53 protein-coding genes and 1 tRNA gene (1 of these 54 running past the window's edge) are annotated in these 53630 nt (G+C 71.8%); 29 read left to right on the top strand and 25 right to left on the bottom strand.

Going from position 1 to position 53630, the window contains the following annotated elements:
* Window positions 1–16: 16 nt before the first annotated feature.
* The gene (locus ACGWYL_RS08605; protein WP_395486955.1) at window positions 17–2233 is read right to left on the bottom strand and encodes an NADP-dependent isocitrate dehydrogenase; all 2217 of its coding nucleotides are present in this window, start codon (window positions 2231–2233) and stop codon (window positions 17–19) included.
* Window positions 2234–2409: 176 nt separating this feature from the next.
* On the opposite strand from ACGWYL_RS08605, the gene ACGWYL_RS08600 reads away from it, so the two are divergent.
* The 4 genes from ACGWYL_RS08600 to ACGWYL_RS08585 are packed head-to-tail and all read left to right on the top strand — an operon-like array spanning window position 2410 to window position 6200.
* Window positions 2410–3486 carry a sulfate ABC transporter substrate-binding protein gene (locus ACGWYL_RS08600; protein ID WP_179426314.1) on the top strand — a complete coding sequence of 359 codons (1077 nt, stop codon included), beginning with the start codon at window positions 2410–2412 and terminating at the stop codon, window positions 3484–3486.
* The gene (gene cysT / locus ACGWYL_RS08595) at window positions 3483–4328 is read left to right on the top strand and encodes a sulfate ABC transporter permease subunit CysT (protein WP_179426316.1); all 846 of its coding nucleotides are present in this window, start codon (window positions 3483–3485) and stop codon (window positions 4326–4328) included. The genes ACGWYL_RS08600 and cysT overlap by 4 nt, the downstream gene beginning before the upstream one ends.
* Window positions 4321–5151: a sulfate ABC transporter permease gene (locus tag ACGWYL_RS08590; RefSeq protein WP_395486954.1), complete on the top strand. Its 831-nt coding sequence runs from the start codon at window positions 4321–4323 to the stop codon at window positions 5149–5151. Before cysT ends, ACGWYL_RS08590 begins: the two co-directional genes overlap by 8 nt.
* Before the next feature lie 14 nt (window positions 5152–5165).
* On the top strand, window positions 5166–6200 hold the full coding sequence (locus ACGWYL_RS08585; RefSeq protein ID WP_395486953.1) for a sulfate/molybdate ABC transporter ATP-binding protein: 1035 nt from the start codon (window positions 5166–5168) through the stop codon (window positions 6198–6200).
* 75 nt (window positions 6201–6275) lie between these two features.
* Here ACGWYL_RS08585 and ACGWYL_RS08580 read toward each other — a convergent pair whose 3' ends face one another.
* Complete coding sequence (locus ACGWYL_RS08580; RefSeq protein ID WP_395486952.1) at window positions 6276–7475, bottom strand: MFS transporter; 1200 nt, start codon at window positions 7473–7475, stop codon at window positions 6276–6278.
* 97 nt (window positions 7476–7572) lie between these two features.
* Here ACGWYL_RS08580 and ACGWYL_RS08575 point away from each other — a divergent pair, with 97 nt between their 5' ends.
* From ACGWYL_RS08575 to ACGWYL_RS08565, 3 genes are all read left to right on the top strand, one after another.
* Entirely contained in the window at window positions 7573–8148 is a 576-nt protein-coding gene (locus ACGWYL_RS08575; protein WP_395486951.1) for a dihydrofolate reductase family protein, read from the top strand.
* A 116-nt stretch (window positions 8149–8264) separates the two neighbouring features.
* Window positions 8265–9731, top strand: a complete 1467-nt coding sequence (locus ACGWYL_RS08570) for a gamma-glutamyltransferase (RefSeq protein WP_395486950.1) — start codon at window positions 8265–8267, stop codon at window positions 9729–9731.
* Window positions 9732–9757: 26 nt separating this feature from the next.
* Window positions 9758–10825, top strand: coding sequence for a glycerophosphodiester phosphodiesterase (locus tag ACGWYL_RS08565; RefSeq protein ID WP_395486949.1), 1068 nt, complete (start codon window positions 9758–9760; stop codon window positions 10823–10825).
* On the opposite strand, the gene ACGWYL_RS08560 is transcribed toward ACGWYL_RS08565, so the two are convergent.
* The 3 genes from ACGWYL_RS08560 to ACGWYL_RS08550 are packed head-to-tail and all read right to left on the bottom strand — an operon-like array spanning window position 10743 to window position 12456.
* On the bottom strand, window positions 10743–11009 hold the full coding sequence (locus tag ACGWYL_RS08560) for a PspC domain-containing protein (protein WP_179426328.1): 267 nt from the start codon (window positions 11007–11009) through the stop codon (window positions 10743–10745). The genes ACGWYL_RS08565 and ACGWYL_RS08560 overlap by 83 nt on opposite strands.
* Window positions 11006–11191 carry a hypothetical protein gene (locus ACGWYL_RS08555; RefSeq protein ID WP_179426330.1) on the bottom strand — a complete coding sequence of 62 codons (186 nt, stop codon included), beginning with the start codon at window positions 11189–11191 and terminating at the stop codon, window positions 11006–11008. The genes ACGWYL_RS08560 and ACGWYL_RS08555 overlap by 4 nt, the downstream gene beginning before the upstream one ends.
* Entirely contained in the window at window positions 11188–12456 is a 1269-nt protein-coding gene (locus ACGWYL_RS08550) for a PspC domain-containing protein (protein WP_179426332.1), read from the bottom strand. The genes ACGWYL_RS08555 and ACGWYL_RS08550 overlap by 4 nt, the downstream gene beginning before the upstream one ends.
* 132 nt (window positions 12457–12588) lie before the next feature.
* Here ACGWYL_RS08550 and ACGWYL_RS08545 point away from each other — a divergent pair, with 132 nt between their 5' ends.
* The 3 genes from ACGWYL_RS08545 (at window position 12589) to ACGWYL_RS08535 (ending at window position 14938) form a co-directional block, all read left to right on the top strand.
* Window positions 12589–13869 carry a PspC domain-containing protein gene (locus ACGWYL_RS08545; RefSeq protein WP_395486948.1) on the top strand — a complete coding sequence of 427 codons (1281 nt, stop codon included), beginning with the start codon at window positions 12589–12591 and terminating at the stop codon, window positions 13867–13869.
* Window positions 13866–14510, top strand: coding sequence for a response regulator transcription factor (locus ACGWYL_RS08540; RefSeq protein ID WP_179426336.1), 645 nt, complete (start codon window positions 13866–13868; stop codon window positions 14508–14510). The genes ACGWYL_RS08545 and ACGWYL_RS08540 overlap by 4 nt, the downstream gene beginning before the upstream one ends.
* A gap of 176 nt (window positions 14511–14686) precedes the next feature.
* A complete protein-coding gene (locus ACGWYL_RS08535; RefSeq protein WP_269305366.1) occupies window positions 14687–14938 on the top strand; it encodes an excalibur calcium-binding domain-containing protein in 252 nt (83 codons plus the stop codon).
* A gap of 6 nt (window positions 14939–14944) precedes the next feature.
* Here ACGWYL_RS08535 and ACGWYL_RS08530 read toward each other — a convergent pair whose 3' ends face one another.
* Window positions 14945–17080, bottom strand: a complete 2136-nt coding sequence (locus ACGWYL_RS08530) for a DUF4185 domain-containing protein (RefSeq protein ID WP_395486947.1) — start codon at window positions 17078–17080, stop codon at window positions 14945–14947.
* Between the two features lie 97 nt (window positions 17081–17177).
* Between ACGWYL_RS08530 and pcrA the strand changes: the two genes are divergently transcribed.
* Complete coding sequence (pcrA, locus tag ACGWYL_RS08525) at window positions 17178–19511, top strand: DNA helicase PcrA (protein ID WP_395486946.1); 2334 nt, start codon at window positions 17178–17180, stop codon at window positions 19509–19511.
* A 73-nt stretch (window positions 19512–19584) separates the two neighbouring features.
* Here pcrA and ACGWYL_RS08520 read toward each other — a convergent pair whose 3' ends face one another.
* A complete protein-coding gene (locus tag ACGWYL_RS08520) occupies window positions 19585–20547 on the bottom strand; it encodes a M23 family metallopeptidase (protein WP_395486945.1) in 963 nt (320 codons plus the stop codon).
* Window positions 20548–20923: 376 nt separating this feature from the next.
* Here ACGWYL_RS08520 and sucC point away from each other — a divergent pair, with 376 nt between their 5' ends.
* Together sucC and sucD are read left to right on the top strand one after the other, a co-directional pair.
* Window positions 20924–22087, top strand: coding sequence for an ADP-forming succinate--CoA ligase subunit beta (gene sucC, locus ACGWYL_RS08515; RefSeq protein ID WP_179426342.1), 1164 nt, complete (start codon window positions 20924–20926; stop codon window positions 22085–22087).
* Window positions 22088–22096: 9 nt separating this feature from the next.
* Window positions 22097–22993: a succinate--CoA ligase subunit alpha gene (sucD, locus tag ACGWYL_RS08510; protein ID WP_179426344.1), complete on the top strand. Its 897-nt coding sequence runs from the start codon at window positions 22097–22099 to the stop codon at window positions 22991–22993.
* A 225-nt stretch (window positions 22994–23218) separates the two neighbouring features.
* Here sucD and ACGWYL_RS08505 read toward each other — a convergent pair whose 3' ends face one another.
* Entirely contained in the window at window positions 23219–25033 is a 1815-nt protein-coding gene (locus ACGWYL_RS08505; protein ID WP_395486944.1) for a hypothetical protein, read from the bottom strand.
* Window positions 25034–25106: 73 nt separating this feature from the next.
* Between ACGWYL_RS08505 and ACGWYL_RS08500 the strand changes: the two genes are divergently transcribed.
* The 3 genes from ACGWYL_RS08500 to purH are packed head-to-tail and all read left to right on the top strand — an operon-like array spanning window position 25107 to window position 28403.
* The gene (locus tag ACGWYL_RS08500; protein WP_395486943.1) at window positions 25107–26231 is read left to right on the top strand and encodes a DUF6350 family protein; all 1125 of its coding nucleotides are present in this window, start codon (window positions 25107–25109) and stop codon (window positions 26229–26231) included.
* Window positions 26206–26850, top strand: a complete 645-nt coding sequence (purN, locus tag ACGWYL_RS08495) for a phosphoribosylglycinamide formyltransferase (protein ID WP_395487242.1) — start codon at window positions 26206–26208, stop codon at window positions 26848–26850. Before ACGWYL_RS08500 ends, purN begins: the two co-directional genes overlap by 26 nt.
* Window positions 26847–28403: a bifunctional phosphoribosylaminoimidazolecarboxamide formyltransferase/IMP cyclohydrolase gene (gene purH / locus ACGWYL_RS08490; RefSeq protein ID WP_395486942.1), complete on the top strand. Its 1557-nt coding sequence runs from the start codon at window positions 26847–26849 to the stop codon at window positions 28401–28403. The genes purN and purH overlap by 4 nt, the downstream gene beginning before the upstream one ends.
* Here the strand turns inward: purH and ACGWYL_RS08485 are convergent.
* Complete coding sequence (locus tag ACGWYL_RS08485; RefSeq protein WP_179426354.1) at window positions 28375–29055, bottom strand: TetR/AcrR family transcriptional regulator; 681 nt, start codon at window positions 29053–29055, stop codon at window positions 28375–28377. The two genes, purH and ACGWYL_RS08485, sit on opposite strands and share 29 nt — an antisense overlap.
* 48 nt (window positions 29056–29103) lie before the next feature.
* On the bottom strand, window positions 29104–29721 hold the full coding sequence (locus ACGWYL_RS08480; RefSeq protein WP_179426356.1) for a hypothetical protein: 618 nt from the start codon (window positions 29719–29721) through the stop codon (window positions 29104–29106).
* 102 nt (window positions 29722–29823) lie between these two features.
* On the opposite strand from ACGWYL_RS08480, the gene ACGWYL_RS08475 reads away from it, so the two are divergent.
* On the top strand, window positions 29824–30687 hold the full coding sequence (locus ACGWYL_RS08475) for a bifunctional methylenetetrahydrofolate dehydrogenase/methenyltetrahydrofolate cyclohydrolase (RefSeq protein ID WP_395486941.1): 864 nt from the start codon (window positions 29824–29826) through the stop codon (window positions 30685–30687).
* Complete coding sequence (locus ACGWYL_RS08470; protein WP_179426360.1) at window positions 30684–30950, top strand: DUF3017 domain-containing protein; 267 nt, start codon at window positions 30684–30686, stop codon at window positions 30948–30950. The genes ACGWYL_RS08475 and ACGWYL_RS08470 overlap by 4 nt, the downstream gene beginning before the upstream one ends.
* A 66-nt stretch (window positions 30951–31016) precedes the next feature.
* Here the strand turns inward: ACGWYL_RS08470 and ACGWYL_RS08465 are convergent, their stop codons facing one another.
* From ACGWYL_RS08465 to ACGWYL_RS08430, 8 genes are all read right to left on the bottom strand, one after another.
* Entirely contained in the window at window positions 31017–32006 is a 990-nt protein-coding gene (locus ACGWYL_RS08465; protein WP_269305345.1) for a malate dehydrogenase, read from the bottom strand.
* Window positions 32007–32083: 77 nt separating this feature from the next.
* Complete coding sequence (locus ACGWYL_RS08460) at window positions 32084–32731, bottom strand: hypothetical protein (RefSeq protein WP_395486940.1); 648 nt, start codon at window positions 32729–32731, stop codon at window positions 32084–32086.
* Between the two features lie 9 nt (window positions 32732–32740).
* Entirely contained in the window at window positions 32741–33994 is a 1254-nt protein-coding gene (locus tag ACGWYL_RS08455) for an RNA polymerase sigma factor (protein WP_395486939.1), read from the bottom strand.
* A 2-nt stretch (window positions 33995–33996) separates the two neighbouring features.
* Entirely contained in the window at window positions 33997–34362 is a 366-nt protein-coding gene (locus tag ACGWYL_RS08450; protein ID WP_269305340.1) for a YciI family protein, read from the bottom strand.
* A gap of 56 nt (window positions 34363–34418) precedes the next feature.
* Window positions 34419–34826 (bottom strand): DoxX family protein, encoded by a 408-nt coding sequence (locus tag ACGWYL_RS08445; protein WP_395486938.1) that lies wholly within the window; start codon window positions 34824–34826, stop codon window positions 34419–34421.
* Between the two features lie 123 nt (window positions 34827–34949).
* Window positions 34950–36536, bottom strand: coding sequence for a glutamine-hydrolyzing GMP synthase (guaA, locus tag ACGWYL_RS08440; RefSeq protein WP_395486937.1), 1587 nt, complete (start codon window positions 36534–36536; stop codon window positions 34950–34952).
* 51 nt (window positions 36537–36587) lie between these two features.
* On the bottom strand, window positions 36588–37619 hold the full coding sequence (locus tag ACGWYL_RS08435) for a hemolysin family protein (protein ID WP_269305335.1): 1032 nt from the start codon (window positions 37617–37619) through the stop codon (window positions 36588–36590).
* Window positions 37616–38977: a hemolysin family protein gene (locus ACGWYL_RS08430; protein WP_395486936.1), complete on the bottom strand. Its 1362-nt coding sequence runs from the start codon at window positions 38975–38977 to the stop codon at window positions 37616–37618. The genes ACGWYL_RS08435 and ACGWYL_RS08430 overlap by 4 nt, the downstream gene beginning before the upstream one ends.
* 74 nt (window positions 38978–39051) lie before the next feature.
* Between ACGWYL_RS08430 and ACGWYL_RS08425 the strand changes: the two genes are divergently transcribed.
* From ACGWYL_RS08425 to mscL, 3 genes are all read left to right on the top strand, one after another.
* Window positions 39052–39321, top strand: a complete 270-nt coding sequence (locus tag ACGWYL_RS08425; RefSeq protein WP_179426378.1) for an FmdB family zinc ribbon protein — start codon at window positions 39052–39054, stop codon at window positions 39319–39321.
* A 67-nt stretch (window positions 39322–39388) separates the two neighbouring features.
* Window positions 39389–39976, top strand: coding sequence for an SAF domain-containing protein (locus ACGWYL_RS08420; RefSeq protein ID WP_395486935.1), 588 nt, complete (start codon window positions 39389–39391; stop codon window positions 39974–39976).
* 51 nt (window positions 39977–40027) lie between these two features.
* Window positions 40028–40465, top strand: a complete 438-nt coding sequence (gene mscL / locus ACGWYL_RS08415) for a large conductance mechanosensitive channel protein MscL (RefSeq protein ID WP_269305327.1) — start codon at window positions 40028–40030, stop codon at window positions 40463–40465.
* A 3-nt stretch (window positions 40466–40468) separates the two neighbouring features.
* Here mscL and ACGWYL_RS08410 read toward each other — a convergent pair whose 3' ends face one another.
* Window positions 40469–40663 carry a hypothetical protein gene (locus ACGWYL_RS08410; RefSeq protein WP_179426384.1) on the bottom strand — a complete coding sequence of 65 codons (195 nt, stop codon included), beginning with the start codon at window positions 40661–40663 and terminating at the stop codon, window positions 40469–40471.
* Window positions 40653–41546, bottom strand: a complete 894-nt coding sequence (locus ACGWYL_RS08405) for an NAD-dependent epimerase/dehydratase family protein (protein WP_395486934.1) — start codon at window positions 41544–41546, stop codon at window positions 40653–40655. The genes ACGWYL_RS08410 and ACGWYL_RS08405 overlap by 11 nt, the downstream gene beginning before the upstream one ends.
* A 123-nt stretch (window positions 41547–41669) precedes the next feature.
* Here ACGWYL_RS08405 and ACGWYL_RS08400 point away from each other — a divergent pair.
* From ACGWYL_RS08400 to ACGWYL_RS08375, 6 genes are all read left to right on the top strand, one after another.
* Window positions 41670–41742: transfer RNA gene (locus ACGWYL_RS08400), tRNA-Arg, on the top strand.
* A gap of 242 nt (window positions 41743–41984) precedes the next feature.
* Window positions 41985–42755, top strand: a complete 771-nt coding sequence (erm, locus tag ACGWYL_RS08395; RefSeq protein WP_395486933.1) for a 23S ribosomal RNA methyltransferase Erm — start codon at window positions 41985–41987, stop codon at window positions 42753–42755.
* Window positions 42756–42846: 91 nt separating this feature from the next.
* On the top strand, window positions 42847–43548 hold the full coding sequence (locus ACGWYL_RS08390; RefSeq protein ID WP_395486932.1) for a hypothetical protein: 702 nt from the start codon (window positions 42847–42849) through the stop codon (window positions 43546–43548).
* A 68-nt stretch (window positions 43549–43616) separates the two neighbouring features.
* Window positions 43617–45662, top strand: a complete 2046-nt coding sequence (locus tag ACGWYL_RS08385) for a histidine kinase (RefSeq protein ID WP_395486931.1) — start codon at window positions 43617–43619, stop codon at window positions 45660–45662.
* Entirely contained in the window at window positions 45659–46315 is a 657-nt protein-coding gene (locus tag ACGWYL_RS08380; protein ID WP_179426394.1) for a response regulator transcription factor, read from the top strand. The genes ACGWYL_RS08385 and ACGWYL_RS08380 overlap by 4 nt, the downstream gene beginning before the upstream one ends.
* Before the next feature lie 359 nt (window positions 46316–46674).
* Window positions 46675–47052 carry an SHOCT domain-containing protein gene (locus tag ACGWYL_RS08375; protein WP_179426396.1) on the top strand — a complete coding sequence of 126 codons (378 nt, stop codon included), beginning with the start codon at window positions 46675–46677 and terminating at the stop codon, window positions 47050–47052.
* Window position 47053: 1 nt separating this feature from the next.
* On the opposite strand, the gene ACGWYL_RS08370 is transcribed toward ACGWYL_RS08375, so the two are convergent.
* The 4 genes from ACGWYL_RS08370 to ACGWYL_RS08355 form a co-directional block, all read right to left on the bottom strand.
* Window positions 47054–48703 (bottom strand): cation:proton antiporter, encoded by a 1650-nt coding sequence (locus ACGWYL_RS08370; RefSeq protein WP_395486930.1) that lies wholly within the window; start codon window positions 48701–48703, stop codon window positions 47054–47056.
* 19 nt (window positions 48704–48722) lie between these two features.
* A complete protein-coding gene (locus ACGWYL_RS08365) occupies window positions 48723–49769 on the bottom strand; it encodes an LLM class flavin-dependent oxidoreductase (RefSeq protein ID WP_395486929.1) in 1047 nt (348 codons plus the stop codon).
* An 18-nt stretch (window positions 49770–49787) separates the two neighbouring features.
* Window positions 49788–50231 carry a PGPGW domain-containing protein gene (locus ACGWYL_RS08360; RefSeq protein ID WP_179426402.1) on the bottom strand — a complete coding sequence of 148 codons (444 nt, stop codon included), beginning with the start codon at window positions 50229–50231 and terminating at the stop codon, window positions 49788–49790.
* 69 nt (window positions 50232–50300) lie between these two features.
* Window positions 50301–50987 carry a metal-dependent transcriptional regulator gene (locus ACGWYL_RS08355; protein ID WP_179426403.1) on the bottom strand — a complete coding sequence of 229 codons (687 nt, stop codon included), beginning with the start codon at window positions 50985–50987 and terminating at the stop codon, window positions 50301–50303.
* A 119-nt stretch (window positions 50988–51106) separates the two neighbouring features.
* Between ACGWYL_RS08355 and ACGWYL_RS08350 the strand changes: the two genes are divergently transcribed.
* Window positions 51107–52450, top strand: coding sequence for a cryptochrome/photolyase family protein (locus ACGWYL_RS08350; protein WP_395486928.1), 1344 nt, complete (start codon window positions 51107–51109; stop codon window positions 52448–52450).
* A gap of 9 nt (window positions 52451–52459) precedes the next feature.
* Entirely contained in the window at window positions 52460–53179 is a 720-nt protein-coding gene (locus ACGWYL_RS08345; RefSeq protein WP_269305283.1) for a hypothetical protein, read from the top strand.
* 134 nt (window positions 53180–53313) lie between these two features.
* On the opposite strand, the gene ACGWYL_RS08340 is transcribed toward ACGWYL_RS08345, so the two are convergent.
* On the bottom strand, window positions 53314–53630 hold the end of the coding sequence (locus tag ACGWYL_RS08340; RefSeq protein WP_395486927.1) for an MFS transporter. It continues 949 nt past the right edge of the window; only the last 317 of its 1266 coding nucleotides appear in the window; its start codon lies off the right edge, out of view — the gene reads right to left on this strand; its stop codon occupies window positions 53314–53316.

The raw sequence follows: 53630 nt of genomic DNA, 5'->3' as shown, positions 1-53630 counted from the left end.
CGTCGTGGCGTGGACGTCAGAACGACGCGAGCGCCTCGTTGAAGGTCGTGCTGGGACGCATGATCTTCGCGGCCTTCTCCGGGTCGGGCTGGTAGTAGCCGCCCAGATCGGCCGGCTGGCCCTGCACCGCGGCCAGCTCGTCGACGATGGTCTGCTCCGCGTCGGACAGCTTCTGCGCCAGCGGGCCGAAGACCTCGGCGAGCTCGGCGTCGTCGGCCTGCTGCGCCAGCTCCTGGGCCCAGTAGAGGGCCAGGTAGAAGTGGCTGCCGCGGTTGTCGATCGTGCCGAGCCGGCGGCCGGGCGAGCGGTCGTGCTCCAGGAAGCTGGCCGTGGCCCGGTCGAGGGCGTCGGCGAGGACCTGGGCCTTGGGGTTGTCGGTGGCCGTGGCGTACTGCTCGAGGCTGGGCACCAGGGCGAAGAACTCGCCGAGCGAGTCCCAGCGCAGGTAGTTCTCCTTGACGAGCTGCTGCACGTGCTTGGGGGCCGAGCCGCCGGCACCCGTCTCGAACAGGCCACCGCCGTTGATCAGCGGGACGACCGACAGCATCTTGGCGCTGGTGCCGAGCTCGAGGATCGGGAACAGGTCGGTGTTGTAGTCGCGCAGCACGTTGCCGGTGACGCTGATCGTGTCCAGGCCCTGACGGATGCGCTCGACCGACAGCTTCGTCGCCTCGACCGGCGACATGATGCGGATGTCGAGGCCGTCGGTGTCGTGCTCGCCGAGGTACTCGTTCACCTTGGCGATCAGCTGCGCGTCGTGGGCGCGGGTCTCGTCGAGCCAGAACACCGCCGGGTCGCCGGTGGCGCGGGCGCGGTTGACGGCCAGCTTGACCCAGTCGCGGACCGGGACGTCCTTGGTCTGGCACGCGCGCCAGATGTCACCCTGCGCGACGGTGTGCTCGAGGAGCACGTCGCCGGCGGAGTTCACCACGCGGACGGTGCCGGTCGTGGGGATCTCGAACGTCTTGTCGTGCGAGCCGTACTCCTCGGCCTTCTGGGCCATGAGGCCGACGTTGGGCACCGAGCCCATCGTGGACGGGTCGTACGCGCCGTGGGCCTTGCAGTCGTCGATCACGACCTGGTAGACGCCGGCGTACGAGCTGTCGGGGATCACCGCGAGGGTGTCGGCCTCCTGGCCGTCCGGGCCCCACATGTGGCCCGAGGTGCGGATCATGGCCGGCATCGAGGCGTCGACGATGACATCGCTCGGCACGTGCAGGTTGGTGATGCCCTTGTCGGAGTCCACCATGGCCAGGCGCGGACCGTCGGCCAGCTCGGCCTCGAACGAGGCCTTGATGTCGGCGCCGTTGGCGACCTGGTCGAGGCCGGCGAGGATGCCGCCGAGGCCGTCGTTGGGGCTCAGGCCCGCCTCGGCGAGCGCGGCACCGTGCTCGGCGAAGGTCTTCGGGAAGAAGGCGCGCACGACGTGACCGAAGATGATCGGGTCGGAGACCTTCATCATCGTGGCCTTGAGGTGCACCGAGAACAGGACGTCGTCGGCCTTGGCCTGCGCGACCTGCGCCGCGAGGAACTCGCGCAGCGCGGCGACGTTCATGCTGGTGGCGTCGACGATCTCGCCGGCCAGGACCGGGATCGACTCCTTCAGCACGGTGGTGGAGCCGTCGTCGCCGACGAGCTCGATGCGCAGCGTGTCGTCGGACGCGAGGGTCACCGACTTCTCGTTGGAGCGGAAGTCGTCGACGCCCATCGTGGCGACGTCGGTCTTGGAGTCGCTGCTCCAGGCGCCCATCGAGTGCGGGTGGCCCTTGGCGTAGTTCTTGACCGAGGCCGGCGCGCGGCGGTCGGAGTTGCCCTCGCGCAGGACCGGGTTCACGGCCGAGCCCTTGACCTTGTCGTAGCGGGCGCGGACGTCGCGCTCCTCGTCGGTCTGCGGGTCCTCGGGGTAGTCGGGCAGGTCGTAGCCCTGCTCGCGCAGCTCGGCGATGGCCGCCTTGAGCTGCGGGACCGACGCCGAGACGTTCGGCAGCTTGATGATGTTGGCCTCCGGGCGCTTCGCGAGCTCGCCGAGCTCGGCCAGCGCGTCGGCCGCCCGCTGGTCCTCGGGGAGCAGGTCGCTGACCGCCGCGATGATGCGGCCGGCCAGGGAGATGTCCCGGGTCTCGACCTCCACGCCGGCCTTCGAGGCGTACGCCTCGATGATCGGGAGGAGGGAGTAGGTCGCGAGGGCGGGAGCCTCGTCGGTGTGCGTGTAGATGATCGTCGAGTCCGTCACGCCCCCAAACTACCCGGTGTGCAGGTCGCCGCTGCTCGCCGCACCCCGTATCGGACCGCCCATTGTCTAGTTGGTCAGTCCAGAATGTGAACAACATCCACGACGCCGTTCCGCTCGCCTACGTTGGCTGCTCGAGCCCGCCGCACCGTGCGACGGACCGACCGAGAGGACCTCCCATGGCACATCGCTTGCGCCCCATCGCGGCCGCGGCCCTGCTGCTGACCGCTGCCACCGCTCTCACCGCCTGTGGGTCGGAGGCCGCCGAGGGGGAGCAGATCTCGATCGTCGGCTTCGCCGTGCCGGAGGCCGCCAACAAGAACATCCAGGAGGAGTTCGTCAAGACCGACGCCGGCGAGGGTACGACGTTCAAGACCTCCTACGGCGCCTCGGGCGACCAGAGCCGCGCCGTGGTGGACGGCCTCAAGGCCGACTACGTGCACCTGTCGGTGGGCACCGACGTCGACCGTCTGGTCGACGCGGGCCTCGTCGACGAGACGTGGGACGACGGCGAGAACAAGGGCATCGTGTCCAACTCGATCGTCGTGCTGGGCGTCCGCGACGGGAACCCCAAGAACATCAAGGGCTGGGACGACCTGGTGAAGCCGGGCGTCGAGATCGTCACCGCGAACCCGGCGTCGTCCGGCGCGGCCCGCTGGAACGCGCTCGCCGCGTGGGGTCACGTCACCGAGAACGGCGGCACCGAGGCCGAGGCCACCGAGTTCGTCAACGACCTGTTCGCCAACGTCGTCTCGCTGACCAACAGCGGTCGCGACGCCACGCAGAGCTTCCTCGGCGGCGCCGGCGACGTCCTGCTGGCCTACGAGAACGAGGCCATCCTGGCCGCGCAGAACGGCAACGGCTTCGAGTACGTCATCCCCGACACCACCCTGCTGATCGAGAACCCGGGCGCCATCCTCAAGGAGTCCAGCAGCGTCTCGCAGGACTGGCTCGACTTCGTCCTCGGCGAGGAGGGCCAGCGCCAGTTCGCGCTGACCGGCTTCCGTCCGCTGAACCTCGAGAGCCCCGGCACCGCCGACCTCGACGCGATCGGCCTCGAGCCCGGCGACATCAAGGGCGCGCCCGACGCGTCGGACCCGTACCCCGCCGTCAACAACCTGCTGACGCTGGAGAAGAACTTCGGCGGACCCGGCTGGGGCGAGGTCAAGGACAAGCTGTTCGGCGATGGCAAGGACGGCAAGCCCGTCGGCATCGTCACCGAGGCGATCGCGAAGTCCGGCAAGGCGTCCTCGTGACCTCTGCCGATCTGGCGACGCGAGCGGGCCGGCCGGGCGACTCCCGGCCGGCCGGCTCGCTGAACCGCGCCTCGGCCGTCGGCCTGGGCGTGACCATGACCTGGTTCAGCCTGCTCGTGCTGATCCCGCTCGCCGCCGTCGTCGCCACCGCGACCGAGGGCGGCGTCGGCGCGTTCTGGGACGCGGTCACGAACGCCCAGACCGCGCACGCCATCCGGCTGACGATCTCGTCGGCGCTGCTCGTCACGCTCACGAACATCGTCGTGGGCACGGCGATCGCGTGGGTGCTCGTGCGCGACAGCTTCCCCGGCAAGTGGATCCTCGAGATCCTCATCGACATCCCGTTCGCGCTGCCCACGATCGTCGCCGGCCTCGTGCTGCTGTCGCTCTACGGCAACGACGAGAGCCCGCTGGGCATCAACATCGCGAACACCGAGACCTCCGTGTTCCTGGCGTTCCTCTTCGTGACGCTGCCGTTCGTCGTCCGCACGGTGCAGCCGGTGCTGGAGGAGATCGACGTCGAGATCGAGGAGGCTGCGGCCTCGCTCGGTGCCAGCCGCCTCACCACGTTCACGCGCATCATCCTGCCGACGCTCACGCCCGCCATCGCCGCCGGCGCGACCCTGTCGTTCGCCCGCGGCGTCGGGGAGTACGGCTCGCTCGTGCTGCTGTCGGGCAACCTCCCGTTCGAGTCCGAGGTCGCCTCGGTGCGCATCCTCAGCGCGATCGAGAACGACAACCCGGCGGCCGCCGCTTCCGTGGCGACGCTGCTGCTGATCGTCTCGCTCGCGGTGATCCTGCTGCTCGACTTCATCCAGCGCCGGGTGGCTCGCCGTGGCTGACATCCGGCGCATCAGCCGCCGCAAGAGCCCGTTCACCTACGCGCTGCGGCTCCTCGTCATCGCCTACCTGTTCCTGCTGGTCGCCTGGCCGGTCTCGCTCGTCGTGACCAACACGTTCGAGAACGGCTTCGACGCGCTCAACGCCGTCTTCGCCGACGCCGACACGGTGGCAGCCCTGCGCCTCACCGCCACCGCGGCCGTCATCGCCACGGCGATCAACACGGTCTTCGGCATCACGATCTCGCTGCTGCTCGTGCGCACCACGTTCCCGGGCCAGCGACTGCTCGGCTCGCTGATCGACCTGCCGCTGGCGATCTCGCCGATCGTCGTGGGCCTGTCGCTCGTGCTGGTCTACGGCGGGCGCGGCGGCTGGTTCGGCCCGGCACTGGAGAGCGTCGGCGTCCAGATCATCTTCGCCACGCCGGGCATCGTCATGGCCACGGCGTTCGTGGCGCTGCCGCTCGTCGTGCGCGAGGTCGTGCCGGTGCTCGAGGAGATCGGCACCGAGCAGGAGCAGGCCGCGCGCTCCCTGGGCGCCAGCGGCTGGCAGACCTTCTGGCGCATCACGCTGCCCGGCATCAAGTGGGCCGTGGTCTACGGCGTCGTGCTCACCCTGGCCCGCTCGCTCGGCGAGTTCGGCGCCGTGAAGGTCGTTTCGGGCAACATCCTCGGCGAGACCCGCACCGCCACGCTCGCCGTCGAGGAGAAGTACCTCAACTGGGAGCAGGAGTCCGCGTACGCGATCGCGTTCCTGCTGGCCAGCGTCTCCGTCCTGTGCATCATCGTCGTGTCCCTCCTGCGCTCGCGCACCGAGCGGCACTGAAGCGAAAGGCCACCATGAGCATCGAGATCTCTGGGGTGAACAAGAACTTCGGCGACTTCGTCGCGCTCGAGGGCATCGACCTGTCGATCCCCACGGGCCAGCTGACGGCCCTCCTGGGACCCAGCGGCGGCGGCAAGTCCACCCTGCTGCGGATCATCGCCGGACTCGAGGACGCCGACTCCGGTCGCGTCGAGATCGAGGGCGTCGACGCCACCCGCCTGCCGGCGCAGAAGCGCAACGTGGGCTTCGTCTTCCAGCACTACGCCGCGTTCAAGCACATGACCGTGGCCAGGAACATCGCCTTCGGCCTGGAGATCCGCAAGCGCCCGAAGGCCGAGATCGCCGCGAAGGTCGACGAGATGCTCGAGCTGGTGCACTTGGGGCAGTTCCGCGACCGGCTGCCCTCGCAGCTCTCGGGCGGCCAGCGCCAGCGCATGGCCCTGGCTCGCGCCCTCGCGATCGAGCCCACCGTGCTGCTGCTCGACGAGCCGTTCGGCGCCCTCGACGCGAAGGTGCGCAAGGAGCTGCGCGACTGGCTGCGGCGGCTGCACGACGAGGTCCACGTGACCACGGTGTTCGTGACGCACGACCAGGAGGAGGCGCTCGAGGTCGCCGACTCGATCGTCGTGATCAACGGCGGGCGCATCGAGCAGGTCGGCTCCCCCGACGAGCTCTACGACTCCCCCGCCACCGACTTCGTGCTGAGCTTCCTCGGCCCGGTCACGCAGCTCGGCGGTCTGCAGCTGCGACCGCACGACATCGACGTCGCGCTCGAGCCGCTCCCGGGCGCGGTCCCCGGCCGGATCTCGCGCTCGACGCGCATCGGCTTCGAGGTGCGCCTCGAGGTCACGCCCACCGAGGGTCAGCAGCCGCCGGTGCAGGTCACGGTCACCCGCGCCGAGGCGCGCGGGCTGGGCCTCCAGCACGGCGACGAGGTCTGGCTGACGCCCACCGCGGGCGCCCAGGCGATCCGCCCGGCGAACGCCCCCGCATCGACCCTCGACGGGGCCGCAACTCATGGTTACAGTGTGACCCACGTCTCAGGCTGAGACGTCCATGAACTCCACGGGACGGTGGAGTACGAGGGCGGCCGGGCTTCGCGCCCGGTCGCCCTTCATGCATCCTCAGGCGTGGACGTCGACGCGCTCGCGCACCGGCGCGAACCGCAGGCCCACGAGGAAGACCACGAGACCGGCGGCGGCGAGTGCGACGCCCACCAGCGCGGGGGCCACGTAGCCCGCGCCCGCGGCGATCACGAGACCGCCGAGCCAGGCGCCGAGGCCGTTCGCGATGTTGAGGCTCGCGTGGTTGAGCGCGGCGCCGAGCATCTCGGCGTCGCCCGCGGCCGTCATGAGCCGGATCTGCAGGCCGATGGCCACGACGCTGCCGAGCGCGCCCATGAGGAAGACGCTCACGAGCGCGGCCGGGGCGAAGGTGGCGAGCTCGTAGAACGCGAGCAGCACCACGACCGTGAAGAGCAGGCCACCCGTCACCTGGCGCACGTTGTCCCAGTCGGCGAGGTGCCCGCCGACCCACGTGCCCGACACCGAGCCGAGGCCGAACACCAGCAGGAAGACGGGGATGACCGCCGAGGGCAGGTCGACGACGTCGGTGACGATGGGCGCGATGTAGCTGTACATCGCGAACACGCCGCCGAAGCCGACGACGCCGGTCAGGAACGCCGCGATCACCGCGGGCTCGCGCAGGGCGCCGAGCTCGCCGCGGATCGTGGCGCTGGGGTCGCCCGGCAGGTGCGGCACGAACACGATGACGAGCGCGGCCGCGACCACGGCGATCACCACGACGAGCGCGTACGCGGCACGCCACGAGAGGGCCTGACCCAGCCAGGCACTCACGGGGACGCCGGCCACGGTGGCGACCGAGAGGCCCATCATCACCATGCTCACGGCGCGACCGCGGCGACCCGGCGGCACGAGCGAGGCGGCCACGAGCGACGCGACGCCGAAGTAGGCGCCGTGCGGCAGGCCCGCGACGAAGCGGGCGAGCATCACCGGGACGTAGCCGTCGGCGACGGCCGTGAGTGCGTTGCCGACCGCGAGTCCGCCGAGCAGCCACAGCAGCAGGGCGCGCTTCGGCATCCGCGCGGCCAGCGAGACGATGAGCGGCGCGCCGACGACCACGCCGAGCGCGTACGCGGAGATGATGTGGCCGGTCGTCGGGATGTCACGGTCGATGCTCTCGGCGACGTCGGGCAGCAGGCCCATCGTGACGAACTCGGTGGTGCCGATCGCGAAGCCGCCCAGCGCCAGGGCCAGCAGGGCGAGGCCGACGTGGCGGGCGGTCGGTTCGGTTCGCGAGGTCACCTCAGGTACAAGGCCCGCAGGGCGCGAACGATTCCTGACGTCCGTGCGACCCGAGTCACTGCTTGCCGCGCCCGGGCCGCGCGGGTCACCATCGGGTGTGACCCGCTTCGTCTTCAACACCGCCGCCACCCTCGACGGCTACCTCGCCGATCCCGACCACAGCCTCGCCTGGCTCTTCGCCGTCGAGGGCGGGACGCCCGACGCCCCCGAGCACGCCGACGCGTTCACCGCGTTCCTCGACTCGATCGGCGTCACGGTGCTGGGCTCGTCCACGTACGAGTGGCTGCTGCGCGAGACGCAGGCCCTCGAGAGGCCCGAGGCCTGGCCGGACGCGATGTCCGGCAAGCCGGCGTTCCTGTTCACCTCGCGCGACCTGCCCGTGCCGGCGGGCGCCGACCTGACGGTCGTGTCGGGCGACGTCCGCGACCACCTCGACGCGATCCGCGAGCGCGCCGGCGGCCGCGACGTCTGGGTCATGGGCGGCGGGGACCTCGTGGGTCAGTTCGACGACGCGGGCGCTCTCGATGAGCTGCAGGTCAGCGTCGCCCCCGCCACCCTCGGCGCCGGCTTCCCGCTCCTGCCCCGCCGCCTCGGCCCCGACCGCCTCCACCTCACCGACGTCGAGCGCCGCGGCCAGTTCGCCCACCTCACCTATGCCGTCTCGCGCGGGTGACGGTTTCCCCGGTTAACCGGGGAAACTGTCACTTCGCGAGGTTTGCGAACCTCGCGAAGTGACAGGAAACCTCGTTCAGTCGCGACAGGTGAGCCGCGCCGCCCTAGCCTGAGGCCGTGACCAGCGTTGCGATCGCCGCCCCGAACACCGCCGCGGCGGACGCGGCGGAGCAGATCGTCCGGGCCGGCGGCAACGCGATCGACGCGGCCCTCGCTGCCGCGTTCGTGACCATGGTGAACGAGGTCGGCCTGGTGTCGCCGAGCGCGGGCGGGTTCCTGACGATCCAGCCGCCCGACGGGTCGGCGCCGGTGACCATTGACGGCTGGATGGACATGCCCGGTCGCGACGTCCCCGACCGGCTCGGGCAGGGCACGTGGGACGTCCACACCGAGTACGGCGGCGGCGTCACGGTGACGGTCGGACCCGGCTCGGTCGCCACCCACGGCGCCATCGCGGCGTTCGGGGAGGCGCACCGCCGCTGGGGCCGGCTCCCGTGGGCCGAGCTGCTCGCCCCCGCGATCGACGTGGCCCGCGGCGGCTTCCGGCTCAGCGCCGCGTCCCGGTACTACCTCGACTACGTGCACGCGTCGATCTTCGGCTGGGACGAGGCGAGTCACGCGGCCGTGCACGACGAGCAGGGCGCCGTCGCCGGCCACGACATCGTCGTGCCGCACCTCGCGGACTCCCTCGAGCGGATCGCCCGGCACGGCCCGGACGAGCTCTACACGGGCGAGCTCGGTCACGCGGTCGCCGACGACGTCCTGGCGCGCGGCGGCATCCTCGGCCCGACCGACCTCGCCGCCTACGAGCCGGCGGTCCGACCCGCCCTCACCGCGCGCATGGAGGGCTGGACGCTCGGCACGAACCCGCCGCCGGCGATCGGTGGCGTGAGCGTCGCCGCGATGCTGCGGCTCATGGCCGGCCACGGCCTGGACGACACCGAGCACCTGATCCGCGTGCAGCGGCGGGTGCTCGGCGAGCGGCTGCGGGTCTTCGACCACACCGACGACCTCGAGCGCGACGCCGCGGCGTTCCTCGACCTCGTCGACCGCGACGGTCTGGCGGCCCTGGAGTCGGGGTCGACGGCGCACGTCTCCACCGCCGACGCGCAGGGCACGGCCTGCGCGGTGACGATCTCGTCCGGCTACAGCTCGGGCATGATCGCTCGCGACACCGGCATCTGGCTCAACAACTGCCTCGGCGAGCAGGAGCTCAACCCGCGCGGTCTCCACGGCCTGCCGTTCGGCTCGCGCCTGCTCTCGAACATGGCCCCCACGGTGGGTCGTCACGCCGACGGCGGCGTGCTGGCGATCGGCTCGCCCGGAGCCGACCGCATCACCACGGCGATCGTGCAGGCGCTCACCGGCCTCGTCGAGGACGGCCTCAGCCTGCAGGAGGCGATCGACCACCCGCGGATCCACGTGCACCGCGCGGCGACGCCGGACGAGCAGGTCAAGGTCGAGCACCCCGACGACCTCACGATGTACTTCGGTGGCGTCTCGGGCACCCTCGTCACGGCCGAGGGCACCCTGGTGGCCGCGGCCGATCCCCGGCGCGACGGCGCCGTGCGCATCGTGTCCTGAGGGATGCCCGCCACTACGCTGACCGGATGACCGCCTCGCTCGTCGACGCGCCCGTCGTCATCGCCCACCGCGGCGTTCCCGGATCACGCCTGGAGCACACCCGGCCCTCGTACCTGCTGGGGATCGAGGAGGGCGCCGACTACATCGAGCCCGACGTCGTGGCCACGAAGGACGGTGCCCTCGTCGTGCGGCACGAGAACGAGATCGGCGGCACCACCGACGTCGCCTCGCGACCCGAGTTCGCCCACCTCCGCACCACGAAGTTCATCGACGGCGTTCCGCTGACCGGCTGGTTCACCGAGGACTTCACGCTCGAGGAGATCAGGACGCTGCGCACTCGCGAGCGCCTGCCGCAGCTGCGACCGCAGAATCTCGCCCTCGAGGGGACCGAGCCGATCCTCACCCTCGACGAGGTCATCGACATCGCGGAGGCCGAGAACACCCGACGCGGCGCGGGCGCCGACCCGATCGGCGTCTACGTCGAGACGAAGCACCCCACCTACTTCCGCGGGCTCGGACTCGACCTCAACGACCGGCTGCTCGAGGTCCTCGACCGCCGTGGCCTCAACCGCAAGGGCGCGAAGGTGGTCATCCAGTCGATGGAGACCGCCAACCTCAAGGCGCTGCGTGACCGCACCCCGCTGCCCCTCGTGCAGCTGATGGAGCGCAAGGGCGGTCCCTACGACCTCGTCGCCACGTACGACCCCCGCGACTACGCGGCGCTGACGCGCCCTGAGGAGCTGGCGAAGATCGCCGAGTACGCCCAGGGCATCGGCCCGAACAAGAGCCTCGTCATCGCCCGCGACCGCCACCAGAACCTGCTCGGCGAGACCGGCCTCGTCCGCGACGCCCACGAGGTCGGCCTGTTCGTCCACATCTGGACGATGCGCAACGAGAACAACTTCCTCCCCGTGCAGTGGCGCACGAGCCTGGACGAGGCCGACCCCGGCGACGCGACGGCCGAGCTGCTGGCCTTCTACGCCGCCGGGGTCGACGGGGTGTTCTCGGACTTCACACGGACGGCGGTGGCGGCGCGCTCGGCCCATCTGTCGTCGGCGGGCCCCACACGTCGGGCGCCTGCGCCTGGGGCATGAGCAGCCACGCGGCGAGGTAGACCAGCAGCGTCGTGCCCACGCCCACCACGACCAGCACGATCGTGATGATGCGGATGAGCGTGGCGTCCACGCCGGTGTACTCGGCCAGTCCTCCGCACACGCCGCCGAGCCACTTGTCGGTGGTGCTGCGGGCGAGCTTCTTGGGGCCCTGGTTCGGGTTCATGAGGTCCTCCTGAGGGTGAGGGCGATGCCGGCGAGTCCGGCGACGATGAGGGTGACGAGTCCGGCGACGGCCAGGCCGTCGACGCTCGCGAGGTCGTAGGTCAGCAGGGCCCAGCCCACGAGGACGAGGGCGAACAGGACGCCGAAGACGAGCGCGTCCCAGCGCAGCGGATGGGTGTTCATCGTCGAGTCACCTCGATCTCGCCCGCCGTGCCGGTGATGACGATGCGATAGGCCCCGGGGGCGTCGGAGGGCCAGTCGATCGAGGGGCGCTGGCCGTCGGACACGCGGCCGAAGACCTCGATCCGACCGCCGGCGGACAGGGACGTCTCGACGTCGACGTCGAGTCCCTCGGGCACGATCACGGTCGTCTCTCCCATGCCGTTGTCGATCTCCAGCGTACGGCCGGAGAGGCTCTCGAGGTCCTGGATCGCGGTGAGGTCGACCCGCACCCGGCCGAAGCCCTGCTCGATGGGCTCGGCGACCGCGGCGGCCGTGACGGGCCGCAGGTCGATGTCGCCGGCCGAGAGGTTCGGGGTCACCGAGGCGACCGCCAGCACGGGCAGGATCAGGACGCCCAGCGGCACCAGGGCGCCGGGGTGGCCGATCCTCGAGCCGACCAGCAGGCCGATCGTGACGATGCCGAGGGCGACGGCCGGGTAGATCGCGGCGTCGACCGGCTCCTGCGCGATGGACCAGAGGCCCAGGCCGCCCAGGGCGACGAGGATCGCCGAGAGGGTCAGCAGCAGCAGGGCGGGCGACCAGCGCTCGCGCGGCGGACGCGGGGGCAGGACGGAGGCCGGCGGCGCACCGGGCGGCGGGGCGGGCGGACCGGGCTCGTGGAGCACCGTCGTCGGCTCGTCAGCGCCCTGCGCGAGCGCCGGGTCGCCCGTGGACACGGGGGTGGTCATGACGTCGTCTCCTGTCGAGAAGGCGGGGGTGGGATCGGTGGGGGCCTGGGCGGTGAACGCGTCGGGCCGGTAGGGCGGGGGTGGCGCGTAGGCCGGCGGCGGGGTGGTGCGGGTGCGGTTCCTGACCACGAACAGCCAGTAGAGGAACCCGAACGGCAGCGCGATCCAGAACAGCGCCCACATCGGCCACCAGAACCAGCCGCCGACGCCCCAGGCGGTGTCGCCGAGGACGGCGGCCAGCGCGAGGACGCCGGCGACGATCAGGCCGACGGTGCGCAGCTGGGAGTCGGACTTGAGGTCGAAGGCCTCGGCCAGGACGCTGCGCTCGGACCCCTCGGCGGGGATGAGCAGCCAGCAGGCGACGTAGAGGATCGGACCGGCGAACCCGGCGACGGTCAGGACGACGAAGCCGATCCGCACGATGACGGGGTCGATGTCGAGTGCGCGGGCGATGCCGCCGGAGACGCCGCCGAGCAGCTTGTCTCCCGTGGTGCGCCGCATCGCATCGAGCTGCGAGCCGGAGGTCGGTGTGGTCATGGCTCCAGCCTGCCCGGGGGTCGGGGTCCGCCACCATCGGGTGAACCCCTGGTCCTCCCCCGAGGCGGCGTCGGCACGGACCGGGGTCGCACCTGATGGCGCCTGCGCGCGCCCGCGTGTGAGGGTGGTCCCATGACGACCGCTGCCCCCGACGCCGCCGGCGGCACCCGCCGCTCGGCCGAGGGGTTCCGCCGGGCCTACCGGCCGGTGGACGCGCGCGTCGTCGCCGGCGTCAGCGCCGGTCTGGCCGAGCACCTGCGGCTGCCCGTGGTGTGGGTGCGGGTGGGCTTCGTCCTGGCCACGTTCGTGCACGGCACCGGACTGCTGGCCTACCTGCTGCTGTGGTGGTTCCTACCGCTGCAGGCCCCCGTGGACGGCTCCCCCGGCCTCGAGTCCGCGCGCCGTCGCGGCCTGCGCACGGGCTCGCGCGGACCGTCCCGCCGCGACGTCGTGCAGAGTGCCGCGATCGGCGCCGTGGGGCTGGGCGTCCTGGGCCTCATCGCGCTCGGCGGCGGCTGGCTCGAGGGCTGGATGCTGCCGCTGCTGCTGGTGGTCACGGGCATCGCGGTGGTGTGGCGGATGTTCGACGACGCCGCGTGGAACTCGTGGCTGCGGCAGACCGAGGGGCCCGCGTTCGCGATGCGGCTGCTCGTGGGCCTGGCGTTCATCGGCCTCGGCGCGATCTACATCCTCACCGTCAACCGCGGCTGGTCGGCCGCCGTGGACTTCTTCGCCGCGCTCGCCATCGCCGTGGTGGGCCTGAGCCTGATCCTCGGGCCGTGGATCCTGGGCCTCTGGACCGACCTCGGCACCGAGCGGCGCGAGCGCATCCGCTCGCAGGAGCGCGCCGACGTGGCCGCCCACCTGCACGACTCCGTGCTCCAGACGCTGGCCCTGCTGCAGAAGAACGCCGACGACCCCGCCACCGTGGCCACCCTGGCCCGCCGCCAGGAGCGCGAGCTGCGCGACTGGCTCTACGGCCGCCAGGACGACACCGCCACCTTCGCCACCGCCCTGCGCGACCTCGCCGCCGAGGTCGAGGCCAACCACCGCGTCCCGGTGGAGGTCGTCACGGTCGGCGACGCCGCGCCCGACGACGGCCTCCGCGCGCTGCTCGCCGCCACCGGCGAGGCCGTGGTGAACGCCGCGAAGCACTCCGGCGCGAGCCGGGTCGACGTCTACGCCGAGCGCGTCGCGAACGGCTCGGGCGACCGGATGGAGGTCTTCGTCCGCGACCGCGGCGAGGGCTTCGACCCCGACGCGGTCCCCGCCGACCGGCTCGGCGTGAAGAACTCGATCATCGGCCGCGCCGAGCGCCACGGCGGCACGGCGCGCGTCCGCAGCACCCCCGAGGACGGCACCGAGGTCGCCCTCACCATGCCGGTCTCGCCCGGCGACAAGGAGAGCGCATGACCGTCCTGTCCGTGCTGGTCGTCGACGACCACGCGATGTTCCGCACCGGCGTCCGTGCCGAGCTCGAGCGGCTCGGCAGCGGGCGCGTCGAGGTCGTCGGCGAGGCCGAGGACGTCGACACCGCCGTCGCCGCGATCTCGGACCTGCGTCCCGACGTCGTGCTGCTCGACGTGCACCTGCCGGGCGGCGGCGGCCCCGAGGTCATCCGGCGCGCGGGCGCGTCCACCACGTTCCTGGCGCTGTCGGTCAGCGACGCCGCCGAGGACGTCATCGGCGTGATCCGCGCCGGTGCGCGGGGATACGTCACCAAGAACATCTCGGCGCCCGAGCTGCTCGACGCGATCGACCGCGTCGCCGGCGGCGACGCCGTGTTCAGCCCGCGCCTGGCCGGGTTCGTCCTCGACGCGTTCGCCGGCACGATCGCCGTCGCGCAGGTCGACGAGGACCTCGACCGCCTCACCGAGCGCGAGCGCGAGGTCATGCGGCTCATCGCGCGCGGCTACGCGTACAAGGAGGTCGCGAAGGAGCTGTTCATCTCCGTCAAGACCGTCGAGACCCACGTCTCGAGCGTGCTGCGCAAGCTCCAGCTCTCCAGCCGCCACGAGCTCACCCGCTGGGCCAACGACCGCCGCCTCATCTGACCTCGCGCGCCCCTCCCCCACTTTTGGAGCGGGATGCACGCCTTCGGGCACGAGGAAGGTTCATCCCGTTCCAGAAGTGGAGGGGGGTCCGGCGCGTGGGACTGACGTGACCGATTCGCCGGACAGGATCGCCGTGCCTTCGTACGGTGGACGTTCCCCCCGGAGAAGGAGCGAACGTGCGCAAGATCCTGATCGCCGTCATGATGACGAGCTCCCTCGTGCTGGCATCCGCGCCGGCCGAGGCGGCCCCGAAGTTCAAGAACTGCAAGGCGCTCAACAAGAAGTACCCGCACGGCGTGGGCATGCCCGGCGCGAAGGACAAGACCTCGGGCAAGCCGGTCACCAACTTCAAGCGCAGCAAGGCGCTCTACCAGGCCAACAAGGGCAAGGACCGCGACAAGGACAGGATCGCCTGCGAGAAGCGCTGAAACGCCTCAGGGCAGCGTGATCCGCAGGAACTCGGGGCGGTAGAGGCTCGGGTCGGCCTGGACGTCGCCGTCCTTGGTGTTGCGGCTGACCGAGACGACCATCGTGCCCTTCTCGGGGAACAGCTGCGGGTGCGCGAGCGGCATGTAGCGCAGCGCCGATGCCGTCGAGGGGATCTTCGCCACCGGAGGCGCGGGAGTGAACGGTCCGGTGGGACCGGGCGCGGTCCAGACCACCAGGTCGGTGCCGACGAAGTCCGCGCGCTTGCTCAGGGCGTACCAGCGCTTGCCCTCGCGGAACACCGAGAAGGTCTGCGACACCCCGCCGTCCTGGCCGATCAGCTGCGCGGCCTGCTTCGCGTCGCGCTGCCACCGCTCGCCGTCCCAGTAGCGCCACTTCGACTGGTCGGTCACGTCCACCAGCCTGGTCTTCGCGACCGACACCGCCCACCCGAAGCCGCCGTCGCTCGTGCGGCTGGTGCCGTAGAGGTAGACGGAGTCGCCGACGACCGTGGCGGCCGCGCCCCACACGGGCCGGCTCGTGTCGGGGTCGTCCTCGCCCAGGTCGACGACTCGCTGGAGCACCGGCGCCCGGCCCGGCTCGACCTGGAAGATCGCCACGGCGGGCCCCAGGTTCCGGAACCCGAAGAGGTCGTCACCGGTCTGCTCGACCCGCTGCGCCATGACCCCGACGAGGTCGCGCCCGAGGTCGACCGCCGCCACGGACATCGGCCAGTAGCCGACCCCGTCGGCGCGGTCCGGGATCACGGCGTCGCGGTCGCGGCGCTGCACCAGGCCCGCGCACGTCTTGTCGAAGATCAGCATCGAGTTCCGCACCATCGTGCGGCTCGAGTAGTCCGTCCGCCGGATCGTGTCGCCGAAGACGAACAGCCCGCGTCCGTCGGCCAGGAACGTGCTCGCCCCCACGTCGCCGCCGACGAAGCCGTCGACGTCGCTCACGGTCTCGATGCGCTCGTTGAGCTCCTTGACGTTCGTCGGCGTCCGGGTCGTCTGGCACGTGACGGTGACCGGAGGGTCGAGGTCGGTCGCGGTGAACGCGGGCAGCGCGGGCGTCACGACGAGGATGCCGGTGAGGACGAACGCGCCGATCGTGGCCCCGACGGGATGGGCGCGCAGCGACGGGTGCAGGTCGCGCAGGGCCCGCCGCGGCTCGACCGCCGTGGCCGCCACCGAGGTCGCGGTGAGGCCGATCATCGTCCAGAGCATCATCATCAGCAGGACCCGCTCGACGTCGACACCGTCGAAGTAGGCCAGGCCGCGGACGGCCCAGGTCGCCGCCCCGGGCGGCAGCCACGCGAGGAGGGTGGGCCACACCACCGGGATCGGCGTCAGCGGCCAGGCGCCGATCGCGCCGGGGATGCCGACCACCAGCCCGACGATCGCCAGCGCGAGCCCCAGCCTGCCGAACCATGCGATGAGCGCCAAGGTCATCGAGCCGACTCCGAGGACGACGAGGGCGCCCAGGCCGGCGAGCCCGAGGAACGGCGCGTCGACCCGGCGCACGACGACCTCGCTCAGGAACGCACCGCCCAGGCCGGCGACGACGGCGCCGGCCGCGAGTCCCGCGAACCGCACCACGACGAGCGAGGCCGACGCCGACCTGGCCCCGAACACCAGGCCGAGCAGCGCCGCGAAGGCGACACCGAGGATCGCCCACGCCGTGCCGAGGCGGAACGGTCCGACGCCGTGGGGGTCGCGCTCGGCCACCGGGATCCGGTCGACCACGCGCACGGTCTGCCCACTGACCGCCAGCGTGCGGGACACGACCTTCTCGACCTTCTTCGCCTCGGCCGTGCCCCCGCCGCTGGCGACCCAGAGCTCGTGGTCGGCGCCGTCGCCCATCACGACGACCGCGCTGACGGCGCGGTCGCGCAGGCTCGCCTCCGCGGCCTTCTCCGAGGGGCTGACCCGCGCGGCGACCGCGTGCTCGCTCGGGCCGTTGAGGGCGTCGCGCATCGTGGCGGCGTCGGGGTCGGGTCCGACGACCGCGACCGGGATCTCGCGCGGGGCGGCCTGGCTGAGGCCCGGCAGCTCGGACGCCGGGTCGACCCGGACCAGCACGGCGGTCAGGACCATGGCGATGACGAAGCCGGCCGCGGTGAGCCCGACTCCGCGCTGGCGCATGTCCGACACGGTAGCGCGGCGCGGCGCCGGGGACGTCCCCGCGTCGCGCCCTCTCCCGCCCACGCTGTCGGAGCGCGCGACTAGGCTGGATCCTGCGATGACCCTGCCATTCCCCGTGCCCTCCGCCCGTCCGCCACGTCCCGGCCCGGGCGGTCCCGACGCCCCCTCGCCGAAGCGGCGCACCGCCCGCTCCGACGAGCTCCTCGAGGGACTCAACGACGCCCAGCGCACGGCCGTCTCGCACACCGGCGGACCGCTGCTGGTGGTCGCGGGCGCCGGATCGGGCAAGACCCGCGTGCTCACCCGCCGCATCGCGTGGCTCATCGCGGCTCGCGGCGCCCACCCCGGCTCCATCCTGGCCATCACGTTCACCAACAAGGCCGCCGCCGAGATGCGCGAGCGCGTCGCCGACCTCGTGGGCGGCCGCGCCCGGATGATGTGGGTCTCCACGTTCCACTCCGCGTGCGTGCGGATCCTGCGCCGCGAGGCCGAGAAGTTCAGCTACACCTCGTCGTTCAGCATCTACGACGCCGCCGACTCGCGCCGGCTCATGACGCTCGTGGTCAAGGACCTCGACCTCGACCCCAAGAAGGTCAATCCGCGCGCGGTCCTCAACTGGGTCTCGAACCACAAGAACGAGCTCGTCGACCATGAGGAGGCCGCCAAGCGCGCCTCCAACGGCACCGACGAGACCTACGCGCAGTGCTACGCCGAGTACCAGCGCCGGCTGCGTGCGGCCAACGCGATGGACTTCGACGACCTCATCATGAACACGGTCCACCTGTTCCAGGCCTGGCCCGAGGTCCGCGAGACGTACCGCCGCCGCTTCCGGCACGTGCTGGTCGACGAGTACCAGGACACCAACCACGCCCAGTACAGCCTCATCAAGGAGCTGTGCGACGAGGACTCCGACCTCATGGTGGTGGGCGACTCCGACCAGTCGATCTACGCCTTCCGCGGCGCCACGATCCGCAACATCCTCGAGTTCGAGGACGACTTCCCCGACGCCGACACCGTCCTGCTCGAGCAGAACTACCGCTCCACGCAGAACATCCTCGCCGCCGCCAATGGCGTCATCAGCCGCAATCCGGCGCGCCAGGACAAGAAGCTGTGGTCGGCCGAGGGCGACGGCGAGCTGCTGGTGGGCTACGTCGGCGACGACGAGCGCGACGAGGCCCAGTTCATCGCCGACGAGATCGACCGGCTCTCCGACCAGGGCATCGCCGCGGCCCGCGACGTGGCGGTGTTCTACCGCACCAACGCACAGAGCCGTGTGTTCGAGGAGGTCTTCATCCGCGTCGGCCTGCCCTACCGGGTCGTCGGCGGCGTGCGCTTCTACGAGCGCAAGGAGGTCAAGGACGCACTGGCCTACCTGCGCGTGCTCGTGAACCCGCGCGACGCCGTGTCGCTGCGGCGCGTGCTCAACGAGCCCAAGCGCGGCATCGGCGACCGGGCCGAGGGTGCCCTCGAGCGCTTCGCCTCGCGCCACGACGTCAGCTTCTGGGAGGCGATGACCCGCGTCGACGAGATCGACGAGCTGGCCACCCGCTCGCGCACCGCGATCTCCTCGTTCGCGCAGGTCCTGTCCGAGCTGATGGAGCTCGCCGCGTCCGGCGCCCCCGCCGACGCCGTGCTCGAGGCCGCCCTGACGAAGTCCGGCTACCTCACCGTGCTGGAGAACAGCACCGACCCGCAGGACGAGACGCGCGTGGAGAACCTCGCCGAGCTCGTCGCCGTCGCGCGCGAGTTCGTCGCCTCGGCCGCCACCCTCGACGAGGACGAGGAGCCCGACGACGGCGTCGTGCTCGCGGCGGGCTCGCTCGACGCCTTCCTCGAGCAGGTCGCGCTCGTCGCCGACGCCGACTCGGTGCCGGACTCCGACGACGGCGTCGTCACGCTGATGACCCTGCACACGGCCAAGGGTCTGGAGTTCCCGGTCGTGTTCCTCACCGGCCTCGAGGACGGGGTGTTCCCGCACCTGCGGTCCCTGGGCGATCCGGCCGAGCTCCAGGAGGAGCGCCGGCTGGCCTACGTGGGCATCACCCGCGCCCGCGAGCGGCTCTACCTCACCCGCGCCACCGTGCGCTCGGCGTGGGGCGCCCCCTCGTACAACCCGGCGTCGCGGTTCCTCGAGGAGATCCCGCCCACGCTGATCGACTGGAAGCGCGAGGCCAGCGCTCCCACCCAGTGGGCGCCGCGCACCCCGGCGGCCTCGTTCCGCACCTCCACGGTCGCCGCGCGCTCGAAGAAGAAGTCCGCGGGTGAGGTCGTCTCGCTCTCGCCGGGCGATCGGGTCACCCACGACAGCTTCGGGCTCGGCACGGTGGTCACGGTCGAGGGCACGGGCCAGAACTCGGTCGCCAGCGTCGACTTCGGATCAGCGGGCGTCAAGCGCCTGCTGCTGCGCTACGCGCCCCTCGAGAAGCTCTGACCACCCAGACGTGAACGACGAGAGCCCCCGGCCTGGCCGGGGGCTCTCGGGTGTCGATCGGTGCTGACTGGTGTCAGGGGGTGACGCCGTGCGCGACGAGCGCCGCGTACGGGTCCGTGGGGCCGCCGCCGGCCGGGTGCACCTCGAGGTGCAGGTGCGGGCCGGTGACGTTGCCGGTGGAGCCGGTGGCGCCGATGACGTCACCGGGGGCGACCTGCTGGCCCACGCTGACCGAGACCGAGCTCTGGTGGCAGTACCAGATCTCGGTGCCGTCGGCGAGAGTGATGATCGTGCGGTTGCCGTAGGCGCCCTCGTAGCCGGTCGAGGTGACCGTGCCAGCCGCGATCGCGACGAGGGTCGAGCCCGACGGACCGGCGAAGTCCAGGCCGGTGTGACGGCCGCTGCTCCAGTAGCCGCCGCCCTGGCCGAAGCGGGCGGTGAGGCGGTAGCCGACGACCGGGATGACCCACTGGTTGCGGGTGATCTCGTCCTGGCGCTTCTCGGCCGACTTGGCGGCCGCCGCGTTGTACTGCGCGAGCGCCTTCTGGACCTGCTGGGCCTGCATCGGCTTCTGGATCGCGAGCTCGCGGTCGTAGCTGCGCGAGACGTCCACCGCGTTCGTGGCGTTCGCGCCGACGTAGTTCTTGGCCAGCGCGGCGTCGGCGCCGGCGAGCAGGCCGGGCGAGGTGACGCTGATCGAGCCGACCGCGGCGATCACCATGGCGGCGACGCCGGCGAGCAGCCGGGTGCGGCCCGTGGCCGCGGCCGCACGGCGTGCACGACGCGCGCCGGGGATGCGGCCCTCGGGGATCGCGCCGATCGCGGGGAACACGATGGTGTCCTCGGCCGGGACGGCGGCCACAGGCTCGGGGAGCGCGGCGGCGGGAATCGGGTTACGGTCGACGGGAGCGGCCGCGCGACGCGAGCCGGGCACCGGGGTGGGCTGCTTCGCACGGCGGCCCACGCTGTAGGTCTGCGAGGTCGACTGCGGGCTCAGGGCCTGCATGACGACGGTCGAGTCGGAGTCGTGCTCCACCGGCGCCTTGGCGCGCCGGGAGCCGACGGTCCGGGGTGCCTCGGGTGCATCCGGGGTCGACCGACCGCTCGCTCGGGAGCGATCGAATTCGGCCATACGTGAAGCCTCCGGGGGTCAGGCAAACGGACTCGCCGAGTCTAGGGGAACCGCGGTGTCCGATTCCAACCCTTTGGCGAAGTGACTCACGGTTCGGACACGGATAGCAGAGGAAACTCATGCCCGCACCTCCGTCGGAGGCCCCCGTGTTTCAACTCACGTTTACGCAACCCACGCCGAAGCACCCCTCTCCCGGCAGGTAGAGTCGCGAGGGCTTCGGCGACGTCGCGTCCACGGCGCCCGCCGAACCACAGCGAATCCCACCATTAAGGACGTCACCGTGGATCTGATGGAGTATCAGGCGAAGGAGCTCTTCGCCAAGCACAACGTTGCGACGACCCTCGGCACCGTGGTCACCACGGCCGAGGAGGCCAAGGCCGCCGCCGAGCAGATGGGCGGCGTGACCGTCATCAAGGCGCAGGTCAAGGCCGGAGGCCGCGGCAAGGCGGGCGGCGTGAAGCTCGCCAAGACCGCCGACGAGGCCTTCGAGCACGCCTCGAACATCCTCGGCATGGAGATCAAGGGCCTCACGGTCAACCGCGTGCTCGTCACGCCGGCGACCCCGCCCGTCGAGGAGTACTACTTCTCCTTCCTGCTCGACCGCGCGAACCGCAGCTACCTGTGCATCGCGAGCGTCGAGGGCGGCGTCGAGATCGAGGAGGTCGCCAAGACCAACCCCGAGGCCGTCCGCCAGATCCCCGTCGACGCCGGCACCGGCGTGGACGAGGCGAAGGCCCGCGAGATCGTCGCCGACGCGAAGTTCCCGGCCGAGCTGGCCGACCAGGCCGTCGAGATGATCCAGGCCCTCTGGAAGGTCTTCGTCGAGGAGGACGCCACGCTCGTCGAGGTCAACCCGCTGGCGCGCCTGGAGGGCGACAAGCTGGAGGCCCTGGACGGCAAGGTCTCGCTCGACGAGAACGCCGACTTCCGTCACCCCGAGCACGAGGCGTTCGTGGACAACGACGCCACCGACCCGCTCGAGGTCAAGGCCAAGTCGAAGGGCCTGAACTACGTCAAGCTCGACGGCCAGGTCGGCATCATCGGCAACGGCGCCGGGCTCGTCATGAGCACGCTCGACGTGGTCGCGTACGCCGGTGAGGCCCACGGCGGCGTCAAGCCCGCCAACTTCCTGGACATCGGCGGCGGCGCCTCGGCGCAGGTCATGGCCGACGGCCTGGACGTCATCCTGAACGACGAGCAGGTCAAGAGCGTGTTCGTCAACGTCTTCGGCGGCATCACCTCGTGTGACGCGGTCGCGAACGGCATCAAGGGCGCGCTGGAGATCCTCGGCGACGAGGCCACCAAGCCGCTCGTCGTGCGCCTCGACGGCAACAAGGTCGAGGAAGGCCGGGCGATCCTGAACGAACTGAACCACCCGCTGGTCACGCTCGTCGACACCATGGACGGTGCCGCCGACAAGGCCGCCGAGCTCGCGAACGCATAAGGACGAAACATGGCGATCTATCTCACCTCTGAATCCAAGGTCATCGTCCAGGGCATCACCGGCGGCGAGGGCACCAAGCACACCGCCCTGATGCTCAAGTCCGGCACGAACGTCGTCGGTGGCGTCAACGCGCGCAAGGCCGGCACCACGGTCACGCACGTCGACGCCGACGGCAACGACGTCGAGCTGCCCGTGTTCGGCTCGGTCGCCGAGGCGATCGAGAAGACCGGCGCCGACGTGTCGGTCGCGTTCGTCCCGCCGGCGTTCACCAAGGACGCCGTCGTCGAGGCCATCGACGCCGAGATCGGCCTGCTCGTGGTCATCACCGAGGGCGTCCCGGTCCAGGACACCGCGGAGTTCTGGGCCTACGCCCAGGGCAAGAAGACCCGCATCATCGGTCCGAACTGCCCCGGCATCATCAGCCCCGGGCAGGCGCTCGCCGGCATCACGCCGGCGACCATCGCGGGCGCCGGCCCGGTCGGCCTCGTGTCCAAGTCGGGCACGCTGACCTACCAGATGATGTTCGAGCTGCGTGACTTCGGCTTCACCACCGCCATCGGCATCGGCGGCGACCCGGTCATCGGCACGACGCACATCGACGCGCTCGAGGCGTTCGAGAACGACCCCGACACCAAGGCGATCGTGATGATCGGCGAGATCGGCGGCGACGCCGAGGAGCGCGCGGCCGAGTACATCAAGGCGCACGTGACCAAGCCGGTCGTCGGCTACGTCGCGGGCTTCACCGCCCCCGAGGGCAAGACCATGGGCCACGCCGGCGCCATCGTCTCGGGCTCCTCGGGCACCGCCCAGGCGAAGAAGGAGGCCCTCGAGGCCGCCGGGGTCAAGGTCGGCAAGACGCCGTCCGAGACCGCCGCCCTGATGCGGGAGATCCTGCAGGGTCTCTGACACCCGTCAGCACGACGCCCCCGCGAGCCTCGGCTCGCGGGGGCGTCGTCGTTCGTGGTGACAGTTTCCCCGGTTAAGCGGGGAAACTGTCACTTCACGGGGTTTGCGAACCTCGCGAAGTGACAGGAAACCTCGTTCAGTCGAGGCCGGGACGACCGCCCGGGGTTCTCGGTCACTCCCCGGGGATCGCGAACCCCGGTCAGTGACAGGAAACCCAGGTAACCGTCACTCCGGGACGTACGCGAGGCGCTCGCCGGCGCGCTTGAGGACGGCGCGGAACTCGCCGCCGGAGATGGCGTACTTGCCGGCGGGCGGGAAGAGCACCTGGGTGACGTCGGCCCCGCGGCGAACGACGCCCATCCGGTAGTGGACGGTGCGGTCCTTGCCGATCTCGAGACCGACGCGCCACGAGGTGCCGGCGAAGCCGCTGCCGCGGACGCGCTTCTCGTCGTCGACGGTGGCGGGCAGGTCGCCGTCCTCGCACTCGTCGATCCGCTTGGCGATCCCGTCGACGAACTTCTTCGCCGCCTTGGGGCTCGACATCCGCGCGACCGTCTGCGTGAGCGCGAACTGGTCGGGCAGCACCTCGGCCTCCGGGATCGCGAAGACGCGCGACTGGGCCGAGCTGACGGACTTGCCGGTGAAGGTGGTGTCGTCGCAGACCGTGGCGGTCGGGTTCTGGTTCGTGACCGCGGCGGGCGCGCTGGCGCTCCAGACGCTGTCGATCGTCTTGACCGGCGGCAGGTCGACGACGCCGAGGAACGACGGGTACTTGCCCACGGCCGGCGGCAGCGCCGAGGTCACGGTGAAGCGCTCGGTGCAGTCGCCGCCCGAGTCGGCGCAGACGCGACTGATCGACTCGTTGAGCACGCGCGCGAACTGGCGCACGTCGGTGCGCTCGGTGCCCGGCGACTCGTGCACGAGCGTGCTGGTGAGGGTGCCCGACTGCGCCAGGCCCACGGTGATGAAGCGGGCCGGCGAGCGGTAGGACTGCAGGCGCAGGATCTGGAAGTCGCCGAAGGGCCGCTCGACGCGGTAGGCGTCGACGAGGCGCGTGCGCGGGTGCTCACACCCGGCGTAGAAGGAGACGAGGCGCGAGAACGCGGCCTCGGACGCCTCCTCCGAGCGCGAGACCTCGATCGCCTGCGCGACACGGTCGTCCGCGTCGTCGGTGAAGGCGCGCACGAAGACCTTGAGCGGGTCGGGGTCGGCGAAGCGGGTGGTGGGACACGTGGCGTACGGGGTCTGGTTGGCCAGGTCGGTGTCCGTGGCCTCGACCGACCAGGCGGCATCGGGGTTGAGGTTCGCGACCTCGCCGCTGGAGAGCAGATCGTCGGTGCCGATGTTGTGCGAGTCGAGCACGACGTCGCGCGACTCGGCGCCGATCTTCTCGCGATCGGGCAGCGCGGACTGACGGGCCATCGCGTCGCCCTGCGCGACGAACGCGCCGCCGAACAGCGCCACGGCGAGCGCGGCGGCGACGAGCACGACCGCGTTGCGGCGAGCGCCGCGGGTGGCCGAGCGGCGCACCTCGCCGGCCGACGGCAGGTCGAGCCCGGCGGTGACCACCGCGAGGGCGCGCATGCGCTCGACGACCTCGTCGATCGTGACGCCGAGGCCCTCCTCGATGCGGCTGAACCCGCGCGACGCGAGCTCGAGCGCGGACTCGTCGTCGACGCCCACCTCGCGCGCCGCCTCGTCGAGGTCGACGTCGGCGATCGTCATGAGGCTGATCAGCCGGCGCGAGGGCTGGTCGAGGTCGGCCAGCTGCGCCAGCAGGGCGTGATCGGTGTCGTGGGTGCGGGTGCGGCGCCATGGGTGCGTGCCGCGGCTGAGTGCCGTGCCCTTCCACGCCTCGGCGCGCACGAACGACGCCGGATCGGCCGCGGAGACGCGCGACCACTGGCGCCACGCGTGGCGGTACGCCTCGATCGTCGCCTCGCGCGCGACCTCGCGATCACCGCACTTCGCATACGTCGTGACGAGCGTCACCCGCTGCGTCGAGGCGTAGAAGGCGTCGAACTCGTCGACCCGAGTCATGCTGCCTTCCTCCTTCTCTCCACCCCGGCGTGTGCTGTCACGATCCCCGCCACGATACCGGTTGGATGGTGAGGTGACCGAGTCCCGTGCTGCCGATCAGTGGCGCCCGGCGATCCTCACGGCCGTCGGATCGACGGTCCTCAGCCTCCTGATCGCCGGTGCCGCGGCCTCGGCGACGACACTCGCGGCGTCCACTCCCGACCTGCTCCGGGCCTCGATCCGCGCGTGGCTCGTGGCCGTCGGCGCGACCCTCACCACCGGCGACGAGCGCATCGACGTGGTGCCCCTGGGAGCGACGATCGTCGTGGTCGTCCTCGTCCTCGCGCTCACCCGGCTGGCACTGCGGACGCCGATCGTCGACCCCGTGGCGTTCGGCGCCATGACGGGCGGAGTCGCCGGCGTGCTGGCCGGGATCTGCTCGGCCGCCACCAGCACCGAGACCACCTCCACCTCGTTCGTCCGGGCCGCGTTCGGCGCGTTCCTGGTCGTCGGACTGCCCGCGGCGTGGGGTGCCTCCCGGCGTTCCGGCATCGCGTGGATGGGCCTGCCCTCCCGCTGGATCCCGGTGGCCGACGGAGCGTCCAGCGGCGTGATCGGGCTGCTCGGCGGGGCCGCCGTCGTGACCTTCGTGATGCTCACGCTGCACCTCGACCGCGCCGCCGACCTCTGGGCCACGCTCGACCCGGACGGCCCCCTCCTGCTCGGCCTCATGTGCCTGCTGGCGCTGCCCACGCTGGTGCTGTGGACCACCGCGGTGATCCTCGGACCCGGCTTCACGCTCGGCGCGGACACCACCGTCGACCTCGCCGGCTCAGCACTGGGCCAGGTGCCCGGGTTCCCGCCGCTGGCCGCGCTGCCCGACCCCGGTCCCTTCGGCGGCTGGGTCGTCGTGCTGACGCTGGTCCCGCTCGCGGCGGGCGTCGCAGCCGGCCTCGTCACGTACACGCGCACGACCGCCGAGCAGCGTGGCTGGGGCCGCGCGGCCGGCGACGGCGCGCTCGCCGGAGCCGTGGCCGGAGCGATCGTCGGCCTCCTGCTCGAGACCGCGCGCGGCGGCCTGGGCCCGGGACTGCTGCAGACCGCGGGCTCCCCCGCCTGGCAAGGACTGCTGGTCGCCGTCCCGCTGCTGGCGGCGGGCGGCGCCCTGGGCGCGATCGGCGCCCACTATCGTTCTGCACGTGACCGAGCCTCGTCCTGAGCCCGCCCGGCTCGTGGTGCTGGTGTCGGGATCCGGCACCAACCTGCAGGCACTGATCGACGCCGCCGCCGACCCCGGCTACGGCGCCCAGGTCGTCGCCGTCGGCGCCGACCGCGACGGCATCGAGGGCCTCGCCCGCGCCGAGCGGCACGGCATCCCCACGTTCGTCGAGCGGGTCTCCGACCATCCCGACCGCGCCGCCTGGGACGCCTCCGTCGCCGAGACCGTGGCGTCGTACCGCCCCGACCTCGTGGTCCTGGCCGGCTTCATGAAGCTCGCCGGCCCGGCGTTCCTCGAGCGCTTCGGCGGCCGCACGGTCAACACCCACCCGGCGCTCTCGCCGTCGTTCCCCGGCATGCGCGGCCCGCAGGACGCACTGGAGTACGGCGTGAAGATCACCGGCGCCACCCTGTTCGTCGTCGACGCCGGCGTCGACACCGGCCCGATCGTCGCGCAGGTCGCCGTGCCGGTCGAGGACGACGACGACGTCGAGACCCTCCACGAGCGCATCAAGACCCACGAGCGAGCCATGCTGGTCGAGTGGGTGGGCCGCCTCGCGCGCGAGCCCCACTCGATCGACGGCCGACGAATCCGCTTCCACCCGAAGGAACAGTCATGACCGACACCCGTCCCATCAAGCGCGCCCTCGTCTCGGTCTACGACAAGACCGGGCTGGCCGAGCTCGCGCAGGCGCTGCACGCCGCAGGCGTCTCGATCGTCTCCACCGGCTCCACCGCCAAGACCATCGAGGCCGCGGGCGTCCCCGTGACCCCCGTCGAGCAGGTCACCGGCTTCCCCGAGTGCCTCGACGGGCGCGTCAAGACGCTGCACCCGCGCGTGCACGCCGGCATCCTCGCCGACCTGCGCCTGCCGGAGCACCAGCGCCAGCTGGAGCAGCTCGAGGTCGAGCCGTTCGACCTCGTCGTGGTGAACCTCTACCCGTTCCGCGAGACCGTCGCCTCCGGCGCGACCCCGGACGAGGTCGTCGAGCAGATCGACATCGGCGGCCCCTCCATGGTGCGCGCCGCCGCGAAGAACCACCCGAGCGTGGCCGTCGTGGTCTCCCCCGACGCCTACGGCGAGCTCACCGACGCGCTGGCGCAGGGCGGCTTCACGCTCGAGCAGCGCAAGCGCCTCGCGGGTCGGGCCTTCGCGCACACCGCCGCCTACGACGTCGCCGTCGCCTCGTGGTTCGCCTCGGCCTACGCACCCGCCGACGACGAGCAGTTCCCCGCCTTCCTGGGCGCCACGTGGGAGCGCTCGGCCGTGCTGCGCTACGGCGAGAACCCGCACCAGCCCGCCGCGCTCTACACCGGTGATCACCCCGGCCTGGCCGGTGCTGAGCAGCTGCACGGCAAGGAGATGTCGTTCAACAACTACCTCGACACCGACGCCGCCCGCCGCGCCGCGTTCGCGCACGAGAAGCCCGCCGTCGCGATCATCAAGCACGCCAATCCGTGCGGCATCGCCGTGGGCACCGACGTCGCGCAGGCCCACGCCCGCGCCCACGCCTGCGACCCGGTCTCGGCCTTCGGCGGCGTCATCGCGGCCAACCGCCCCGTGAGCGTGGCGATGGCCGAGCAGGTGGCCGAGGTCTTCACCGAGGTCATCGTCGCCCCCGACTACGAGGACGGCGCCGTCGAGGTGCTGCAGGCCAAGAAGAACATCCGCATCCTGCGCTGCCCCGCCCCCACGCACGAGTCGCCGGTCGAGTTCCGGCCCGTCAGCGGCGGCCTGCTGCTGCAGGAGCGCGACCGCGTGGACGCCGAGGGCGACGACCCCACCACCTGGACCCTCGCCGCCGGTGAGCCGGTCGACTCCGACACCTTCGCCGACCTCGTCTTCGCGTGGCGCGCGTGCAAGGCCGTGAAGTCGAACGCGATCCTGCTGGCCAAGGGCGGTGCCTCGGTGGGCGTCGGCATGGGCCAGGTCAACCGTGTCGACTCGTGCCGACTCGCGGTGGAGCGGGCGGGCGAGGAGCGCGCCCGTGGCGCCGTGGCCGCGTCGGACGCGTTCTTCCCGTTCTCCGACGGACCTCAGATCCTCATCGACGCGGGCGTCAAGGCGATGGTGCAGCCCGGCGGATCGGTGCGCGACGCCGAGACCGTGGCTGCGGCCGAGGCCGCCGGCGTCACGATGTACGTCACGGGGACGCGTCACTTCTTCCACTGATCGCGCTGTCGCGCAGGTCCATCAGCATCTGCGTGCCCGTCTCGTCGTCGACGAGGTGGCCGATGATCATGCTCCGCATCGCGCGGACGACCTTCGCGGCCTCCTCGTCCTCCTCGTTCACGCCGGCCGTGCGCCGCAGCGCGACGCCGGCGATGAACGCGACCATGTCCTCGGCCAGGCCCTCGGGATCGGGGATGCCCGCCCTTCGCAGCACCTTCACCAGCACGTCCTGACCCGTGGTCAGGGCGGTGACGGCGGTCTCGCGCAGCTCGGGATCGCGGGCGGCGCCCAGGATCACCGAGAGCTCGCGCGTGGCCGTCTCGGGTGGCCGCAGGGCCAGGATGCTCGTGGCGAAGTGCACCGAGGAGTCGGCGGTGACCAGGCTCATCATGCCCTGGACGTCGACGTCGGCGAGGCTCTCCATCGTCGCGATCCAGGCCTCGATGTGGTGGTTGAGGGCCTCGCGCAGGAGCTCCTCGATCGTGGAGAAGTAGTAGGTCGTCGTGGCGGCCGGCAGGCCGGCCGCAGCGGCCACCGCGCGGTGCGTGACCGCGCGTGAGCCACCCTCGACGAAGAGGTCGACCGCGGCCTCCAGCAGCGCCTCACGGCGCTGTCGGCTCCGCTCCTGCGACAGTTGAGCCCTCGGTGCCATGCCGAGCAGTCTAGGGGTGCCGCGGCCTCCGACCGGGGCGGTTCGGCCTCAACCGGTCCACCAGGTGTCGGCGTCGAGCAGCCAGTGGTGGCGCATCGACAGCGCTCGCTCGATGATCGCGAGGACGCCCGCGACGGTCAGCGCCGTGGCCGCGGAGCCGCTCAGGGCGAGCGGCGAGGAGAAGGTCCAGCCGAGGGTGTCGGCGACCTGCGGCACGTCCGTGACGGTGTCGAGCAGGCTCATCCCAGCCACCACGAGACCCACCACGAGCACGACCACCGCGGCCGCGGCCATGAGCGCGCTCAGCGCCGGCCGGCGCTCGGCGAGCCGCTGGCGCCAGGCCTCGAGCGTCTTCGGATGCGGGCCCAGCGGGAGCTCGGTGCCCGTGCCCAGCACGAGATGCGCGCGCTTCACGCCGTAGAAGGTGGTGGCGAACTCGATCCGGCCGCCCGGCACCGGGAACGAGGCCGGCGCCTTGGCCGAGGCCGCGCGACGGCCGTCGCGGTAGAGCGACACCCGGTCGTCCCAGTCGAAGAAGTCGTAGTCGACGGCCCAGACGTGGCCGGCGTGCGTGATGCCCAACAGGCTCCGGTTCACCACCTGCAGCCGCGAGTACGGCTTCAGCGGCTCGTCGTCCCCGGGCTCGATCGCACCCTTGCGGCTCATGTCGGCGTTCCCCCTCGCGTCGGCACGGTCCCAGTATCCCCTTCGCCCTCCCGGGCCAAGGTGGCGACCGTGCCGGCCGGCGCACGTGAAAGACTCGGACCCGTGACCGCCCAGACCCTCGACGGCAAGGCCGTCGCCGCCACGATCAAGACCGAGCTGCGCGAGCGCGTCGACGCCCTCCGCGCCCGCGGCATCACCCCCGGCCTCGGGACCATCCTCGTCGGCGACGACCCGGCCAGCCGCTGGTACGTCGGCGCCAAGCACAAGGACTGCGCCGAGATCGGCATCGAGTCGATCCGCATCGACCTGCCGGCCACCGCCACCCAGGAGGAGGTCGAGGCCGCCGTCGACCAGCTCAACGCCGACCCGGCCTGCACCCTCTACATCGTGCAGCTGCCGCTGCCGAAGGGTCTCGACGAGAACGCCGTGATCGGCCGCATCGACCCGACGAAGGACGCCGACGGCCTGCACCCGACCAACCTCGGCTGGCTCGTCCTGGGCAATCCCGCTCCGCTGCCGTGCACGCCGCGCGGCATCATCGAGCTGCTGCGGCGCCACGAGGTGGAGATCGCCGGCAAGCACGCCGTCGTCATCGGCCGCGGTATCACGGTGGGCCGCCCGATGGGCCTCCTGCTGACGCGCCGCAGCGAGAACGCCACCGTCACGCTGTGCCACACCGGCACGCAGGACCTCGCGGCCGAGGTGCGCCGCGCCGACATCGTCATCGCCGCCGCCGGCGTGCCCGGCATCATCACCGGCGACATGGTCAAGCCCGGGGCCGCCCTGCTCGACGTCGGCGTCAGCCGCGACGACGACGGCAAGATCGTGGGCGACCTCGCTCCCGACGTGTGGGAGACCGCCGGCTGGGTCACGCCCAACCCCGGCGGCGTCGGCCCGATGACCCGCGCGATGCTGCTGAGCAACGTCGTCGACTTCAGCGAGGCCGCGGCCGAGGACGCGGGGTGAAGCTCCCCCGCAGCCACGGCTCGCGGATCTACCTGCTGCACCTCGTCGCGGTGGCCGTGGGCCTGGTCCTGGTCGCCACGGGACCGTGGCGCGCCGGCGTCGTCGTCATCGGCGCGTCGTTCCTGGTCGCCGCGGCGTTCCGCCTGGTGATCCCGCTGGACCACACCGGGATGCTGCGCGTGCGCGGCAAGCTCTTCGACGTCGTCTGGATGTCGTTCCTGGGCGCGTCGCTGGTGCTGCTGGCGATCATCGTCCCGAGCTGAGCACCCCGAAGCACGAAGCAGGGCCGCCCGGATCGGGCGGCCCTGCTTGCGTGAGTGCTGCGTGGATCAGATGAGGCCCAGCTGCGTGACGGCGTCGCGCTCCTCGGCGAGCTCGGCCACGCTGGCGTCGATGCGCGCCCGGCTGAACTCGTCGATCTCGAGGCCCTGGACGATCTCCCAGTCACCGTTCTTCGTGGTGACGGGGAACGAGCTGATGAGGCCCTCGGGCACACCGTAGGAGCCGTCGGAGGCCACGGCCATGGAGACCCAGTCGCCCTCGGCCGAGCCCTGCAGCCAGTCGCGGGCGGCGTCGATCGTGGCCGAGGCGGCCGAGGCCGCGCTGGACGCGCCACGCGCCTCGATGATGGCGGCGCCGCGCTTGGCGACCGTGGGGATGAAGTCGTTCTCGATCCAGGCCTGGTCGCCCACGACCTCGGCGGCGTTCCGGCCGGCGATCTCGGCGTGGAAGATGTCGGGGTACTGGGTGGCCGAGTGGTTGCCCCAGATCGTCATCTTGCTGATGTCGGAGACCTTGGCGCCCGTCTTGGCGGCCAGCTGGCTGATCGCGCGGTTGTGGTCGAGGCGCGTCAGGGCGGTGAAGCGGTCGGCCGGGATGTTCGGCGCGTTCTTCATCGCGATGAGGGCGTTGGTGTTGGCCGGGTTGCCGGTGACGCCGATGCGGATGTCGTCGGCCGCGACCTCGTTGAGGGCCTTGCCCTGCGCCGTGAAGATGGCGCCGTTGGCCTCGAGCAGGTCGCCGCGCTCCATGCCCTTGGTGCGGGGGCGCGCGCCCACCAGCAGGGCCAGGTTGGCGCCGTCGAAGATGTGGTTCGGGTCGTCACCGATCTCGACCGAGTCCAGCGTGGGGAACGCGCAGTCGTCGAGCTCCATCACGACACCCTCGAGCGCCTTCAGCGCCGGGGTGATCTCGAGGAGTCGGAGCTGGATCGGGGTGTCCGGGCCGAGCAGCGAGCCGCTCGCGAGACGGAAGAGAAGGCTGTAGCCGATCTGGCCGGCGGCGCCGGTGACGGCCACCTTGACAGGAGAGGTGCTCACGTCGATGTGCTCCTTGGGGTGGGGTGTCTGCCCTCGAAACTAGCGCAGGACGGATTCGGGCCCGCCACCGCCCGGCCTCAGAGGTCGTCGGTCTCGTTGTCGAGCGAGATCCATTCCTTCGAGTCCTGGACGCGCGTCTCGCCGCCCTCGGTGACGTGCAGCGAGCCGTCGACGGCGTGCAGCTCGTAGCGGGTGCCCTCGCGCTCGGCGACGTAGACGTCGTTGCGCCAGTCGTAGGTGCCCGAGAGGTCGAGGGTGTCGGAGCCGTCGGGCTTGATGACCACACGGAACCGGTCGCCGACCGCGTCCTTGCCGCAGATCGAGGTCTTCGAGCCGTTCGTCGTGGACTTGTAGAGGATCACGGGGTAGTCGCCGCCGCAGGCCAGCGAGAGGCCCTCGGTCTGCTGCTGGGCCTTGGTGACGGGCTGCTGGCCGCAGTCGGGCAGCAGGCTGTCGCCCTGGGTGCCGTCGGCGTTGAAGCGGGTGTTCTCGTCCTCGCACGCCGTGACCGTGGGCTCGGTGGTCGGCTCGGTCGTGGGCGACGGGGCGGGAGCCTCGCGCGTGGGGTCGACCGACAGGACGGGCGCGCTGGGCGTGGGGGTGGTCGCGGGTGCCGCGGCCTCGTCGTCGGACCCGCCCCCGGACAGCAGCGACCAGCCGAACGCGCCGAGGGTGGCCACGACGGCCAGCACCAGCAGGACAGGACGTGCACCGCTCCAGCTCATCGGTCCAGCCTAACCGCCGTCGTCATGACGTCTGGCCCGCGCCCGCAGGAGTGTCCGCTCCCGGTCGTTCGTGGCGAGGTCGGCGGCGCGGTCGAACTGGGCCGCCGCCTCTTCGAGCCGGCCGAGCTGCTCGAGCAGGTCGCCGCGCACGCTCGGCAGCAGGTGGTACCTCGCGAGCGCCGGGGCGGTGGCGAGGTCCTCGACGACGGCCAGGCCCGCCTCCGGACCACGGGCGCGTCCCAGGGCGACGGCCCGGTTCAGCTCGACCACGAGCGAGTTCGTCGCCCGGGCGAGGCGCTCGTACAGGGCGGCCACCCGCTCCCAGTCGGTCGACTCGACCGACGCCGCGCGCGCGTGCTCCCAGGCGATCGCGGCCTGCAGGACGTAGGGGCCGTCACCGCCCAGCCGCACGGCGACGTCGAGTGCGGCCGCTCCGCGTGCGATCGCGTCGGCGTCCCACCGGGACCGGTCCTGGTCGGCGAGCAGGACCGGCTCGCCGGCCTCGTCCACGCGCGCGGCCAGGCGCGACGACTGCAGCTCCAGCAGCGCGAGCAGACCGTGGACCTCCGGCTCGGACGGCACGACCGACGCCAGGATCGCGGCGAGCCGGACCGCCTCGCGGCACAGGTCGGGGCGGGTCCAGTCAGCGCCCTCGGTCGCCGTGTGTCCCTCGTTGAACACGAGGTAGATCGCGGCCATCACCGAGTCGAGCCGCTCGACCCTCTCTGGTCCGACGGGCTCGTCCATCGGCGCGCGGGAATCGGCGAGCGTGCGCTTCGCGCGGGAGATGCGCGAGGCCACGGTGGACTCCGAGGACAGAAACGCCCGCGCGATCTCACGGGTGCTCAGACCGGCCACCAGCCGGAGCGTCAGCACCGTGCGGCTCTCGGGGGTCAGCGACGGGTGGCAGCACGTGAACATGAGGCGCAGCACGTCGTCGCGCACGTGCTCGTCGGTCAGCGCCTGGTCGAACTCGGCCTCGTACGCCTCGCGGGTGGACTGACCGACCTCCGCATAGGCGCGCAGCTGCCGCTCGCCCGCGCGGAACTGGTCGATCGCCCGCCGCTTCGCCGTGCTCATCAGCCAGGCGGCGGGGTTGTCGGGGATCCCGGTGCGGGGCCACGACTCGAGGGCCTGGGTCAGCGCCTCCTGGGCGAGATCCTCGGCCCGGTCGACGCTGCGGGTGATGCGCAGCAGCGCGCCGAGCAGGCGCGACGACTCCTGTCGCCACACCTGCTCGACCACGCGGGCCTCGTCGGCCATGCTCAGGCCGGCGGCTCGAAGATCGCGCGGACCTCGACCCAGCCCTCCCAGCCCGGCCAGGAGTCGAGGTGGGCCTGCAGGAACGAGCGGGCCTTCTCCACGGCGGTCTCGGTGTCGGCCACGTCGTAGACGGCGTAGCCGCCGACCAGCTCCTTGACCTCGACGAACGGGCCGTCGGTCGTGCCGATGGACCCTCCGGTCAGGCTGACGATCGCGCCGGCGGCCGCCATGGGCGCCAGGCCGCCCGCCTGGACGAACGTGCCGTCGGCCGTGCTCTTGGCCTGCAGGGCGCCGATCGCGGCGAACAGCTCCATCGGCGGCTCGTCGGTCGGGCGGTGGGTCTCGTGAACCAGGGTCATGAACTTCATGGGTCTCTCCTTGTTTCGGGTGTGATCGTTCCGGATGGGATGGGGTGGGGCAAGGGTCAGCCGCGCACGAGCGCGCGCAGGCGGGCGTCCCGCGGCCAGGCGCCGGCCCAGACGAGGACGGCGGTCAGGATCGCGAAGCCCGAGTTGGCCCAGGGCTGTCCCGCGACGAGGTTCACGGCGACGGCACCGCCGAGGTACGCGGTGATGAGCACGACGGCCATCGCCCGGGTGGCCGGGACGAGGTGGGCGACGACGAGCGCGCCCAGCACCGCTCCGCAGAGCACGATCATGTCGTCGGGAATGCCCAGGTCGGCGCTGGCGTCGCGGACCTGCTGCACGCGCAGGAGGTGGGTCACGGCGTCGAAGCCCAGGAAGAGCGTGACGAGGCCGGTGACGATGCGGCCGGCGCGCTGGGCGGCGGGGCCGAGGGTCGCGGGTGCGTTCGGTGCGGTGGTGGTGGTCATGACGGTCTCCGTTCGGCGGGATGAGGGCGTTCTCATCCGTACGTCGCGCGAACGGGGACCTTCTTGACATGCGTCCGGAGCTTTTTCTCCGGACGCCTCCTCACTGCGTCAGCAGCGGTGTCGTCACTCCCACTCGATGGTGCCCGGCGGCTTGCTCGTGACGTCGAGGACGACGCGGTTGACCTCGTCGACCTCGTTGGTGATGCGCGTGGAGATCCGCTCGAGCAGCTCGTACGGCAGGCGGCTCCAGTCGGCGGTCATCGCGTCCTCGCTGGAGACGGGACGCAGCACGATCGGGTGACCGTAGGTGCGGCCGTCGCCCTGCACGCCCACCGAGCGGACGTCGGCCAGCAGCACGACCGGGAACTGCCAGATGTCGCCGTCGAGGCCGGCAGCGGTGGTCTCCTCGCGGACGATCGCGTCGGCGCGACGCAGGATCGCCAGGCGCTCCTCGCTGACGGCGCCGACGATGCGGATCGCCAGGCCGGGGCCCGGGAACGGGTGGCGCGACACGATCGCCTCGGGGATGCCCAGCTGGCGACCGACCTCGCGCACCTCGTCCTTGAACAGGGTGCGCAACGGCTCGATCAGGCTGAACTCGAGATCCTCGGGCAGGCCGCCGACGTTGTGGTGGCTCTTGATGTTGGCCGCGCCCTCGCCGCCGCCGGACTCCACGACGTCGGGGTAGAGCGTGCCCTGGACGAGGAACCTCACGGGCGGGCCGGGTGTCGCGAGCACCTCGCGCTCGGCGGCCTCGAACGTGCGGATGAACTCGCGCCCGATGATCTTGCGCTTCTGCTCGGGGTCGGTGACGCCGTCGAGGAAGCCGAGGAACTGGTCCTTCGCGTCGACGACCTTGAGGTCGACGCCGGTGGCGGCCACGTAGTCCTGGCGGACCTGCTCGGCCTCGCCCTCGCGCAGCAGGCCGTGGTCGACGAAGACGGCGGTCAGCTGGTCGCCGATCGCCTTCTGCACCAAGGCGGTGGAGACGGCCGAGTCGACACCGCCGGAGAGCGCCGAGATGACGCGGGCGTCGCCGACCTGCTGGCGGATGAGCTCGACCTGGTCGTCGACGATGTTCGCGCTGGTCCACGTGGGCGAGCAGCCGGCGATGCCGAACAGGAAGTGCTCGAGGATCTTCTGGCCGAACTCGGAGTGCATGACCTCGGGGTGCCACTGCACGCCGGCGAGGCGACGGTCGATGTTCTCGAACGCAGCGACGGTGGCACGGTCGCTCTTGGCGCTCAGGGTGAAGCCCTCGGGCTGGCGGACGACCTCGTCGCCGTGCGACATCCAGCTCACGAGCTTCTCGGGCAGGCCCTGGAGCAGGGTGCCGGGCTCGAGCACCGAGACGTTGGTGCGCCCGTACTCGCGCTGACCCGTGTGGGCGACCTCGCCGCCGAGCGCCTGCGCCATGGCCATGAAGCCGTAGCAGATGCCGAAGACGGCGGTGCCGGAGTCGACGAGGCCGACCGGCAGCTGGGGCGCGCCCGGCTCGTAGACCGACGAGGGTCCGCCGGACAGGATCACGGCCTTCGGGTTCTTCGCCAGGATCTCCTCGGACGTCGCCGTGTGGGGCATGATCTCGGAGAAGACCCGGGCCTCGCGCACGCGCCGTGCGATCAGCTGGGCGTACTGGGCACCGAAGTCGACGACGATGACGGTGTCGTGGTGGGCTTCGGCGACGGACTCGGGAGTATCAAGGGCCACGGCCCAATCCTAGAGCCGCCCGCCGTCCGTCCTGCGCGCGGTGCGGAGGGCTCAGACCTGCTCGCGGATCTCGCCGACGAGCTCCTCGAGGACGTCCTCGAGCATGACCACGCCGATGACCGTGCCGCTGGGGTCGGCGACGCGCGCCATGTGCGAGCCCTTCGCCTGCATCGTGCGCAGCGCGTCGTACAGGCCGCTGCCGACGCCCACCGTGGACAGCGGACGCAGCCACTTGTCGGCGATGGGGCGCACGCGCGTGGCGTCCTCGGTCTCCAGCACGTCCTTGATGTGCAGGTAGCCGGTGAGCTCGCCGTCCTCGCCGGCCACCGGGAAGCGCGAGTAGCCGGTGCGGGCGCAGGCGTCCTCGACGTCGACCGGGGTGGCACCCGGCGGGATCGTGACGAGCCCGTCGCGCGGCAGCAGCACCTGCGCGACCGTGCCCTCGTGGAAGTCCAGGGCGCCGCTGACGAGGCCGTACTCGTCCTCGTCCAACAGGCCCTCGCGGCGCGACTCCTCGACCAGGCCGGCGACCTCGTCGTGGGTGAACGTGGAGGCGACCTCGTCCTTCGGCTCGACGCCCGCCAGACGGACCGCGCCGTTCGCGATCGCGTTGAGCGAGACCACGAGCGGCTTGAGCACGGCGATGACGACGAGCATGAACGGGCCGAGGATGAGCGCGGCGCGGTCGGGCGCGGCGAGCGCGATGTTCTTCGGCACCATCTCGCCGTAGACCACGTGCAGGAACACCACGAGCGACAGCGCGATCGCGAACGAGATCGGGTGGACGAAGCCGTGCGGCACGCCGAGGTACTCGAAGACGGGCTCGAGCAGGTGCGCGATCGCGGGCTCGCTGATGGCGCCCAGGCCGAGCGAGCAGATCGTGATGCCCAGCTGCGCCGCGGCCATCGCGAGCGTGACGTTCTCCATCGCCTTGAGCGCGAGCTTGGCGGTGCGCTTGCCGGCCTGGGCCTCCGGCTCGAGCTGGGTGCGGCGAGCCGAGATCAGCGCGAACTCGGCGGCCACGAACAGCGCGTTCAGCACCAGCAACAGAAGGGTGAGGGCGAGTGCCGGCCATCCGCTCATCGGTCCGCCTCCTCGTCAGGGGCGTCGATGGTGAGGGCGAGGCGGTCGATGCGCCGGCCCTCCAGCCGCTCGACGGTGAGGTGGACAGTGAGCGGCTCGACGTCGTCCTCGTCGTTCTCAGGGGTCGAGTCGACCTCGAGCGTGACGACGTCGCCGCGCACGGCCAGGCGGCCGAGCTGCTCCAGCACGAGGCCGGCGATCGTCTCGTAGTCCTCGCTCTCGGGCAGCTTGACTCCCGTCTGCTCGAAGACCTCGTCGGGACGCAGCAGGCCCGACAGCGACCACGTGCCGTCGCGGCGGTGGCGGCTGCGCTCGGAGAGGCGGTCGTGCTCGTCGGCGATGTCGCCCACGATCTCCTCGACCAGGTCCTCCAGCGTGACGATGCCGTCGGTGCCGCCGTACTCGTCGACGACGATGGCCATCTGGTTGTTCTGCTCGCGCAGCTGCACGAGCAGGGGGTCGAGCTCGAGGGTGTCGGGCACCGTGGCGGCGGCCTCGGCGATCTCCGAGACGCGCACCGAGCGGCGGCGGTCGGGGTCGACCGCGACGGCCTGCTTCACGTGCACGACGCCGATGACGTCGTCGGCCGAGCGGCCGATCACGGGGAACTTCGAGTGCCCGGTCTGACGGGCGGCCTCGATGAGGTCCATCGCGGTGTCGCGCTCCTCGAGGAAGTGCACGCGCACGCGCGGGGTGCGCACGTCGGCGGCCGTGCGGTCGCCGAACGCGATGCTGCGCGCGACCAGCTCGGCGGTCTCGTCGTCGATCGCGCCCTCCTGCGCCGACCGCAGCACGAGCGAGCGGAGCTCCAGCGGCGAGCGCGCCGAGCGCAGCTCCTCCTGGGGCTCGACGCCGAGCCACTCCAGCGTGCGGTTGGCCATCGAGTTGAGGCCGCGGATCGGCCATGCCATCGCGTGCGTGAACGCGCGCTGCATCCACTGCGTGGTGGCAGCGGTCTTGCGCGGCAGCGACAGGGCCAGGTTCTTGGGGATCAGCTCGCCCACGAGCATCGTGACGATCGTGCTGAGGAACAGCGCGATCGCGTAGGACGCGACGCTCAGCCCGCTGCCGGACAGGCCCAGGCTCTCGAGCGGGCCGCGCAGCAGGCGGCCGATGGCCGGTTCGGCGAGGAAGCCGATCGCCAGGTTCGTGATCGTGATGCCCAGCTGGGCACCGCTGAGCTGCGTGGAGAGGCTGCGCAGGGCCTTGAGGGTTCCTTGTGCGCCGCGGTCGCCCGCCTGTGCCTCGCGCTCGACGGTGGCGCGGTCGACGGTGACGAAGGAGAACTCGGCGGCGACGAAGACACCACAGGCGAGCATCAGCAGGAACGACGAGAACAGCAGAAGCCATTCGGTCACAGTGGGTGGGTCCTCAGGTAGGCGTCGTGGTGGCTCAACGATAGCGCTGGGCGATGAAAGGTATCCTTCTCGTCGTGCCCACCTACCAGTACCGCTGCGTCGACTGTGCCGAAGAGCTCGAGGTCAAGCAGAGCTTCTCCGACGCCGCGCTGACGACGTGCCCCTCCTGCGGTGGTGACCTCCGCAAGGTGTTCGGGGCCGCGGGCGTGGTGTTCAAGGGCTCGGGCTTCTATCGCACCGACAGCCGCTCCGCCTCCTCCAGCTCCGGCAGCTCGTCCTCCAGCTCCAGCTCCAGCAGCTCCTCGTCGAGCTCGTCGAGCACCTCCGGCTCCGGCGCCGCCTGAGTCTCCTGCCGCGCAGGCCTGTGGACGACGCGGGCCGGGATCGTCCGATCCTGCCTAGCCTCGCGCCATGGAATCGGCCGTCCGCTTCGTCCTGACCCACCGGCGCGTCCTCGCCGCGACCCTCGCGGGGCTGGCCGTGTGGGCGGCGGTCACGGCCGTCACCCGCTCCCCCGACACCCGTGAGGTGCTCGTCGCCGCGCGCGACCTCGGCAGTGGCGCCACCGTGCTGCGCTCCGACCTCGAGACCCGCCGGCTGCCCGACTCCGCCGTGCCTGCCGGTCTCGCCGCCTCACCCGAGATCGTCGGCCGGGCGCTGGCCGGACCGATGCGGGCCGGCGAGGTGTTCACCGACCGTCGTGTCGTCGACCCGCGCGACCTCGGTCGCGGGCGCGTGCTCAGCACCGTCGAGGTCTCGTCCGCGACGGCCGAGCTGTTGCGACCCGGCGACGCCGTCGACCTGCTGGCCGTCGCCGAGGAGGGCGCTGCGGAACCCGTGGCCGAAGCCGTCGAGGTGGTCACCGTGCGGTCCGACCCCGAGCGCGAGACCGCCGTCCTCGGCGTCGCGGCCGATCCCGAGGTCGCCACCCTGGTGGCGCGGGCGTCCGTGACCGCGCGTCTCGCCGCGGTCGTGGTGGCTCGTCACCGCGCGCCCTAGGTCCTAGGGTCGGGACGTAGCCTTCCCATCGCCCACCTACGAGGAGCGCCCATGCTTCAAGGTTTCAAGGACTTCCTGTTCCGCGGCAACATCGTCGACCTCGCCGTCGCCGTCGTCATCGGCACCGCCTTCACCGCACTGGTCGGCACCGTCACCGCGTCGGTGATCGAGCCGGTGATCAACTCGCTCGGCGGCACCAGCGTGAAGGGCCTGTCGTTCCAGATCGTCGACGGCAACCCCAAGACGGTCGTCGACCTGGCCGCCGTCATCAACGCGATCATCACGTTCGCCATCACTGCCGCCGTCGTCTACTTCGTCTTCGTCGTCCCGTCGAAGAAGCTCATGGAGCGTCTCGCGAAGGGCGAGGAGGAGGAGCCCGCGGGTCCCAGCGAGGACATCCTCCTGCTCCGCGAGATCCGCGACGCGCTCGGCGGCGGCACGTTCCAGCGCCAGGCCGGTGGCGATCCGCGGGTGGATCCCACCCTCTAGGACTCAGTCCTTCCCGTGGTGAGGGGGCACGTCGCGTCGCAGCTCGTCGTCGCGCGACGTGCCCTTCGCCTCGTCACCCCATCCCTCGGAGGTCTCGTCGCGCGTCGTCGACGGCATGAGGTCGCCCAGCAGCCGCGCGGCCCGCTCGAGGCGAGCGCGGCGCTCGGCGGGCGTCTCGGCCTCGCGGTCACCCGGCACGGAACCACTCCGCCGTGAGGACCGGGCGCATCGGCTTCCAGCCGGTGGTGTCCATGAAGCGCTGCGAGGTCACCCGCTGCGACCGCGCGAGCAGCTCGAGCTTGTCGGCGGTGACGCTGAACAGCCAGCGGCGGAAGAACCGTCCCTCGCTGTGGCCGGCGGCGTGGGCGATCGCGTTGACGTAGTCGAGGCGCTTGAGCGGCTCGGCGCCCACGTTGTAGGCGCCGCTGGGCGCACCGAGCGCCGCGACGGCCGAGGTGCCCACGTCGAGCGGGTGCACGACGTGCATCCACGAGTCGGGGTCGCCCAGGCCGATCGGGCGGCGCTTGCGAGCCCTCCGGACGAGGAACTGCGAGTTCGGGTCGTCGCCGCAGATGAGGCCGTAGCGCAGGCGCACGGTCACTCCCCCGGCCTCCTCCACGCGCTGCGCGTGCTGTTCGGCGACGGTGAGCGGCTCGGTGACCATCGTGACGTCGATGGGGGTGGACTCGTCGATCCACTCGTCGCCGCGTGCGACGTAGATGTGGCTCAGGCTCTGCTGCACCATGAGGCCGATGCCCGACTCGATCGCGGCATCGGCGACCAGGCCGGCGCCGACCGTGCGGATGCGGTTGATGCGGTTGAGGGAGCCGGGCAGCATCGCCCGCGCGCCGACCGGGACGTTGGTGGCGAAGTTGACCACCGCGTCGCAGCCGATCATCGCCTTCATGAGCGAGCCGCGATCGAGCACGTCGCCGTGGATCGCCGTGGCCCCCGCCGACTGGACGAGCCGGGCGGCCGAGGGAGAGCGGACGAGTCCGACGACCTGGTGTCCCGCGTTCTGCAACGCCGGGATCGTCGCTCGTCCCATGACGCCGTTGGCGCCCGTGAGCAGGATCCGCACTCATCGAGTCTACGACCGCCATCCGCATCGTGAGACAGGTCCCGGTGCCACGCGCGCCACAGGCGTCACGCCGGGACCACTCGGCACCGTCACCGCGGGGCTCGTGGAAGGATGGACCGGTGCGCCCCCGTAGCTCAGGGGATAGAGCAACGGTTTCCTAAACCGCAGGTCGGAGGTTCGAATCCTCTCGGGGGCACCCGCATCCGCGTCACCGCCCGTTAGGGTCGCTTCCATGGGTCAGCTGATCAGCGTGTTCGCGGCGACGCACACGCTTGCCGTTCGCGACCGCCGCGCCTGACGGCGCGTCTCGCTCAACGCCTCACGCGCCGTCCGTCCGAGAGACCTTTCGCGTCTCGGGACGGCGATCCTGCGACCCATCCGGCCTGTTCGCCCACGTGCTCCCGAGACGCTCCACCCCACTCTCCCTGGAGCGCGAACGTGCCTCGTTCAACCCACGGCGGCCGACATGAGCTCGGCCAGAACTTCCTCGTCCACCCACCCACCATCCGTACGATCATCGAGCTCGTCGCCGCCACTCGAGGGTCCATCCTCGAGCTCGGCGCCGGCGACGGAGCCCTGACCAGACCCTTGGCCCGACTGGGCAGGCCGCTCACGGCTGTCGACCTCGACGAGCATCGGGTCGCCAGCCTGCGGGCGTCGCTGCCCGCCGTGACGGTAGAGCACGTCGACGCACTGACTGTCCCCTTGGGCCATCCGGTGATCGTGGGGAACATCCCGTTCCACCTCACGTCCCCGATCCTTCGTCGCCTGCTCGCCGCCGACACCTGGAACGACGCGGTGCTGCTCACCCAGTGGGAAGTCGCCCGCAAGCGCTGCGGCGTCGGCGGCTCCACCCTGCTCACCGCGCAGACGGCGCCGTGGTTCACCTTCGCCCTCCACGGCCGGGTCCCCTCAACCGGGTTCCGGCCCCGGCCCAGCGTCGACGGGGGCGTCATCGGCATCCGCCGCCGCTCGGCTCCTCTCGTCCCGAACGGCCACCGTTCCCGCTACGAGCGCTTCGTCCGCGCGATCTTCACCGGGAGGGGCGGGACGTTCGACCGCATTGTCGAGCAGGCGACGCGAGCTCCCCACGGGCTGATCCACGTCGCGCTGCGCGAGGCGGGCGTTCGAGCGGGGACGCTCCCCCGGCACCTCTCCGCCGAGCAGTGGTCACTGCTGTGGCTCCGACTCCAGCGGCAAGGCGGGTGACGTTGTCCCACGGAGTGTGCCGCGGTGTCCCTGTCGGGCGGGACGGCCCGCCTTCCAGTGTGAGTGCATCACCACTTCGGAAGGACACACGATGACCACCCACATCACCACCGAGCAGCGCGTCCGGGACGACCTCCCGCAGGACAGCGCCGCCCGCCCCGGACGCGGCTGGGCCCTCGCGGGCGTCGCCGCCGGACTCCTCGGCTTCGCCACGACGATCCTCAGCGCGGAGGCCGGTGCGGCCTACGTCGACGGGAAGGTGCAGGAGGCCGACGGCGTCATCGCCTCGCTGAACGGGCACGTCCCGCAGCTGATCGCGTTCCACGTCGTCGCCACGCTCACCGTGCTCGCGCTGGTGCCGTTCGGCGTCGGACTGCACCGACGCCTGCGGGCCGCGCTGGGCGCTGACAGCCTGGTGCCCGGCGTCGCCGCGTTCGGCATCCTCGGCACGGCGCTCGTCGTGCTGATGGGCACCGCCCTCAACACGGAGTTCATCTTCGGGGTCGCCGGGGACACGCCCCTGGCCGTTCCCGAGGCCGCCACCGTGTTCAACCACTGGATCGCGACCGTGCCGTGGGTCTGGGGACTCACGGGCCTTACGGGCTGGGCGCTGTTCCGGTCCTGGCGCCAGGGCGCCGTCCGCGCCTGGCTGGGGATCGCCGCCGGCGTCCTGGGCACCCTGTCGCTGCTGCTGACCGTCGTGCCGCTGCAGTACATGGCCGGCTGGACCGGCTCGGTCATGGTCGTCCTGGTCGGCCTCGGGCTCGCCTTCGGGGACCGCGGCGCCCAGTGACCTCGCTCCTCGATCGCCAAGGCGGCGGTTCGCTCCCCTCGGACGCGAACCGCCGCCATGATCTACGCATGAGGTCCTCGCAGACACCGGTCGGCGGTCTCGCCGCGTTCGGCGTCGGCCTCGCGCTGTTCGCCGTGGCGGCGGCGCTGGACCTGCGCGTCGGCGACGCCGTGGTCCCGGAGTGGACCGAGGAGCCCGGCTGGACCTTCGCCGCGATCGGCCTGGTCCAGGCCGGGCTCGGCGTCGTCGTGCTGTGGCACCGCCACCGCCATCCGTTCGGCTGGGCGCTGATCGGCCTGGGGATGCTCTGGGTCCTCGACGGCCTGGCCCAGTCGTACGTCCGGCTCGCCGTCCACGAGCAGGAGGCCCTGCCGGGACTGACCTGGGTGCTGTGGTTCCTCTTCCGCTTCACCGCCGTGCTGCCCATGAACGCCGCCGCGGTCCTGCTGCTGTTCCCCGACGGACTGCCCCGAGGTCGCTGGCGTGCCGCGGGATGGACGAGTCTGGCCCTCATGGGAGCCGGTCTGGCCCTGTTCCTCGTCGTGCCCAGCACGCAGACCGAGATCGACGCGTCGCTCGCGGCGCTCGTGCCCGGGGTGGACACCGACCCCACCTCGATCGAGGCGCTGCGCCCCGCGGCCGAGCAGGTCGTGACCCTCTCGTGGGTGCTCGGGAGTGTCGGGTTCGTGCTCGCGCTGGTCACGGTGGTCGCGCGGTACCGCGCGTCGCGCGACCGCGAGCGCGAGCGGATGCGGTGGCTCGCCTGGGCCGTGCTGGTCATGGTGCTGCTGATCGCCACGAGCCTGGTCGTCGACGTCCCGGCCCTGAACGCGATGCTCCTCGGCGCCGCCCTCCTGGTGGGCCCGGTCGCCATGGTCATCGCGATCGTGCGACCGGACGTCGTCTCCGTCGAGAACCTGCTGGTCCGCACGCTCGTCTACGGCGGCATCAGCGTGGTCATCGTGCTGGTCGACCTGCTGGCCCTCGCGATCATCTCGGCCACGCTCGGCGACGCGTTCGGCCAGCGCGAGGTCGTGCTGCTCGTCCTGCTGCTCGCCGCGATCCTCTACGGCCCGATGCGGCTGCGCATCGAGGCGTGGGTGCGGCGGCTGGTCCTCGGCGAGCGCCGCGACCCGTACTCGGTCGTGGCGAGCCTGGCGTCGACCCTCGAGCGCACCGACGACGACGGGTCCCAGCTGGCGGCGGTCGTGGAGGCCGTCTCGACGGCGTTCGGGCTCTCCTACGTGCAGGTCGAGGTCGACCGCTCGGCCGGTGAGCGCCTCGTGGCGTCGCGCGGCGTCCGTCCGGACGACGTGCGGTCCTTCCCCATCGCCTACCGCTCGCGCACGATCGGCCGGCTCACCCTGCCGGCCCACGGCGTGCGCAACCACCTGACCTCACGCGACGAGATCCTGCTGGCCGACGTGGTGCGCCAGGCCGCGGGCGCGATCCGCGCGAGCCAGCTGAGCGACGAGCTGCAGCGCAGCCGCGAGGGCCTCGTGCTGGCGCGTGAGGAGGAGCGGCGGCGGATCCGGCGCGACCTCCACGACGGGCTCGGCCCCTCGCTCTCGGCCGTGGTGTTCCGGCTGGAGTCGGCGCGGCTCACCGTGACCTCCGACCCCGCGTCGGCCGACGAGCAGCTCGCCGAGACCCGCGACGTCGTGCAGGACATCATCAAGGACGTCCGCCGGCTCGTGCACGACCTGCGCCCGCCCGCGCTCGACGACCGCGGCCTCGTCGGCGCGCTGTCCCAGCTGGCCGAGCACGCCGACGCCGCGGTCGATGTGCGGGTCGTGGCCGACCTCGACGGCGCCCTGCCCGCCGCGGTGGAGGTGGCCGCGTTCCGCATCGCCTCGGAGGCCATGAACAACACGCTGCGGCACGCGCACGCGCGCACCTGCTCGGTCTCGCTGACGGCCGACCCGGACGAGCTGGTCGTCGAGGTCGCCGACGACGGCGTCGGCATCGCGGCCGACGCCAAGCCCGGCGTGGGGCTGCTGTCGCTGCGTGAGCGCGCCGCCGAGCTCGGCGGCTCGGTGGACCTGCGCTGCCCCGACCACGGCGGCACGATCGTCACCGCGCGACTGCCCCTGCACGCGAGGATGGAGCCATGAGCGAGCCCGTACGCGTCGTCGTCGTGGACGACCACCAGATCCTGCGCGACGGCCTGGTCGCGCTGCTCGGCGCGATCGACGGGATCGCCGTGACCGGCACCGCCGGCGACGGGCGCGACGCGATCCACGTGGTCGACGCCGATCCGCCGGACGTCGTGGTGATGGACATCCAGATGCCCGTGCTGGACGGGATCGAGGCCACGCGGCACATCACCGGGCGTCACGACGACGTGCGCGTGCTGATGCTGACGATGAACGAGGACGACGACACGATCCTCAGCGCGCTGCGCGCGGGCGCCTCGGGCTACCTGCTGAAGGGCGCCGACGCGGCCGAGGTCCACCGCGCGATCCTCGCCACGGCGGGCGGCGGCATGGTGTTCGGCGCGTCGATCGCGGGACGCGTGGCCGGCCTGTTCGCCGGACGCACCCGGCACCGGCCGGAGCACCCGTTCCCCGACCTCTCCGAGCGCGAGCGGGCCGTGCTCGACCTGCTGGCCGCCGGCCGCAGCAACGACGCGATCGCGGCCGAGCTGTTCGTCTCGAACAAGACCGTCCGCAACGCCGTCTCGTCGATCTACGCGAAGCTGCATGCGGCCGACCGGGCCGAGGCGATCATCCGGGCCCGCGAGGCCGGGCTGGGCCGCGACCGCTGAGGCGAGTGGCTCAGGCGCGGCGGGTGGCGATGCCGCGCCGGAGCGCCCATGGGGAACGGGACCTCCGGCGCGGCACCTTCACGCCGTCTTGGGGGAAGAACGGCGCGCGTGGGTGCAGACACCCCCCGTGAGTCCGACCCACCGGCTCCTGGGAGGAGAGCCGACCGGACGTCACGATGCCCCAACCGTCACATGAGTCACATGCCCGGCACAAGTTCCCCGCGAGTAATGTCGCCCACGTGTCGCGCGGCGACGGCTCATCCCGTGCGGATGAGGCCCGCGGGTCCGCGCCTCGGCCATGCTGAGCGCGTGACGACTGCCGTCACCGGGCTGCGGCCCAGGGCATCGAAGGGACCCTCATGGACAGCTTCTGGGACTTCTTGTGGTTGACGATCTCCGTCTTCTTCTTCATGGCGTACCTCATGGTCCTGTTCAACATCATCGCGGACCTGTTCAGCGACCACGAGGCGTCGGGATGGGTGAAGGCCGTGTGGGTCTTCTTCCTCATCTTCGTGCCGGCGCTCACCGCGCTGATCTACCTCATCGCCCGCGGTGGCGGCATGGCCCGCCGTCAGCGTGCGAGGTACGACGCCGCTCGAGCGCAGAGCGACGCCTACATCCGCGAGGTCGCGTCCTCGTCGCCGGCCGACCAGATCAGCTCGGCCAAGTCGCTGCTGGACTCCGGCGCCATCAGCCAGCAGGAGTACGAGCAGCTGAAGGCGAAGGCGCTGGCCTGACTCAGGCCGAATCGCCCGAGCGTCGCAGCTCGATGCCGATCTGGTCGGCATCGAGCTGCGCCAGCATCCGGGTGAGGACCTCGCTGCTGTAGGTGCCCTCGGCGCGCTCCTGGAGCAGCACCTGACGCTGGCGCTCGATGATCTCGAGGCGCACGTCGTACATCACGGCGGGATCGAACGACTCGTCCTGCATCGCCTGCGTGACCCGGCCACGGACGTCGCCGAGCCCGGCCGGGAGCTCGACGTCGTCGAGCAGGTCGCCCGCCGCCGCCATCATGCGAGCGTTGAGTCGCTGCCACTCGTCGTCGACGCCCTCCTCACGGCCGGCGAGACCGAGCCGGCGGACGAACCAGGCCAGCGTGCCTCCCTGCACCACGAGCGACGTGAGGGCGACGAAGAACGCCACCAGCACGAGCAGCGAGCGGTTCTCGGTGTCGGTGGGCAGGGTCTGCGCCGCGGCGAGTGTGACCGCGCCGCGCATGCCCGCCCAGACCAGGATGAATCCCTCGCGGCGGCCGAACCGCGACGCGTCGTAGAAGTCGATGTCCGCGGAGAACCGGCGCAGCCTGCGTCGGAGGCGCTCGGCCCGCGGGTGCTCACTGCCCTCGACCTTCGTCGACCACTCGTCGAGCGCCTCGCGCAGCTGGGGCGAGCGTCGGTAGCGTCGCCGCTCCATCACGACGATCGCGAGCGTGTAGACGGCACGGATCGCCAGCGCCACGGCGAGCGCGACCGCGGCCAGCACCATCGCCTTGAGCACACCGCCCTCGGTGGTCTCCTCGACGTCCTGCACGAGCGCCGAGACCTCGAGACCCATCACGAGGAACACCAGGCCCTCGAGGAGGAGCTCGATCGTGCGCCAGTTCTGGCGGTCGGAGAGGCGCTGCTTCGGGCCGAGGTGCCGCGCCTGGCCGTGGCCCATGACGAGGCCCGCCGTGACGGCGGCGACCAGCCCCGAGGCGCCCAGGTGCTCGGCGGGCAGGAAGGCCACGAACGGCACCGTGAACGAGATCGCCGTGGTGAGCGCGGCGTCCTCGATGCGGGCGCGGATGCGCAGCACGACGGCGCCCACGATCCAGCCGATCGAGACGGCGCCGACGACCGCCCACACGAAGTCGACGAGGATGCCCGCGAGGCTCACGCTCGCGGCCGTCGCCGCCACGGCGGAGCGCAGCAGCACGAGCGCGGTGGCGTCGTTGAGCAGACTCTCGCCCTCGAGCACGGTGACGACGCGCGACGGCACCCCGAGCCGCTTCGCGATCGACGTGGCCACGGCGTCGGTGGGGCTGACGATCGCGCCGAGCGCCACGGCCAGCGCGAAGTCCAGGCCGGGGATCACCAGCATGAACACGCCGCCGAGGACCAGCGAGCTGACGATCACGAGCAGCACCGACAGCCCACTGATCGTGCGGAAGTCCCGCCGGAAGTCCATCGTCGGCATGTTGACCGCCGCGGAGTACAGCAGCGGCGGCAGCAGGCCCGCGAGGATGAGCTCGGGATCGACCTCGAACTCGGGCGTGAACGGCAGCAGGCTGACGACGAGCCCGATGGCCAGCAGCACCAGCGGCGCGGCCGTGCCGATGCGTGGCGCGAGCACCGACGCCGACACGATCGCGGCGACCACCAGGACGGCGGCGAGAATCAGGTCCATCAGGGCATCCCGGGCCGGATCAGGCGAGCATGTCGCGCACGAGCGGCGCGACCTGCGTGCCGTAGAGCTCGATGCAGCGCATCAGCTGGTCGTGCGGCATGGCGCCGTTGGCGTACTTGAGGTCGAAGCGGCTGACGCCGAGCGCCTGGAGGTTGGTGGCGATCTTGCGGGCCACCGTCTGCGGCGAGCCGACGTAGAGCGCGCCCTCGGGACTGGCGTCGCGCTCGAACTGGATGCGGGTGGTGGGCGGCCAGCCGCGCTCGCGCCCGATGCGGTCGCGCTGGGCCTGGAAGTGCCCGAAGAGCTCGTCGCGCGCCTGCTCGTCGGTCTCGGCGACGTAGCCCGGCGAGTGCATGCCGACGGGAAGCGGCTCGACGCCGTCGGCCGCGAGCAGCTCGCGGTAGTAGTTCGCGAACGGCACGAACTGCGCGGGCGGCCCTCCGATGATCGCGAGCATGAGCGGCAGGCGGTAGTGCGCCGCGCGGACGACCGACTGAGGCGTGCCGCCGACGCCGATCCAGACCTTGAGCCGGCCCGACTCGGTGGGAGGGTAGATGCGCTGGTCGGTCAGCGGCGGGCGGATCGAGCCCGACCACGTGACCGGCTCCTCGGTGAGGATCTGCGCGAACAGGTCGAGCTTCTCGGCGAAGAGCCGCTCGTAGTCCTCGAGCGCGAAGCCGAACAGCGGGAACGACTCGGTGAAGGAGCCCCGCCCGAGGATGACCTCGGCGCGGCCGCTCGACAGGGCGTCGAGGGTGGAGAAGCGCTCGAAGACGCGGATCGGGTCGTCCGAGCTGAGCACCGTGACGGCCGAGCCGAGCCGGATCCGCTCGGTGCGCGACGCGATCGCCGCCAGCACGACGTCGGGCGCGGTGATGGCGAAGTCGTCGCGGTGGTGCTCGCCCAGGCCGATGAAGGCCAGGCCCACCTGGTCGGCCAGCACGGCCTGGTCGACGACGTGGCGCAGCACGACGCCGTGGTGCTCGGGCTGGCCGCTCGCGTCGAGGCTGACGTCGCCGAAGGTGTCGAGGCCGAGCTCGACGGAGGCGGGATCGATGGCGCTCATGAGCCCACCGTAGTCGGGTCAGCGCCAGCGACGGATGCTGTAGACCAGCAGCACGATCGCGATGAGGTCGGAGAACCAGATGCCGGTGGCGCCGACCCAGCCCGCGGCCGGCAGTTGGGGACCGAAGCCCACGCCGAGGATCTCGAACTCGGGGATGGTCGGCGAGATGAACCAGACCACGCCGACGGCGGCGACCCAGATGATGCCCAGGACGCTGACGATGATGCGCGGGATCGTGGCGACGCCGTACTTGGCGGCCTCGACGGCCTTCTCCTCGAGCGGGTCCACGAGCCGGTCGGCCCACGTGTAGTGGCGCGCCAGCAGCGCGATGCCGGCGAACATGCCCAGCAGGCCCGGGCCGGGCAGCACCAGCATGAACACGCCGAGCACGACCAGCGTCCAGCCCAGCGCCTCGGATCCCGTGCGGTTGAACCAGCCACGCACGCGGGCACCGAAGCTCATGGAGTCATCCTGCCAGCCCCGGACCAACCCCCCGGGCGGGTCGACGCAGGCGGAGGCATCGGCGGGGCCTCAGCGCGAGACGAAGATGTGGGCGGCGGCGTCGGCGTCGATCTCGGCCGTCTCGGACTGCCGCGCCACGACGAGGCCGTCGTGACCACGCGAGGCGAGCACGTCGTTGCCGGGCAGGGCGCCCACGCGACGCAGCACCGACATGACCTCGGTGTCCTTCTGCAGCTCCTCGGCGATGCGTCGCACGACGACGCGCACCGGCTCGCTGCCGACCGCCGCGGTGAGCAGCGACTCGACGCCGTCGAGGAACTCGGGGGGACGCACGACCTCGCCCAGCTCGCCCAGACCCGGGATCGGGTTGCCGTAGGGCGACTCGGTGGGGTGGCCCAGCAGCGCGACGAGACGACGCTCGACCTGCTCGGACATGACGTGCTCCCAGCGGCACGCCTCCTCGTGGACGTACTCGATCTCCAGTCCGATGACGTCGGTGAGCAGGCGCTCGGCCAGGCGGTGCTTGCGCATCACGCGGGTGGCCAGCGAGCGTCCACGCTCGGACAGCTCGAGGTGGCGGTCGCCCTCGACCGTCAGCAGTCCGTCGCGCTCCATGCGCGCCACCGTCTGGCTGACCGTCGGGCCACTCTGGTGGAGGCGCTCGGCGATGCGCGCGCGCAGCGGGATGATCCCCTCCTCCTCCAGCTCGAAGATGGTCCTCAGGTACATCTCGGTGGTGTCGATGAGCTCGCTCACGCTGGCCATTGTTCCATGGGGGGTCCCATGCTCGGGCCGGTGCGTCGAACCCGGGCCCCCGGCGTGATCGGCCTGTCGGCCCGGGTGCGGAGCCGCCGCGCGCGGGGGACGATGCGGTCGTGACCGTCTCCGTGATGTGGTTCCGTGCCGACCTGCGCCTGGCCGACCAGGGTGCCCTCCGCTCGGCGATCGATTCCGGACCCGACGGCGTCGTCCCGCTGTTCGTCCTCGACGACCACTTCGACCCGTCGAACATGCCCGTCCGATCCGCCTACCTGGCGCGACTGCTGGCCGACTTCGACGAGCGCATCGGCGGCCTGCAAGTGGTGCGCGGGCGGCCCGAGGTGGAGGTGCCGCGCGTGGTCGAGCAGGCGAGCGCGAGCAGCGTGCACGTCACGGGCGGGCACACGCCCTACGCGATGCGCCGGGACCGACGGGTGGCCGACGCACTGGGCGACGTCCCGCTGGTGGACGCCGACTCGTCCTACGCCGTCGCGCCCGGCACGGTGCGCAAGGGCGACGGGACCTCCTACAAGGTCTTCACGCCGTTCTTCCGGTCGTGGCAGGCACAGGGCTCGCACCCGCCCGTCACGGCGGTCCGCTCCCACGCGGTGCCGTGGCTGCGGCCCGGGAGGTCGGCGGCGCTGCCCGAGGTCACCGAGACCGACGTGGACCTGCCGCCCGTCGGCGAGCAGGCGGCCCGCGCGCACTGGCGGCGCTGGCTCGACGACCACGTGGACGACTACGACGGCGAGCGCGACCGTCCCGACCTCGACTCCACGTCGCGCATGTCGGTGCACCTCAAGTGGGGCACGATCCACCCGCGCACCCTGCTGGCCGACCTCGCCGAGCGCTCCTCCGCCGGGGCGCGCGCCTACGAGCGGCAGCTGGCGTTCCGCGAGTTCTACGCCGACGTGCTGCACGAGTGGCCGCACTCGGCGTTCGGCTACTACCACCGCGACTACGAGCGCATGCAGTACGACGAGCCTGCCGGCGACTTCGAGGCGTGGAAGGAGGGCCGGACCGGCTTCCCGTTCATCGACGCCGGGATGCGCCAGATGCTCGCGCAGGGGTGGATGCACAACCGGGTGCGGATGGCCGTGGCCAGCTTCCTGGTCAAGGACCTGCACCTCGAGTGGACCCACGGCGCGCGCTGGTTCCGCGAGCGGCTCGTCGACGCCGACCTCGCCAACAACCAGCACGGCTGGCAATGGGTGGCCGGCTGCGGCACCGACGCCGCCCCCTACTTCCGCGTCTTCAACCCCGTGGGTCAGGGCAAGCGCTTCGACCCCGACGGCGCCTACATCCGGCGCTGGGTCCCTGAGCTGCGCGGGGTCGAGGGACGCGGCGTGCACGAGCCGTGGACCCTCGAGGAGCCGCCGGCCGACTACCCGCCCCCGCTCGTGGACCACGCGCAGGAGCGGCTGGAGGCCCTCCGCCGCCACAACGCGCTCGGAGGATAGCGTCGGGTCATGGTCACCATCCCCCGCCAGTTCAACGGTCCGCCCGACTCCGGCAACGGTGGCTGGGTGTCCGGCCTGGTCGCGCAGGCCCGTCTCGAGCAGGGCCACACCGGCCCGGTCACGTCGAGGCTGCGGATGCCGCCGCCGCTCGACACCCCGCTGGCGTGGGAGCACGACGCCGACGAGACCCGCCTGATGACCCACGGCGGCGCGCTCGTGGGCACGTCGGCACCCGGCTCGTTCACCCGCGAGCCCCCGCCGTTCCTCGACGCGAAGACGGTGCAGGCCGGCTACGACGGCTACCCCGGCTTCACGACGCACCCGTTCGACCAGTGCTTCACGTGCGGCACGGGCCGCGGCGAGGGCGACGGCCTGCGCATCTTCACCGGGCCGGTCGGCGACGACCTCACCGCCGCGCCGTGGCACGTGCACGAGGCGTTCGGTGAGGACGACGGCACGGTGGGCGTGCCGGTCGCGTGGGCCGCACTCGACTGCCCCGGCGGGTGGGCGGCCGACTTCTCGGTGCAGCCGATGGTGCTGGGCACGATGACCGCCGAGGTCTACTCGGCTCCCGTCGTCGGCGAGACCTACCACGCGATCGGCCAGCTGGCGCAGCGCGACGGCCGCAAGTTCTTCACCAGCACGGCGCTGTACACGCCGGACGGCGAGCTCGTCGGCCGCTCCGAGCAGGTCTGGATCGAGATCGACGTCGCCACCTTCGGCCGCTGACCCTCGGGGAGCGGTGAGTCCTCAACCCTTCCCCTGGGCGGGCGGTGCGTCACCAACCTCATGGGGACCTCATGCGGTTGACCACTCACCGGGCCCCGCGGGGAAGGGTTGACAGCTCACCGCCCTCGCACGGGTCAGGGCGTGGGATGGCGGCCGTCGTAGGCGAGGAAGCGGCGGCGCAGGGCGACCGAGACCAGGACGCCGGTGATGCACAGGGCGCCGCCGAGGACCATCGCCCACGGCTCGCCGACGACCTCGGCGACCGAGCCGATGACGAAGTCGCCCAGGCGCGGCCCGCCCGCGACCACCACGATGAACAGGCCCTGCATCCGTCCGCGCATCTCGTCAGGAGCCGCGGTCTGCAGGATCGTGGAGCGGTACGCGGCGCTGATCATGTCGGCTGCGCCCGACAGCGCGAGGAACGACACCGCGAGCCACAGCAGGCCCGGCA

Source organism: Aeromicrobium sp. JJY06, from assembly GCF_044069275.1.
Taxonomy (GTDB): Bacteria; Actinomycetota; Actinomycetes; order Propionibacteriales; family Nocardioidaceae; genus Aeromicrobium; species Aeromicrobium tamlense.
Note: the sequence above shows the minus strand (reverse complement) of the source record. Positions and strands in the feature narration are given on the sequence as shown.

What these genes read in the sequence shown, in the direction of transcription:
- ACGWYL_RS08600 (WP_179426314.1), top strand. Translation starts at nt 2,410, where the DNA reads ATGGCACATCGCTTGCGCCCCATCGCGGCCGCGGCCCTGCTGCTGACC.
- ACGWYL_RS08585 (WP_395486953.1), top strand. Translation starts at nt 5,166, where the DNA reads ATGAGCATCGAGATCTCTGGGGTGAACAAGAACTTCGGCGACTTCGTC.
- ACGWYL_RS08565 (WP_395486949.1), top strand. Translation starts at nt 9,758, where the DNA reads ATGACCGCCTCGCTCGTCGACGCGCCCGTCGTCATCGCCCACCGCGGC.
- ACGWYL_RS08560 (WP_179426328.1), bottom strand. Translation starts at nt 11,009, where the DNA reads ATGAACCCGAACCAGGGCCCCAAGAAGCTCGCCCGCAGCACCACCGAC.
- ACGWYL_RS08555 (WP_179426330.1), bottom strand. Translation starts at nt 11,191, where the DNA reads ATGAACACCCATCCGCTGCGCTGGGACGCGCTCGTCTTCGGCGTCCTG.
- ACGWYL_RS08550 (WP_179426332.1), bottom strand. Translation starts at nt 12,456, where the DNA reads ATGACCACACCGACCTCCGGCTCGCAGCTCGATGCGATGCGGCGCACC.
- ACGWYL_RS08545 (WP_395486948.1), top strand. Translation starts at nt 12,589, where the DNA reads ATGACGACCGCTGCCCCCGACGCCGCCGGCGGCACCCGCCGCTCGGCC.
- ACGWYL_RS08540 (WP_179426336.1), top strand. Translation starts at nt 13,866, where the DNA reads ATGACCGTCCTGTCCGTGCTGGTCGTCGACGACCACGCGATGTTCCGC.
- ACGWYL_RS08530 (WP_395486947.1), bottom strand. Translation starts at nt 17,080, where the DNA reads ATGCGCCAGCGCGGAGTCGGGCTCACCGCGGCCGGCTTCGTCATCGCC.
- pcrA (WP_395486946.1), top strand. Translation starts at nt 17,178, where the DNA reads ATGACCCTGCCATTCCCCGTGCCCTCCGCCCGTCCGCCACGTCCCGGC.
- sucD (WP_179426344.1), top strand. Translation starts at nt 22,097, where the DNA reads ATGGCGATCTATCTCACCTCTGAATCCAAGGTCATCGTCCAGGGCATC.
- ACGWYL_RS08505 (WP_395486944.1), bottom strand. Translation starts at nt 25,033, where the DNA reads ATGACTCGGGTCGACGAGTTCGACGCCTTCTACGCCTCGACGCAGCGG.
- purH (WP_395486942.1), top strand. Translation starts at nt 26,847, where the DNA reads ATGACCGACACCCGTCCCATCAAGCGCGCCCTCGTCTCGGTCTACGAC.
- ACGWYL_RS08485 (WP_179426354.1), bottom strand. Translation starts at nt 29,055, where the DNA reads ATGGCACCGAGGGCTCAACTGTCGCAGGAGCGGAGCCGACAGCGCCGT.
- ACGWYL_RS08480 (WP_179426356.1), bottom strand. Translation starts at nt 29,721, where the DNA reads ATGAGCCGCAAGGGTGCGATCGAGCCCGGGGACGACGAGCCGCTGAAG.
- ACGWYL_RS08460 (WP_395486940.1), bottom strand. Translation starts at nt 32,731, where the DNA reads ATGAGCTGGAGCGGTGCACGTCCTGTCCTGCTGGTGCTGGCCGTCGTG.
- ACGWYL_RS08455 (WP_395486939.1), bottom strand. Translation starts at nt 33,994, where the DNA reads ATGGCCGACGAGGCCCGCGTGGTCGAGCAGGTGTGGCGACAGGAGTCG.
- ACGWYL_RS08450 (WP_269305340.1), bottom strand. Translation starts at nt 34,362, where the DNA reads ATGAAGTTCATGACCCTGGTTCACGAGACCCACCGCCCGACCGACGAG.
- ACGWYL_RS08445 (WP_395486938.1), bottom strand. Translation starts at nt 34,826, where the DNA reads ATGACCACCACCACCGCACCGAACGCACCCGCGACCCTCGGCCCCGCC.
- ACGWYL_RS08435 (WP_269305335.1), bottom strand. Translation starts at nt 37,619, where the DNA reads ATGAGCGGATGGCCGGCACTCGCCCTCACCCTTCTGTTGCTGGTGCTG.
- ACGWYL_RS08420 (WP_395486935.1), top strand. Translation starts at nt 39,389, where the DNA reads ATGGAATCGGCCGTCCGCTTCGTCCTGACCCACCGGCGCGTCCTCGCC.
- mscL (WP_269305327.1), top strand. Translation starts at nt 40,028, where the DNA reads ATGCTTCAAGGTTTCAAGGACTTCCTGTTCCGCGGCAACATCGTCGAC.
- ACGWYL_RS08390 (WP_395486932.1), top strand. Translation starts at nt 42,847, where the DNA reads ATGACCACCCACATCACCACCGAGCAGCGCGTCCGGGACGACCTCCCG.
- ACGWYL_RS08385 (WP_395486931.1), top strand. Translation starts at nt 43,617, where the DNA reads ATGAGGTCCTCGCAGACACCGGTCGGCGGTCTCGCCGCGTTCGGCGTC.
- ACGWYL_RS08380 (WP_179426394.1), top strand. Translation starts at nt 45,659, where the DNA reads ATGAGCGAGCCCGTACGCGTCGTCGTCGTGGACGACCACCAGATCCTG.
- ACGWYL_RS08375 (WP_179426396.1), top strand. Translation starts at nt 46,675, where the DNA reads ATGGACAGCTTCTGGGACTTCTTGTGGTTGACGATCTCCGTCTTCTTC.
- ACGWYL_RS08370 (WP_395486930.1), bottom strand. Translation starts at nt 48,703, where the DNA reads ATGGACCTGATTCTCGCCGCCGTCCTGGTGGTCGCCGCGATCGTGTCG.
- ACGWYL_RS08365 (WP_395486929.1), bottom strand. Translation starts at nt 49,769, where the DNA reads ATGAGCGCCATCGATCCCGCCTCCGTCGAGCTCGGCCTCGACACCTTC.
- ACGWYL_RS08360 (WP_179426402.1), bottom strand. Translation starts at nt 50,231, where the DNA reads ATGAGCTTCGGTGCCCGCGTGCGTGGCTGGTTCAACCGCACGGGATCC.
- ACGWYL_RS08345 (WP_269305283.1), top strand. Translation starts at nt 52,460, where the DNA reads ATGGTCACCATCCCCCGCCAGTTCAACGGTCCGCCCGACTCCGGCAAC.